The sequence below is a fragment of the Streptomyces triticagri genome, from assembly GCF_003429565.1.
Classification (GTDB): Bacteria; Actinomycetota; Actinomycetes; order Streptomycetales; family Streptomycetaceae; genus Streptomyces; species Streptomyces triticagri.
Window position 1 is genome coordinate 1 of record NZ_QUAK01000088.1, and the last position, 56003, is coordinate 56003.

A 56003-nucleotide genomic window follows, 5' to 3' on the forward strand; every position below is an offset into this window, starting at 1 on the left:
CGGCCGACTCGGCCGCTGCGGCCGCCGGGCTCTGGCCGACGGCGACGGCCGCGGCGCCGCCTGCGCCGGCGGCGAGCAGGGTGCGTCTGGAGGTGCTCACGGGGCTGTGCTGCACGGGCGCTCCCGGGGATGGAGGAGTGAAGTGAAGGAAACTTCCAAGGAGTTACGGATATCCGGAAAGTTATTGCCGGTCAAGGGGGTGGGGGTGGCGGAGCCGCCGTGTCCGGCCGTGCGGATGGCTGGACGGGCGGAACCGAAACGCCGTACCGCCCGTCCGATCGGCGGGCTGCCGGGGAGTCACCGTCGCGCGGCGTCGGCGTCGCTGCTGGCTGCGACCGCCGACCACCCTCCTTCAGCCGCGCCCCGGCCGGCAGCCCGCCGTCACCGGCGCGCCCCCTCCAGAGCGCCGGTGACGGTCCCTTCGGCCCCGGTCGGCCGGCGCTCGCCCGGCCCGCGGCCTCAGGCCGAGTCGTTGAGCAGCCGTGACAGGTGGTCGCGGCCGGCGGCGAGCAGCCCGGGCAGGGGCGCGGCCTGCGGGTACCAGCGGGCCTCGTACTCCCAGCAGAGCCAGCCGTCCCAGCCCGCGCGGCTGAGTACGTCCAGGCACTCGGCGAGCGGCAGCACACCCGCGCCGAGTGCGAGCGGAGTCGTGTCGTCGGCCGAGGCGATGTCCTTGACCTGCACATAGCCGAGATACGGGGCGAGTTCGGCGTAGCTGTCGGCGGGCTCCTCGCCGCCCAGCCAGGTGTGCATCACATCCCACAGGACGCCCACACCGCCGTGCCCCGCCGGGCCGAGCACCCGGGCCGCGTCCGCCCCGGTCCGGTGCGAGTCGTGCGTCTCGAGCAGGACACGGACGCCGAGTTCGGCCGCAGGGCCGGCCGCGGCCGCGAGCCGGCGGATCGCGTTGGCGTCCGCCTCCCCGGGGCTCGGCGCGTCGCCGCCGCCGGGGAAGACCCGGACGTATCCGGCGCCGAGGTCGCGGGCGAGCTCGGTGAGCGCACGGATCTCCGCGAGCACGGCCGCGTCGTCGCCCGGCGCGGCCACCCGCGGATAGCCGGCGACCCCCACGATCTCCAGGCCGGCGTCCTTGAACAGGGCCACGGCGTCGTCCCGTTCACCCTGGCCCGCCCCCGGGTGCAGCGGCTCCTCGGCATGCGCCCGCAGCTCCACCCCGTGGTACCCGTTCTCCGCGGCCAGCCGTACGACCTCCGGCAGCGCGAGCCCGGGCACCCCGAGCGTGGAAAAGGCCAGCTTCATGAGGGGCTCCCGACTGCCATACCGAGGGATGCAGCTACTGCGCGAACCGTATGACCGGTCGCGGCCCGCGGGAAACCGCCTGGCCGCAGGATCCTCCAGGTCTCTCCGTTCCGCTCGCTCCGTTCTGCTCTCTCCGTTCCGCTCTCCCCGTTCCGCATCGGGGAACTCCTCTGCCTGTACACGACAACCTGTTGTACGTTGCTGCCTCGTCGGGCGGGAACTTCGGGGGGCGGTACGTGAACTCGCAGGACTGGCTACGGCCTTGGGTGGCGGCGCGGCGCGTGCAGCAGCCCGGTGAACCCAGTGCGTGGGAGGAGCGGTTCCGGGAGCTGCAGAAGTGGCGCGCAGGACTCGGTCTGGTCATCAGCCTCGGCCTGTACACGCTCGTCCCCGGCATCCCCTTCGAGTTCACCGGCGACCCGCTCACCCACGGGATCATCACCGCCGCCGTGATCACCCTGCTGGTGCCGTTCGTCTTCGGCGCGGCGTTGCTGGCCGCGCACGACCGGGACGACCGGGCGCTGCGGCCCTTGCTGCGCAAGTGTGCGGCGGCCTGGGGGAGTTTCGTCGGTGCGGTCGCGGTGGTGGCCGTACTCGCCGTGCTGATCAGCAGGTCCGGCAGTCCGTGGCTGCTCCTGGCGGTGCCGGTCATCGTCTGGCTCGTGATCTTCTGGGCGGTCTCGGTCTTCCACGTCAACCGCTGGTTCTTCGGCACCGGCCGTGTGCACGCGATGCTGCCGCCGATCATCCTGATCGTGATCGTGTGGATCTCCAAGCTGCTGCACTCCACCGGTGGTTCCGCGCTCGGGGAGGAGGGCCCGGGCATCGCCGGGATCGTCGTGGAGTACGGCGGTGCCCTCGCCGTGACCGCACTGGCCGGCGCGGAGATCGTGCTGCTGCGCCGCCACGGCCTGCGCTTCCGCACCCGCCTGCCGATGCCGCCCCCGACTCTCCCGCCGGGCCGACCGCCCACCCCGGCGCCGCAGCCCGGCCCGTACCGCCCGTACTGAACGGTTCGACCGCCGACTCGCCCGGCCGCCCGCCGAACGTCAGCCCAGCTCCCCGGCCTTGGGGAACTCGTCGGTCGAGATGACGATCTTGCGGTCGTCCGACAGCGGCAGCACGAGATCGCCCCCGAACGCCACGTCCTCGGCGTCCTTGTAGCCGCCCGTGCGCTCCGGCTGCTGGTGCACCGTGCAGACGGCGTCCTCGGGGTCGACCGTGACGTACACCGGGATCCCGCACTCCGCGTACAGCCGGAACTTCTTCGCGAAGTCGTTGTCACGGCTGCTGCGGGAGACGACCTCGATGACGGCGTCCAGGCTGTGCCACTCGAATCGCCCGCGGGAGTTGCGGTCGGAGCCGGGCGAGCCTCCGTATGCCGATACGTACAACGATAGCCAAGCCTCACCCGCGCGGCGCCGCCGTCGACCCCCGCACCATCAGCTCGCCGTGCACCGTCGCGACCCCGCCCGGCGGCTCCTTCTCGCGGGACATCGCGATACGCCCCGCCCGCGCCCCGGCCTCGTACAGCGGCAGCCGTACGGTCGTCAGGGCCGGGACCGTGTCGATGCTGAACGGCAGATCGTCGAAACCGGCCACCGAGACGTCGTCCGGGATACGGCGCCCCGCATCGCGCAGCGCCGCGCACGCGCCGAGTGCGACCGAGTCGTTCGCCGCCACGATCGCGGTCAACGACGGGTCGCGGCGCAGCAGTTCGAGCGCGGCGTCGTAGCCGGAGCTGCGGTCGTAAGGGCCGTGCACGGTCTCGCCGTCGGGCAGCCCGGCGGCGGCGAGCGCGGCGCGGTGGCCCTCGAGCCGGTGGCGGGTGGTGGTGCGCTCCTCGGGGCCCGCGATGTAGCCGATGGCGCGGTGTCCGAGCCCGAGCAGATGCTCGGTGAGGCGCCGGCCGCCGCCACGGTTGTCGAAGGTCAGCGCGACCGCGCCGGTGTCCGGCGCGGGCGGGCGGCCGCACAGCACCACACGGGTGCCCGCGTCGGTGAGCCGCTCCATCTTCGCGGCAAGCGCGTTCATGTGCTCGGCGTCCTCGATCGCGCCGCCGGTGATGACGACCGCGTCGGCGCGCTGGCGCTGCAGCAGCGTGAGGTAGGTCAGCTCGCGCTCCGGTGAGCCGCCGGTGTTGCAGACGACGGCGAGGCGTTCGCCGCCGGCCCGGCCGCCGGGGCCGATCTCGGACTGCACGGCCCCGGCCATGATGCCGAAGAACGGGTCGGCGATGTCGTTGACCAGAATCCCGACCAGGTCCGACGCGGAGGCGGCGAGCGAACTGGCCGGCCCGTTCAGGACGTAGTCCAGTTCGTCGACCGCGCGCAGCACCCGCTCGCGGGTGCCGGCCGCCACCGGGTAGTTGCCGTTCAGGACACGGGAGACGGTGGCGGGGGAGACCTGCGCGCGCGCCGCCACATCCGCGAGGGTCACCGTCATCTCGTCCTCCGCGCTTCCATGCCCGTCATCGCGCCGCCCTCCGGCACCGCACCGTCGTCATCGCGCCGCCGCCTCCGGATCATGCATCGCCTCCGAGCCATTCGTCGTCTCCGAGCCATCGGGAAACCGGTCCCCACGCCCCCTTGTACAGGGCTCGGCCCGCAGGCTAGCTTTCTTGAGCGTAGAAAGCGCTTGCTATGAGGTTCGGTGAAGTATCCGGCGGCCGGACCCGGGTGAGCCGAACCGCGTTCGGAGGACTTCTGTGACACGCAAGACGGTGCGCATCGCCATGAACGGTGTGACGGGGCGGATGGGCCACCGCCAGCATCTGGTCCGCTCGATCCTCGCGCTCCGCGAGCAGGGCGGCCTCGATCTCGGGGACGGCACGGTCCTGTGGCCCGAGCCGGTCCTGGTCGGCCGCCGCGAGCACGCGCTCCGTGCCCTCGCCGACCGGCACGGTCTGGAGCACATCGCCACGGACCTCGACGCGGTGCTCGCCGACGACAGCATCGACATCTACTTCGACGCCCAGGTCACCTCGGCCCGCGAGGAGGCACTGAAGAAAGCGATCTCCGCCGGCAAGCACATCTACACCGAGAAGCCCAGCGCCACCGGCCTGGACGGCGCCCTCGAGCTCGCCCGGCTCGCACACGCCGCCGGCATCAAGCACGGCGTCGTCCAGGACAAGATCTTCCTGCCGGGCCTGCTCAAGCTGAAGCGCCTGATCGACGGCGGCTTCTTCGGCCGCATCCTGTCCGTACGCGGCGAGTTCGGCTACTGGGTCTTCGAGGGCGACTGGCAGGAGGCGCAGCGCCCGTCCTGGAACTACCGCTCGGAGGACGGCGGCGGCATCGTCGTCGACATGTTCCCGCACTGGGAGTACGTGCTGCACGAGCTGTTCGGCCGGGTCACCGCCGTCACCGCGCACGCCGCCACCCACATCCCGGAGCGCTTCGACGAGCAGGGCAAGCCGTACCAGGCGACCGCCGACGACGCCGCGTACGGCATCTTCGAGCTGGACGGCGGCGCGATCGCCCAGATCAACTCCTCCTGGACGGTCCGGGTCAACCGCGACGAACTCGTCGAGTTCCAGGTCGACGGCACCGAGGGCTCCGCCGTCGCCGGACTGCGCAACTGCCGCGCCCAGCACCGCTCTTCGACCCCGAAGCCGGTGTGGAACCCGGACCTGCCCGCCACCGAGGCGTTCCGCGAGCAGTGGCAGGAGATCCCCGACAACCAGCCCGAGGGCGGCGACTTCGCCAACGGCTTCAAGGCGCAGTGGGAGCTGTTCCTGCGCCATGTGTACGCGGACGCGCCCTACCACTGGGACCTGCTGGCCGGCGCCCGCGGCGTCCAGCTCGCCGAGCTCGGTCTCAAGTCGTCCGCCGAGGGCCGCCGCCACGAGGTCCCGGAGCTGACGCTGTGACCGTCGTACTGCCCCGCCCGGACGGCACCACCGCCCGCTACGAGCCGCGCACCGAGCCGCTGTCCCTCACCCCGGGCGCCCCGCTCGTCTCGCGCACCGTCTTCTCGGCCGCGCACGTCGTCGCCGACCCGCTCGCGGACGTCTCGCCCGACGATCCGGCCGCGGTCGACTGGGACGCCACGCTCGCCTTCCGCCGGCATCTGTGGGCGCAGGGCCTCGGCGTCGCGGAGGCCATGGACACCGCGCAGCGCGGCATGGGCCTGGACTGGGCGGGCGCGGCCGAACTGATCCGCCGCTCCTCGGCCGAGGCACGGGCCGTCGGCGGCCGCATCGCCTGCGGCGTCGGCACCGACCAGCTCCCGCCCGCCGCGCAGGACCGCACCGAGCACGCCCTGAAGGCCGTACGGGCCGCCTACGAGGAGCAGTTGGCCGTCGTCGAGGAAGCGGGCTCGCAGTCGATCCTGATGGCCTCGCGCGCCCTCGCGGCCGCCGCCCGCGGACCCGAGGACTACCTGGAGACGTACGGACATCTGCTGCGGCAGGCCGCCGAACCGGTGATCCTGCACTGGCTGGGCCCGATGTTCGACCCCGCCCTGGAGGGCTACTGGGGCTCCTCGGACCTGGACGCCGCCACCGAGACCTTCCTCGAGGTGATCGCCGCCCACCCCGACAAGGTCGACGGCATCAAGGTCTCGCTGCTCGACGCCGAGCGCGAGATCGACATCCGGCGCCGGCTCCCGGAGGGCGTGCGCTGCTACACCGGCGACGACTTCAACTACCCGGAGCTGATCGCTGGCGACGAGCCCGGCACCGGCGGCCGCTTCAGCCATGCCCTGCTCGGCATCTTCGACCCGCTCGCGCCGATCGCCGCCGAGGCCGTACGCGTACTGGACACCGGGGACCGGCAGGGCTTCCGCGCGCTGCTCGACCCCACCGTCGAGCTGTCCCGGCACCTGTTCGAGGACCCGACCCGCTACTACAAGACCGGTGTGGTGCTGCTCGCCTGGCTGGCCGGGCACCAGTCGCACTTCACCATGGTCGGCGGGCTGCAGTCGGCGCGCTCGCTGCCGCATCTGGCGCGCGCGTACGAACTCGCGGACGGGCTCGGCCTGTTCCCCGACCCCGCCCTCGCCGAGAGCCGCATCTCGTCCCTGCTGCACGTCCACGGAGTCGCCCAGTGACCTCACACGGCCTCACCCGCTTCAGCATCAACCAGATGACCGTGAAGAAGCTGTCCCTGCCCGAACTCGCCGAGGCCTGCGCGCGCGTGGGCGTCGGCCAGGTGGGCCTGTGGCGCGAGCCGGTGCAGGAGTACGGCGTGGAGTCGGCCGCCAAGCTGATGCGGGACGCCGGGCTCGCGGTGACGACCCTGTGCCGCGGTGGTTTCCTCACCGACATCGACGCCCACGCGCGCGTGGCGGCCGTCGACGACAACAAGAGGGCGGTCGACGAGGCGGCGGTGCTCGGCACCGACACCCTGGTCCTCGTCTCGGGCGGCCTGCCCGCCGGCAGCCGGGACCTGACCGGCGCGCGCGAGCGCATCGCCGACGCCCTGGCCGAACTCGGTCCCTACGCCGCCGATCGGGGCGTACGCCTGGCCATCGAACCGCTGCATCCGATGTACGCCGCGGACCGCTGCGTGGTCTCCACCCTGAAGCAGGCCAACGACCTGGCGGAACGCTTCCCGGCCGACCAGGTCGGCGTCTGCGTGGACACGTACCACGTCTGGTGGGACGACACCGCACCCGCCGAGCTGGCCAGGGCCGGCGCGCACGGCCGGCTGCACGCCTTCCAACTGGCGGACTGGGTCACCCCGTTGCCCGAGGGAGTGCTCACGGGCCGCGGACAGCTCGGGGACGGCTCGGTCGACCTGGCCGCCTGGTGCGGCCTCGCCCGGGACGCCGGGCACACCGGCCCGATCGAGGTGGAGCTCTTCAACGCAGGCCTCTGGGCACGCGACGGGGGCGAGGTCCTGGCCGAGACGGCGGAGCGGTACCTGCGGCACACGACGTGAGGCGACGGCGGGCCGCTCCTGACCGCGGCCCGCCGTCGCTCACTTCGGCCGCTTGCCGAGCACGCTGCCCAGTAGATCGCCGAGGTCCGGGGACGAGCCGCCGGACGCGGCGGGCCCCGCCTTCGCCGACTTGCTGCGTTTCGACAGGACGGCGAGGAGCACCGGGATCAGCAGCTCGATCGCCCGCATCACCGCGGGTACCGGAAGCCCGGTCTTCTTCGCCACGGCCGTGGCCACCGGCTTGCTGACCTTGGCCAGGACGCCCGCCATCATGCCGCCGCCCAGCAGCCCGCCGAGACCGCCGCCGAGGCCGCCGAGGGTGGCCACGCCCTGCAGCGGCGCCTCGCCGGCCTGCTCGGCGGATTCGGCGGCCTCGGCGGATTCGTCGAGTGCCTGCCGCACCTCGTCCGCGTCCTCGGGCGGACCCGCCGCCTTCTCCTGCAGCCCGCCGGACAGCGCCGACACGGCGGTCCGTACGACGTCCTCGGCGGCGCCGCGGTCCGTGCCGAGGGCGTCGGCGATCTCACCGAGCCGCTCGTCGCCCAGCTCCGCGAGTACGTCCGTCTCGAGCTTCGCCGGCTCGGCCGGCCCTTCGGGGGAGTCGTCGCTCATGTCCGAAACGCTACGGCCGGTGCTCCGCTTCGGCACCCGGAGAAATTCTTCGAGGAATCCTGTTCCAGCCGTACAACCCTTTGCAGGGGACGTGGGTCGTACTTGGCATCAGGGCTTCCTGGAGGGGGATCCGGGGGGATACGGAGGAGTCCTGACAGGGAGGGGAACCCCGAGGGGGCTCGGTCCACGGACCGGGCCCCCTCGAAGTGTCCACAGCAGGTTTCCAGCCGCTTCCAGTCCCGCTCTCCGACCGGGCTCCCCGGCTGTCGTACCCCGGCGGTAGCGTCGGATCATGGCGAATATGGCGGTGGTCGAGGGCGTCCTCGAGCGGATCACGTATGCCAATGAGGAGAACGGCTACACGGTCGCCCGAGTGGACACCGGCCGCGGCGCGGGGGACCTGCTCACGGTGGTCGGCTCACTGCTCGGCGCACAGGCCGGCGAATCGCTGCGCATGGAGGGCCGCTGGGGCTCCCACCCGCAGTACGGCAAGCAGTTCACGGTGGAGAACTACACGACGGTCCTCCCCGCCACCATCCAGGGCATCCGCCGCTATCTGGGCTCCGGCCTCATCAAGGGCATCGGCCCCCGTATCGCCGAGCGCATCGTGGCCCACTTCGGCACCGACACCCTGGACGTCATCGAGCAGGACCCCGGCCGCCTCATCGAGGTCGAGGGCCTCGGCCCCAAGCGCACCAAGCTGATCGGCGCCGCCTGGGAGGAGCAGAAGGCCATCAAGGAGGTCATGGTCTTCCTGCAGGGCGTCGGCGTCTCCACCTCCATCGCGGTCCGCATCTACAAGAAGTACGCGGACGCCTCGATCTCCGTGGTGAAGAACCAGCCGTATCGCCTGGCCGCCGACGTCTGGGGCATCGGCTTCCTGACCGCCGACCGCATCGCGCAGTCCGTCGGCATCCCGCACGACAGCCCGGACCGGGTCAAGGCAGGCCTGCAGTACGCCCTTTCGCAGTCCAGCGACCAGGGGCACTGCTTCCTGCCCGAGCAGCAGCTGATCGGCGACGCGGTCAAGCTCCTCCAGGTCGACACCGGCCTGGTCATCGACTGCCTCGGCGAGCTCGCGGGCGAGGAGGAGGGCGTCGTAAGGGAGCAGGTGCCGGGCCCGGACGGGGGCGATCCGGTCACCGCGGTCTATCTGGTGCCGTTCCACCGCGCCGAGTTGTCGCTGTCCGGGCAGCTGCTGCGGCTGCTGCGCAGCGAGGAGGACCGGATGCCGGCCTTCCGTGACGTCGACTGGGAGCGGGCGCTCGGCTGGCTGCGTGGCCGCACCGGCGCCGAACTCGCCCCGGAGCAGGAGGAGGCGGTCAAGCTCGCGCTGACCCGCAAGGCGGCCGTACTCACCGGCGGCCCCGGCTGCGGCAAGTCGTTCACCGTCCGCTCGATCGTCGAACTGGCCCGTGCCAAGGGCGCGAAGGTGATCCTCGCAGCCCCCACCGGCCGCGCCGCGAAGCGTCTCGCCGAGCTCACCGGAGCCGAAGCCTCCACCGTGCACCGGCTCCTGGAGCTGAAGCCGGGCGGGGACGCGGCGTACGACAGGGAGCGCCCGCTCGACGCCGATCTGATCGTCGTCGACGAGGCCTCGATGCTGGACCTGCTGCTTGCCAACAAACTGGTGAAGGCCGTCCCGCCCGGCGCCCATCTGCTCTTCGTCGGGGACGTGGACCAACTGCCGAGCGTCGGCGCGGGCGAGGTCCTCAGGGACCTGCTCGCGGAGGGCGGCCCGGTGCCGGCGGTCCGCCTCACCCGCATCTTCCGGCAGGCGCAGCAGTCCGGCGTGGTGACCAACGCCCACCGGATCAACTCGGGGACGCCGCCGCTCACTCAGGGCCTGAAGGACTTCTTCCTCTTCGTCGAGGACGACACCGAGGAGGCGGGCCGGCTCACGGTGGACGTCGCGGCCCGCCGGGTCCCCGCGAAGTTCGGCCTCGATCCGCGGCGCGACGTCCAGGTGCTCGCCCCGATGCACCGCGGCCCGGCGGGCGCCGGCACGCTCAACGGCCTGCTGCAGCAGGCGATCACCCCGGCCCGCCCGGACCTTCCCGAGAAGCGCTTCGGCGGCCGTACGTTCCGCGTGGGGGACAAGGTCACCCAGATCAGGAACAATTACGACAAGGGCGCCAATGGCGTCTTCAACGGCACGGTCGGTGTCGTCACCGCACTCGATCCCGACGACCAGCGCCTGACCGTCCGTACCGACGAGGACGAGGAGGTGGGCTACGACTTCGACGAACTCGACGAGCTGGCCCACGCCTACGCGGTCACCATCCACCGCTCCCAGGGCAGCGAGTACCCGGCCGTCGTGATCCCGGTGACCACCAGCGCCTGGATGATGCTCCAGCGCAACCTCCTCTACACCGCGGTCACTCGGGCCAAGAAGCTGGTCGTGCTTGTGGGTTCGCGCAAGGCTCTGGGGCAAGCTGTCCGTACGGTTTCCGCGGGCCGGCGGTGCACGGCTCTGGATCACCGGCTGCGTGGCCACCGACCCCCGCAATTTTGATCGATCATTTTGGTGGGATGTGTCACGCAGGTCTTCCCGCGCGGGGTCCGAGCGGGCAGGATGAGTAGGTTGGCGGCACTCAGTGCCGCCATTGGGCCCATTGGTCGACCCCGAGTGCACCTTTCAGGTCCAAATGGGGGATGGTAGAGACAGTCAGGGCACCTCGAAGAAGAGGCACAACGTCGGTGAGGGATGACGTGAGCGAGCACAACGACAACGCGGTAGTACTGCGGTACGGCGACGGCGAGTACACCTACCCGGTGGTCGACAGCACCGTCGGTGACAAGGGCTTCGATATCGGCAAGCTCCGCGCCCAGACCGGTCTGGTGACCCTGGACAGCGGCTACGGCAACACTGCCGCCTACAAATCCGGGATCACCTATCTGGACGGCGAGCAGGGCATCCTGCGCTACCGCGGCTACCCGATCGAGCAGCTCGCCGAGCGCTCGACCTTCGTCGAGGTCGCGTACCTGCTGATCAACGGCGAGCTGCCGACGGTCGACGAGCTCGCGACCTTCCGTGACGAGATCACCCAGCACACCCTGCTGCACGAGGACGTCAAGCGCTTCTACGACGGCTTCCCGCGTGACGCCCACCCGATGGCGATGCTGTCCTCGGTGGTCAGCGCCCTGTCGACGTTCTACCAGGACAGCCACAACCCGTTCGACGAGAAGCAGCGCCACCTCTCCACGATCCGGCTGCTCGCCAAGCTTCCGACGATCGCGGCCTACGCGTACAAGAAGTCGGTCGGCCACCCGGTGGTCTACCCGAGCAACAACCTGGGCTACGTCGAGAACTTCCTGCGCATGACGTTCTCCGTGCCGGCCGCCGAGTACGACCTCGACCCGACCGTGGTCTCCGCGCTCGACAAGCTGCTCATCCTGCACGCGGACCACGAGCAGAACTGCTCGACCTCCACCGTGCGTCTCGTCGGCTCCTCGCAGGCGAACATGTTCGCCTCGATCTCCGCCGGCATCTCCGCGCTCTGGGGCCCGCTGCACGGCGGCGCCAACCAGTCCGTCCTGGAGATGCTCGAGGGCATCCGCGACTCGGGCAACGACGTGGACACCTTCATCCGCAAGGTGAAGGACAAGGAGGACGGCGTCCGCCTGATGGGCTTCGGCCACCGGGTCTACAAGAACTTCGACCCGCGCGCGAAGATCATCAAGGCCGCCGCGCACGACGTCCTCTCCGCGCTCGGCAAGTCCGACGAACTCCTCGACATCGCCCTCAAGCTCGAGGAGCACGCGCTGAACGACGAGTACTTCGTCGAGCGCAAGCTCTACCCGAACGTGGACTTCTACACCGGTCTGATCTACCGGGCGATGGGCTTCCCCACCGAGATGTTCACCGTGCTCTTCGCGCTCGGCCGGCTGCCCGGCTGGATCGCCCAGTGGCACGAGATGATCAAGGAGCCCGGCTCCCGCATCGGCCGTCCGCGGCAGATCTACACGGGCATCGTCGAGCGGGACTTCGTGCCCGTCGAGGCCCGCTGACCCTGGAGCCCGGCCGCTTCGCGGTCACTCCGGTCGACTCAAGAGAAGCGCCCCGCCGCCGGTCCCCCCACGGGCCGACGGTCGGGGCGCTTCCATGTTCCCGGTGCGGATTCCCCCCACGGGATCCGGCCGGGCGTTCTGGGTGGTGCCGGGGTGCACCTGTTGAGCCGCGTATCTGCCGGGACGCGTACGTACGGGGTGGGCCGCTCAAGCTCCCCGGTGCACGTGCCCCGGCAACGCTCCCTCGCGACCGTGCGGGCCCGCAAGGTACCTCGGACTGGAACGTCCCCCAAGACGTCCCCGAATGCCCGAAACGCCCCCCAAGACGTCTCGGCCATCGCAGATTTAGACCTACGAGACCCCTCAATGGTTACGTTCGGATTGCTGTGATCTACGTCTCTTGCTTATGTCTCGAACGTGCGCAAGGGCCCCGAATCGTCGATCTGGAGCCAAGAGTAAGGGAGTTGTGGCCGCTATGTGAAGGTCTTCAGGCGAAGGCTGTTCGTCACAACGAAGACCGAGGAGAAGGCCATCGCCGCTCCGGCGATCATCGGGTTGAGCAGGCCTGCCGCGGCGAGGGGAAGTGCGGCCACGTTGTAGCCGAAGGCCCAGCACAGGTTCCCCTTGATCGTGGAGAGCGTTCTGCGGGACAGGCGGATCGCCACCGGGGCCGTCCGCAGGTCGCCGCGCACCAGGGTGAGGTCGCCGGCCTCGATCGCGGCGTCCGTCCCCGTACCCATCGCGAGGCCGAGATCGGAGGTGGCGAGCGCGGCCGCGTCATTGACCCCGTCGCCGACCATCGCCACCGTACGGCCCTCCGCCTGCAGCCGTTCGACGACTGCCACCTTGTCCTCCGGCAGCACCTCCGCGTACACCTGCTCGGGGTCGATGCCCACCTCGGCGGCGACGGCCTCGGCGACGGTGTGGTGGTCTCCGGTGAGGAGCACCGGGGTCAGGCCGAGCGCGCGCAGTTCGGCGACGGCCTCGGCGCTGGTCTCCTTGACCGCGTCCGAGACGGTCAGGATGCCGCGTGCGGTGTCGTCCACGGCGACGGCCACGGCGGTGCGGCCCTGCCGGCGGGCCGCCGCGAGCGCCTCGGTGAGCGCTTCCGGCAGGACGATCCCGGCGTCGGTCAGGAGGCGTTCGCGGCCCGCGAGGACACGATGGCCCTCGACCGTGCCGCGGACGCCGAGCCCGGGCACGTTCTCGAAGTCGGTGACGGGCGGCAGGGTGGTGCCGAGCTGCTCTGCCGCGCCGGCGGCGACGGCTTGCGCGATGGGGTGTTCGGAGGCGTGCTCCAGGGCGCCTGCGAGCCGTAGGACGTCGCCGACCGTGGTGGTGTCGGTGGTGTGGGTGGTGAGGAGGGTCATGCGGCCGGTGGTGACGGTGCCGGTCTTGTCGAGGACGACGGTGTCGGCGCGGCGGGTGGATTCGAGTACTTCGGGTCCCTTGATGAGGATGCCGAGTTGGGCGCCGCGTCCGGTGCCGACCATGAGGGCGGTGGGGGTGGCGAGTCCGAGGGCGCAGGGGCAGGCGATGATCAGTACGGCGACGGCGGCGGTGAAGGCGGCGGTCGGGCCGGATCCGGAGCCGAGCCAGAAGCCGAGCGTGCAGGCCGCGACCAGCAGCACCACCGGTACGAACACGGCGGACACTCGGTCGGCGAGGCGCTGCACCTCGGCCTTGCCGTTCTGTGCGTCCTCCACCAGGCGGGCCATCCGGGCGAGTCGGGTGTCGGCGCCGACCCGGGTCGCCTCCACGACCAGGCGGCCCGAGAGATTCACACAGCCGCCGGTCACCTGGTCGCCCGAGGCGGCGTCCCGGGGTGCGGATTCGCCGGTGAGCATGGCGGTGTCCACGGCGGACATGCCCGATACGACGGTGCCGTCGGTGGCGATCGTCTCGCCGGGTCGTACGACGAACCGGTCGCCGATCGCCAGCCGGGACACCGGGACGCGCACCTCGGTGCCGCCGCGCAGCAGGGCGGCGTCCTTGGCGCCCAGGTCGAGCAGGGCATGCAGGGCGGCCCCTGCGCGGCGCTTGGCGCGGGCCTCGAGCCAGCGGCCGAGCAGGATGAAGGTGACGACGCCGGCGGCGACCTCGAGGTAGATGGTCCCGGCGGCATCGCCCCGGGACACGGTGAGGTCGAAGCCGTGCCGCATCCCCGGCATCCCCGCGTCACCGAGGAACAGCGCCCACAGGGACCAGCCGAACGCGGCGAGCGTGCCGATCGAGACCAGGGTGTCCATGGTGGCGGCGCCGTGCCGTGCGTTGGTCCAGGCCGCGCGGTGGAACGGCAGTCCGCCCCAGACCACGACGGGCGCGGCCAGCGTCAGGGACAGCCACTGCCAGTTGTCGAACTGCAGCGACGGGATCATCGCGAGCAGTACGACGGGCAGGGCGAGTACGGCGGAGACGGTGAAGCGGCGGCGCAGCGCGTCGGCCTCGCTCTCACCGTCGTCGGCGGCCGCGGTGGCTTCCGGGGTGTCCGGGTCCGGCGGGCGCAGTTCCTCGGCGGTGTAGCCGAGCTTCTCGACGGTGGCGATCAGCTCGGCGAGCTCGCGGCCCTCGGAGTACGAGACATGGGCCCGCTCGGTGGCGAGATTGACCGAGGCCGTCACGCCCTCCAGGCGGTTCAGCTTCTTCTCGATGCGCGAGGAGCAGGAGGCGCAGGTCATCCCGCCGATGGCGAGCTCGGCCTCGGTGCCGGGCAGCGGCGGGGCGTCGGGGACGGCCGTGTGGGACATGGGCGGTTCTTTCCGGCTCTGGCCGTGGGCGGTGGACTCCAGGGCGACGGAACCCGGGCGACGGAATCCGGGCGACGGATCCCAGGGTATTTCCGCCGGGGCGCGGTGCGTGCGCCGGTCGGGCGGTGCGTGCGCCGGGGTGCGGTGCGTGCCCGCCGCCCGGTGGTGCGAGGGCGCGCACCGCCGGGGCGGTCAGGCGCGGCCGGTCAGCTCGTATCCGGCCTCGTCGACCGCGGCGCGGACGGCCTCGTCGTCGAGCGCGGACTCGGAGACGACGGTGACCTGACCGGAGGCGGCCACCGCCTTGACCGAGGTGACGCCCGCCAGCTCCGAGATCTCGCTCGACACGGCGCCCTCGCAGTGACCGCAGGTCATGCCCGTGACCTGGTAGACGGTGGTGACTGCGCCGCCCTGCTCGGCCGCGCCGCCGTCGTGGCAGGAGCCGGTGGGCGAGCAGCAGGAGCCGGTGGCGGCGGTCTCGGTGGTCGCTGCGGTCTCGGTCTTGGCGGTCATGTCGGTCTCCTCGTCGCGAAGTGCGGGTGGCCGGACGGCGGGCGGCCGTCCGCGGGGGAGCCGGGCCCGCGGTGGCGGGTCCAGAGCTTCGCCGCACCCCCGACTCTATACCCCTAGGGGGTACTTTCCAAATGGTCGCGCGATGACCCGGCCGGCGCGGCACGATCGCCGATCAGCGGATCCAGGTAGCGGAACATGGCCGTCTTCAACTCCTGTATGTACGCCTCCCGTTCGGCGCCCTCGTGCGTCTGGATCAGGTCGAGACCCGCCTTGAAGAGGGCCAGGGTCATGTTCGCCGTACGGGCGACCTCGGCTTCGGGAGCGTCGGGCAGATAGCCGGACATCAGCTCCTCGATCCGGTGGAGCACGGCCGTGTGCACGCTCTCGATCTCCCGGGTGATCCGGCCCGGTGTGTCCGGGCCGTGCATCAGGACGCCGAACGCGGGGTTCTCGAAGTTGAACGAGATCAGCGGATCGAGGACGGCGTCGAGCATCTCGGGCAGCGGCAGGGTCGCGTGCTCGTCGCGCAGGGCCTGGCCCTGCGAGTCGCGCCAGCGGTGCAGCAGGCGGTCGCCCAACTCGACGGCGATCGCCTCCTTGTTGGGGAAGAACTGGTACAGCGTGCCGGGGGAGACGCCGGCCTCGCGGGCGATCGCATTGGTGCTCGCCGCGGTGTATCCGGTGTGGCTGAAGACCACGCCGGCGGCCTCGAGCAGCTGCTCGATGCGGCGCTCGCCGCGCGCCTGGCGGCGGCGGGGCTTCGTGGGCTGCTCGCCCGGTGCGGGGTCCTCGCCGGCCGGTCGGTCCGGGGTGGCTGCCGGCTCCTCGGGTGCGTTGTCCACAGCTTTCCTGCTCCGGTCTTGATCCGCTTGACAAACACGAGCGGCCACTCGCATTCTTGACGAATGCGAGTGGTGACTCGCGTTTGCCAGTCTATGGCAATGGACGACCTCCACCGCCTGCCTGCTTCTTGCGCTGCTGCCCGCTCCTTGCGCGGGACCTCCGGTGTCTGTACAGGCGGCGGCCGGGTCACGGTGAAGGGGACACCGCATCATGTCCGAAGTCAACGGCCCGTCGGGGGACGGCCTGCCGGGCCGCGGCACGCACGGAGCGGACGGCAGGGAGTACGGCGCCTGGACCCGCTGGGTGACCGCCCGCCCGAGGCTCTCGCTCCTGGTGGCCTTGGTGATCACCGCGCTCGCGGTGGTCGTGGGCGGCTCGGTCGCGGACCGGATGGGCAGCGGCGGCTGGGCGGATCCGGCGGCCGAATCGACCTATGCGACCGAGGCCCTCGCCCGGGAGTTCCCGCAGTCGCAGCCGAATCTCCTGCTGTTGGTGGACGTGCGGGACGCTGCCGCACCAGCCGGAGGCGCGGCGGCCGTCGACGATCCGGCGGTCGCCGCCCAGGCCGCCCGCCTCACCGAGCGCCTCGCCGCCGAGGACGGCGTCACGGGCGTCGGCTCGTACTGGGCGACCGAGTCGCCCGCCCTGCGCGCCGACGACGGCAGCCAGGCGCTGATCGCCGCCCGGATCGAAGGGGACGAGACCACGGCGGCCAAGACCCTCGACCGCATCGCACCGGACCTCCGTGGCGAGCACGGCCCGGTCGAGGTCTCGATCGGCGGCCCGGTGGCCGTGGCGCACGAGATGACCTCGATCATCCAGGAGGACCTGCTGCGGGCCGAGATGATCGCCCTGCCCATCACGCTCGTCCTGCTCGTGATGGTCTTCGGCAGCGCCGTCGCCGCACTGCTGCCGCTCGGCGTCGGCATCGTGGCGATCCTGGGGACGAATGCCGTGCTGCGCGGCATCACCGAGGTGGCCGACGTCTCGGTCTTCGCACAGAATCTGACCACCGCCCTGGGCCTCGGACTCGCCATCGACTACGCCCTGTTCATCGTCCGCCGCTTCCGCGAGGAGCTGGCCGCCGGGGCCGAGGTCAGGGACGCGGTCGCCATCACGCTGCGCACGGCGGGGCGCACGGTGCTGTTCTCCGCCCTGACCGTGGCCGTGTCGCTCTCCGCGATGCTGCTCTTCCCGCAGTACTTCCTGCGCTCCTTCGCGTACGCGGGCGTGGCCGTGGTGCTGCTCGCGGCCGCGGCGGCCCTGATCCTGCTCCCCGCGGCCCTGCTGCTCCTGGGCGAGCGGGTCAATGCCCTGGATCTACGACGACTGTGGCGCCGCCGGCGCCGCGACAGCGAAGTGGCGAAGGACGGCGCCGGAAGTGTGCCGAAGCCGCGACCGGCAGGCTGGGCGCGGACCGCGACCCTCGTGATGCGCCGTGCGCCGTTCTTCGCACTCGCCACGACCGCCGCGCTGGTCCTGCTCGGACTGCCCTTCCTCGGCGTCAAGTTCGGCACCCCGGACGACCGCCAGCTGCCTTCGGGTGCCGAGTCGCACGTGGTGCAGCAGGACATCCGGGACGGCTTCCCGGGCAGCCCGGACGGCGCGCTCGAGATCTTCACGGAAGGCGGCGGCAGCCGGGCGCAGTTCGCCGACTACCGCCGGCAGATCGAGGCGCTGCCGGGCGTGCTGCGAGTCGACGGCCCGGTCACCGAGGACGGCCACGGGTACTTCACGGTGACCCCCGAGGGCGAGTCCGTTGGCGCGGGCGCCCAGCGTCTGGTGCACGATCTGCGCGCGGAGCCCGCTCCGTTCGAGACCTCGGTCACCGGCCGCGCGGCCGTGCTGGAGGACTCCAAGTCGGCCATCGCCGACCGGCTGCCGCTCGCCCTGGCGATCATCGCCGTGATCACCCTGCTCCTGGTGTTCCTGCTCACCGGCAGCGTGCTCATCCCCCTGCAGGCCGTCCTGCTCAACGGCCTGAGTCTCACCGCGATGTTCGGAGCCGTGGTCTGGGTCTTCCAGGAGGGTCACCTGTCGGGACTGCTCGGCTTCACGGTGACGGGGGACATCGAGACCACCCTGCCGGTCCTGATGTTCTGCGTGGCCTTCGGCCTCTCCATGGACTACGGCGTGTTCCTGCTCTCCAGAATCAAGGAGGAGTACGACAGGACGGGGGACAACGACCACGCGGTGCGGTTCGGCCTCCAGCGCACCGGTGGGCTGATCACCGCCGCCGCGCTGATCCTCGCCGTGGTGATGGTCGCCATCGGCACCTCCCGCGTCACCAACACCAAGATGCTGGGCCTCGGTATCGCCCTCGCCGTCCTGATGGATGCCATGGTCGTACGCAGCCTCCTGGTCCCCGCCGCCCTCAAGCTGACCGGCCGCTGGACCTGGTGGGCGCCGCGGCCGCTGCGGGCCCTGCACGACCGCTTCGGCATCAGCGAATCCGGTGCGCCGGGGCCGGCTTCTGCACCACCTGCCGCCGAAGCCGAAGCCGAAGCGGGAAGCGTCGGTGCGGGTGAGCGCGCGCCCGATTCCGGGTCTGCCGACCGGACCGACGGACGAATACCGGGGGCAGGCAAGGCCCCAGTGGGCCGTTAGCGTGCGGTGACGCCCGTATCGGTCGCCCGGTGAGCGCAGTGAGCCCGGTTGCCCGGATGCCCGGTCGGGTCTCGTCCGGTGCGATGAAGGGTGGCAGGGATGCGGGCAGTGGTGTTCGAGCAGTTCGGCCGGGAGGCGCGGGTGCGGACCGTGCCCGATCCTGCGCCGGCCCCGGCGGGCGCGGTGGTCAGGGTGGAGGCGACGGGCCTGTGCCGCAGCGACTGGCACGGCTGGATGGGCCACGACCCGGACATCACCCTGCCGCACGTCCCGGGACATGAACTGGCCGGAGTGATCGAGGCGTTGGGCCCCGAGGTGACCCGCTGGCGGGTCGGGGACCGGGTGACGGTGCCGTTCGTCTGCGCCTGCGGACACTGCGACGCGTGCGCCGCAGGACAGCAGCAGGTGTGCGACCGGCAGACCCAGCCGGGCTTCACCCACTGGGGTTCCTTCGCCGAGTACGTGGCGCTCGAGCACGCCGATGTGAATCTGGTGGCCGTCCCGCGCGAGCTGTCGTATGCGACCGCGGCAGGTCTCGGCTGCCGGTTCGCCACCGCGTTCCGTGCGGTCGTCGCACAGGGCAGGGTGGCGCCCGGCGAGTGGGTCGCCGTGCACGGCTGCGGTGGCGTGGGGCTCTCCGCGGTGATGATCGCCGCGGCCTCCGGTGCCCGGGTGGTGGCCGTCGACGTCTCGCCGGCGGCCCTGGAGATGGCGCGGCGGTTCGGGGCGGCGGAGTGCGTCGACGCGTCCGGGGTGCCCGGCGGCGCGGCCGCCGTGGTCCGTGATCTCACGGGCGGCGGTGCCCAGTTGTCCCTGGACGCGCTCGGGTCGCCGGAGACCTGTGCGAGCTCCGTGCAGTGCCTGCGCCGTCGCGGGCGCCATGTGCAGGTGGGCCTGCTGCCGTCGGCAGCCGGTGACCCGGGGGTGCCGATGTCCCGGGTGATCGCCCTTGAGTTGGAGATCCTGGGCAGCCACGGCATGGCGGCCCACGCCTACCCGCCGATGATGGAGCTCGTCCGTTCCGGGCTCCTGCGTCCCGACCTCCTGGTCACCTCCGCCATCACCTTGGACGAGGCCCCGTCCGCGCTCGCCGCACTGGGGCAGCGGGCGTCGGGCGCGGGGGTCACGGTGGTCGAGCCGTGGCGTACGGAGGACTGAAGGTACGGAGGACTGAAGGGTCGAGGTCGTCATGCCCCGGCCCCGGCGCCCGGGTGAAGGGCGGCGGGGCCGAAGAGGACGAGGGAGAAAGGGAGTTGAGACAGAAAGGGGGCGAGAGGCTGGAAGCCGTGTGGTCAGTTCGCGCGGCCGCGGTTGCGGGGGCGGCGGGCGACCCAGGCTCGTACGGTGTCCGCGTACCAGTAGGGCTTGCCCCGTTCCACATGGTCGGGAGGCGGCAGCAGCCCGTGCTTGCGGTAGGAGCGCACAGTGTCCGGCTGGACCTTGATGTGCGCGGCGATCTCCTTGTACGACCAGAGCCGTCGGTCGGTCATCTTCGGTGGCACCTCCTGCTACGCGCCACGGCCTCGGCCGGGAGGGCCGTCGGGGGAGCCGCGGCGCGGACGCATCGCAATCACTCGGCCTGTGCCCGGTGAACGAGGCCTATCGACCGCGAGCGAGCGCTTGTCGACAGGGCGTGACGGGGAACCCGCGTGATCGAGACATATGTGACAGGAGGGGGACTTCGGTGACGGAGTGGTTGCAGGGGTGACAGGACGGCCGGGGCCGGAGGGACGGGGGTGTGGCGCCGCCGCGGGCGCCGCCCCGCTCAGGCCCCGCAGCCGCGCAGGTACTGGCGGGTGCGGCGGGCGATCGGCAGCGGCCGGTCGGGCGGGCACGGATACATGTCCTGCTCGACGATGGCGAAGAGCTCCACGCCGAGCGCCTGCGCCGCCTCGAGCACCGGAGGCAGTTCGGGTACGCCCAGAGGCGGTTCGCACATCACGCCACGTGCCACGGCGGGACCGAACGGCAGATCCTCGGCGCGCACCTCGGCCAGTACGCCCGGGGCGACCTGCTTGAGGTGCAGATAGCCGATGCGCTCGCCGTAGGTCTCGATCAGGCGGACGCTGTCGCCGCCGCAGTACGCGTAGTGGCCGGTGTCCAGGCAGAGTTGGACCAGCTCGGGGTCGGTCGCGTCGAGGAAGCGGGTGACGTTCTCCTCGGTGTCGACATGGGTGTCGGCGTGCGGGTGGACCACGATGCGCAGTCCGTACCGGTCGCCGACCTCGCGGGCGAGGCGCTCGGTCCCCGTGGTCAGGTGCCGCCACTGCTCCGCGGTCAGTTCGCGGTCCTCGAGGACCTTGCCCGTCTTGTCGTCACGCCAGAAGGAGGGGATCACCACGAGGTGCCCGGCGCCGGTGGCCCGGGTCAGTTCGGCGACCCGTGCGACGTGCTCCCAGGTCGCGTCCCAGACCTCGGGCCCGTGATGCAGACCGGTGAAGACGGTGCCCGCGGAGACGCGCAGTTCGCGGCGCTCGGTCTCCGCGCGGAGCCGGTCGGGGTCGGTGGGGAGATAGCCGTACGGGCCGAGTTCGATCCACGCGTAACCGGAGTCGGAGACCTCGTCGAGGAAGCGTTGCCAGGGGATCTGCTGGGGGTCGTCGGGGAACCACACGCCCCAGGAGTCGGGCGCCGAACCGATGCGGATGCGCGACAGCGTCATGGCCGCCAGCCTCGCGGCGGCCGGAGAGGAGTGTCAAGCAGTGGTCCGAATGTAAGGACAAAATGTTGACAGTGCTCGGGAGCGGGACTAGACCTGGGGACACGCGGGACCCGGGAGGCGCGATGCCGGGCTCCGGCCGACGCGTGCGTACCGAAGGGACGTGGACGGTGACCGATCCGCAGGACGCGACCCCACCGCCTCCGGACGAGCCTGCCGCGCCACCCGCGTACGACGAACCCGACCCGTACGACGTCATCACCATGGGCCGGATCGGTGTCGATCTGTATCCGCTGCAGGGCGGGGTGCCGTTGGAGCGGGTCGAGACGTTCGGGAAGTTCCTCGGCGGGTCGCCGAGCAATGTCGCGGTGGCCGCGGCACGGCTCGGCCGGCGCACGGCCGTGGTGACCCGGACCGGGCAGGACCCGTTCGGCAGGTATCTCCACGAGGCGCTGCGGGAGTTCGGGGTGGACGACCGCTGGGTGAGCGGGGTGCCGGGCCTGCCGACACCGGTGACGTTCTGCGAGATCTTCCCGCCGGACGACTTCCCGCTCTACTTCTACCGACAGCCCAAGGCCCCCGATCTGGAGATCCGCACCGGGGAGCTGGACCTGGACGCGATCCGTGCCGCCCGCATCTTCTGGGCGACCGGCACCGGCCTGAGCGAGGAGCCCAGCCGTACGGCGACTCTGGACGCGCTCCGCCACCGCGCGAAGTCCGGGACCACGGTGCTCGATCTGGACTGGCGGCCGATGTTCTGGCCGGACCCGGACACCGCACGCCCCGTGTACGAGGAGGCGCTCGCGCACGCCACGGTCGCCGTGGGGAACCTGGAGGAGTGCCGGGTCGCCACCGGCGCGGACGAACCACACGCCGCAGCAAGGGCGTTGCTCGGCGCAGGCGTCGAACTGGCCGTGGTCAAACAGGGACCGAAGGGCGTACTCGCCGTGGCCGCCGACGGCCGGAGCGCCGAAGTGCCGCCCGTCCCGGTGGAGGTGGTGAACGGCCTGGGCGCCGGCGACGCCTTCGGCGGAGCCCTCTGCCACGGGCTGCTCGCCGGCCTGGCCCTGGACGAGACCGTACGGTTCGCGAACGCGGCCGGCGCCATCGTCGCCTCCCGCCTCGCCTGTTCCTCGGCGATGCCGTATCCGCACGAGGTGGCCGCGGTGCTGGGCCTGGAAGGGGGCCGGGCGTGAGCGCAGTCAGCCCCGGCGAACTGGCCCGGGTGCGGGCCAGACACCCCGAGGCCTTCGCCGAGGCGGCCGCCCGCCGCAAGCGCCGCCCCCTTGTCGGCCCCGGCGGCCGACTGATGATCATCGCCGCGGATCATCCGGCACGCGGCGCGCTCTCCGTCGGCGGGCGCCGCATGGCCATGGCCAACCGCCGCGACCTCCTCGAGCGTCTCTGCCTCGCGCTCGCCCGCCCCGGTGTGGACGGCGTCCTCGCCACCGCCGACATCGTCGAGGACCTGCTGCTGCTCGGCGCGCTCGACGACAAGGTGGTGATGGGGTCGATGAACCGCGGCGGCCTTGCCGGTTCGGCCTTCGAGCTGGACGACCGGTTCACCGGGTACCGCCCCGAGGACATCGCCCGTCTCGGCCTCGACGCGGGCAAGCTGCTGCTGCGCATCGACTACACCGACCCCGGCTCGCTCGCCACGCTCGACGCCGGTGCGCGGGTGATCGACGCGATGGCGGAGCGGGGCCTTCCGGTGTTCGTCGAGCCCTTCCTGTCCCGCCGGATCGACGGCCGGCTGCGCAACGACCTCAGTCCCGAGGCCGTCACCACCTCCATCGCGGTGGCCTCAGGCCTCGCCGGCACCTCCGCGTACACCTGGCTGAAGGTGCCGGTCACCGATGATGCGGACGGTACGGCGCGGGCGCTCGAGGCCACCACGTTGCCGGTGGTGCTGCTCGGCGGCGACACCGGCCGCACCCCCGCGGAGCAGGACGCGGTGTACGAAAAATGGCGGGCCGCGCTGCGTCTTCCGACGGTTCAGGGACTCGTGGTGGGACGGTCGTTGTTGTATCCGGCGGATGACGATGTGACGGCGGCCGTGGACACCGCCGTCGCCCTGGTGGGGGAGGCGTGATGCACGTACCGGCGGGCTCGGCGGCCGAGGGACCGTACGCGCTGCGGATCGACGCGGGCGAGGAAGCGCCGGGCGGCGCAGGACCGGCCGGCGAAGGGCCTGCCGGCCCCGGGAAGTACGGCCTCGCGCACAGCGCACTGCGCATCGCCGAACTGCCGCCCGGCGGCTCGCTCTCCCTGCACACCGGCGACTGCGAGTGGATCGTGCTCCCGCTGTCCGGCGGATGTACGGTGCACGCGAGCGGCGAGTTCTTCGAACTCATGGGACGCGAGAGCGTGTTCAGCGGGGCGAGCGACTTCGTCCGCGTACCGCGCGACGCCCATGTCCAGATCGCCTCCGGCGCGGGAGGCCGCTTCGCCCTGGCAGGAGCGAAGTGCGAGCGTCGACTCCCCGCCCGCTACGGCCCCGCGCCGGAGGTACCGCTCGAACAGCGCGGCAGCGGGAACTGCACGCGCGAGGTGCGCGGGTTCGCCGCCGCCGACGCGTTCGACTGCGACCGCCTGATCGCGGTCGAGGTGGTCACCCCCGGCGGCAACTGGTCCTCGTACCCGCCGCACAAGCACGACGAGCAGGTGCCGGGCGAGGAGAGCGAACTCGAGGAGATCTACTACTTCGAGATCGAGGGACCGGGCGGCCTCGGCTATCAGCGGGTGTCGCCGTCGCGCCCGGGCGGTACGGACGTACTCGCCGAAGTCCGCACCGGGGACGTGGTCCTGGTGCCGGACGGCTGGCACGGACCGTCGATCGCACAGCCCGGCCACCGGATGTACTACCTGAATGTGATGGCCGGACCCGGTGACGAACGGGAGTGGAAGATCCGCTTCCATCCGGATCACGCGGAGGGATACCGATGACCACCCGCCGACCGACCGGCGCGCGATCCGCCGCCGAACGAGCTGCCACCCGCCGGCTCACCACCGCACAGGCCCTGCTCACCTTCCTGACCCGCCAGTTCACCGAACGGGACGGCATCCGGCAGCGTCTGATCGCCGCCACCTGGGGCATCTTCGGCCATGGGAACGTCGCGGGCATCGGCCAGGCCCTCCTCGAACCGGGCGTGTACGGCGCCCCCGGCACAGGTGGCGGTGGCGGTGGCGACCACACCATGCCGTACCACCAGGGCCGCAACGAGCAGGCCATGGTGCACGCCGCCGTCGGCTACGCCCGCCAGTCCGGCAGGCTCTCCGCCCACGCCGTCACCACCTCCATCGGCCCCGGCGCGACCAACCTCGTCACCGGCGCCGCCCTCGCCACCATCAACCGCCTCCCGGTGCTGCTGCTCCCCGGCGACATCTTCGCCACCCGCCCCGCCGACCCCGTACTCCAGCAGCTCGAAGTCCCGTACGCGGGCGACGTGTCGGTCAACGACTGTCTGCGCCCCGTCTCCCGCTACTTCGACCGGATCACCCGCCCCGAGGCCCTGATCCCGGCCGCGCTCGCCGCGATGCGGGTGCTCGCGGACCCGGCCGAGACCGGCGCGGTCACCCTCGCGCTGCCGCAGGACGTGCAGGCGGAGGCGTACGACTGGCCCGAGGACTTCTTCGCCGAGCGGGTGTGGCGAGTGCCGCGCCAGGGACCCGAACAGCGTGACGTGCACGAGGCGTCGGCCCTGATCCGGTCCGCCGAACGCCCCCTGATCATCGCCGGCGGCGGCGTGCACCACAGCGCCGCCGAGCCCGCCCTGCGCGCGCTCGCCGACTCGACCGGCATCCCGGTCGCCTCCACCCAGGCCGGCAAGGGCAGCCTCGACCACGACCATCCCTCGGACGTCGGCGGCATCGGCTCCACCGGCACCGCGACCGCCAACCAACTCGCCCGCACCGCCGACCTGATCCTCGGCGTCGGCACCCGCTACACGGACTTCACGACGGCCTCCGGCACCCTCTTCCAGAACCCGGACGTCCGCTTCGTCAACCTCAACGTCACCGGCTTCGACAGCCACAAGATGGGTGCGGTGTCCCTGGTGGGTGATGCGCGGACCGGACTCCAGTGGCTGCACGGCGAGTTGCGCGAGCGCGTGCTGGACGGCGAACGCACCCCCGCCCACCACGTCTCCGAGGCCTACGAGCAGGAGTACCGGCGCGTCAAGACCGACTGGGAGCAGCAGGTCACCCGCGCCTTCACCGCACCCGACGAGCACGCACGCCCCACCCAGATCCAGGTCGTCGGCGCCCTGGACGCCCTCTTCACCGCCGACGACGTACTGATCAACGCGGCCGGCTCGCTCCCCGGCGACCTGCACAAACTGTGGCGCGCCCGCGACCCTCGGCAGTACCACGTCGAGTACGGCTACTCCTGCATGGGCTACGAGATCCCCGCGGCGATCGGTGTCCAACTCGCCGCCCCCGAGCGGAAGGTGTGGGCGGTCGTCGGGGACGGCACGTATCTGATGATGCCCACGGAGATCGTCACGGCCGTCCAGGAGGGCCTCCCGATCAAGGTCGTCGTCCTGCAGAACCACGGCTACGCCTCCATCGGCGGCCTCTCGGGGACGGTCGGCGCCGAGGGCTTCGGCACGGCGTACCGTCACCGCGCCGCGGACGGCACGTACACCGGCGCCCCGCTGCCCGTCGACCTCGCCGCGAACGCCGCCTCCCTCGGCATGCGCGTCCTCACCGCCGACACGGTGCGTGGTCTCGACAAGGTCCTGCGTGAGGCGCGAGCCTCGGACGTACCCACATGTGTCTATGTGGAGACCGAAACGGCAGACACAGTGTCGGGCGTGCCCTCGGGTCAGGCGTGGTGGGATGTGCCCGTGGCCGAGACCGCGACCCGCCCGTCCGCGATCTCGGCCCGTGAGGAGTACGAACGGCAGGTGGCCGCCCGACGCCGCCATCTCTGACCGAGCTGCCGCACACGCTCGACGAGCTGCTGCACGGGCTCGACGAGCTGCCGCCATCTGTGAAGGAGCTGTCGACATGACCGGCACGACGAAGACCGTCCACCACTGGATCGGCGGCAAGTCCGTCGAGGGCACCTCGGGCAACCAGGGCCCGGTCACCGACCCGGCGACCGGCGAGGTCACCACCCGGGTCGCCTTCGCCTCGGTCGACGAGGTCGACGCGGCCGTCGCCGCCGCCAAGGACGCGTATGCGAGCTGGGGTCTGTCCTCGCTGTCGAAGCGTACGGCGGTGCTGTTCAAGTTCCGTGCGCTGCTCGACGCGCATCGCGACGAGATCGCCGAGCTGATCACCGCCGAGCACGGCAAGGTCCACTCGGACGCGCTCGGCGAGGTCGCCCGCGGACTGGAGATCGTGGACCTGGCCTGCGGGATCACCGTCCAGCTCAAGGGCGAGCTGTCGACCGAGGTGGCCTCCCGCGTCGACGTGTCGTCGATCCGGCAGCCGCTGGGTGTGGTCGCCGGCATCACGCCGTTCAACTTCCCTGCCATGGTGCCGATGTGGATGTTCCCGATCGCCATCGCCTGCGGCAACACCTTTGTGCTCAAGCCCTCCGAGAAGGACCCGTCCGCTTCTCTGAAGCTGGCCGAACTCCTCGCCGAGGCGGGCCTCCCGGACGGCGTCTTCAATGTCGTGCACGGTGACAAGGTCGCCGTCGACCGCCTCCTGGAGCACCCGGACGTCGCGGCGGTCTCCTTCGTCGGCTCCACCCCGATCGCCCGCTACATCCACACCACCGCCTCCGCCAACGGCAAGCGCGTGCAGGCGCTCGGTGGCGCCAAGAACCACATGCTCGTGCTGCCCGACGCCGACCTGGACGCCGCCGCCGACGCCGCGGTCTCGGCGGCCTACGGCTCGGCGGGCGAGCGCTGCATGGCGATCTCCGCGGTGGTCGCGGTCGGTGCGGTCGGCGACGAACTCGTCGCGAAGATCAAGGACCGCGCCGAGAAGATCAAGATCGGTCCGGGTAACGACCCGTCCTCCGAGATGGGCCCGCTGATCACCGCCGCGCACCGCGACAAGGTCGCCTCGTACGTCCACGGCGCCGCGGCCGACGGCTGCGAGGTCGTCCTCGACGGCACCGGCCACACCGTCGAGGGCTTCGACGGCGGCCACTGGATCGGCCTCTCCCTCCTCGACCACGTCCCCACCAGCGCCCAGGCCTACCGGGACGAGATCTTCGGCCCGGTCCTCTCCGTCCTGCGCGTGGACACGTACGAGGAGGGCGTGGCCCTGATCAACGCCTCGCCGTTCGGCAACGGCACCGCGATCTTCACCCGCGACGGTGGCGCGGCCCGCCGCTTCCAGCTGGAGGTCGAGGCCGGCATGGTCGGCGTCAACGTCCCGATCCCGGTCCCCGTCGGCTACCACAGCTTCGGCGGCTGGAAGGACTCCCTCTTCGGCGACCACCACATCTACGGCAACGACGGCACGCACTTCTACACCCGCGGCAAGGTCGTCACCACCCGCTGGCCTGACCCCTCCGACACCCCCGCCGGCGTCGACCTGGGCTTCCCGCGCAACCACTGACGCCTGGCCTGTCCGTCCTGCCCCCCGTCTCGCTCACTCTCCGGGAGGCGGGGCGGCCCGTGCGTGGATACGGGCCGTGCCCAGTGTGTAGGGCTCGATGGGGAAAGTCGTCGAGAATGCCCTCGACGAAAACACGACGCCGCTCCGCGTGGGCCGGGGTGGCGAGTCGGACGCCCACGAGGAGCTCAGAGGCGGTCACCGCGGAGATTGCTGCGTCGTCATCATCGGCGAGCACGTCGTCCCACTGCAGACGTCCGCGGTCCACGGCCGCGATCACTCCGGTGTCGAGGATCAGTCGTCCCATGCGTCACGGTCCTCGGTCAGCAATTCCCGGGCTGCGCGGACGTCGGCATACCAGTCGTCCGTGTTGGCGGCGCGGGGGAGGCGCCGCAGGGACTCCTTCAGCGGTTCTGGGGTGACATCGTGCGCGGTCAACTGGACGAGTTCTGGAGTGGATTCGAGAGCCATGCGGGGCAGCGTGCCAAAGGGGTCTGACATCCCGCGCCGGGCGTGTGGAGGGACCGTCCGGGTCACCTTGTGTGTTGGACGACTTGGATGAGGTGGCCGTCGGGGTCCTCGGCCCAGGCGATCAGTAGATCGCTCAACCATGGTTCAGGGGCCTTGACCGGTGTGGCGCCCAGTTCGAGCAGACGGGCATAGGCCTGTGACGTGTCGTCGGTCCACAGGATCACCGCTGCGCGTTGGCCGGCGACGATCGGGGCCAGGCCGTGATCGTCGCGTGTCGATGTCTCGCCGGCGAATCCGATGCGGTAGCCGTCGAGAGTCAGGTCGACGTGAATGGGCACGCCCTCGGCCGGAGTTCGAAAGACCTCGATGAAGCCGATGTCCTTGTAGAAGTCCGCAGTCCGCTCCACGTCCTGGCTGAACAGCACGATCTGGGGATTCTTGAAGGTCGCCATGACGGTCAGGACTGAATGACCTGGGCGATTTCCCAGGTGTTGCCGGAGGGGTCGCTGAAGGCGGCGGTGCGGCGGCCCCAGGGGCGGTCGATCGGGCCGTTGAGGAGAGTTACACCGTGCCGTTCGAGGTCGGCGCAGGTGGCGTTTGCGTCCGGGACTTCGATGGTCAGGAGGGCGCGGGGGCCGGTGTCGGGGGCACCGACGGGGGAAGGGGTGATGAGTTCGGGGGCGTTGGCTGCGGTGAGGATGTTGATCATGAGGTTGTCGAGCTTGACGACGGCGGAGTCTTCGTTCTCGTAGACCACTTCGAGGCCGAAGATGTCGGTGTAGAAGGCCTTGGTGGCGGCCAGGTCCTCGGCGAAGAGGGTGATGACGTCGAGCTTGTTCAGGCCTTTGATCATGGCGGTCTTCCTCGTTCTGTTTCTGGCGGCGAGGTACGGGACTCGGGTCTTGGGGCGTGAGGTCCGAGGGTCGAGCGGCCTTTGTGGGGAAGGGGTGGGAGTTTTTCCCGCCCTCCCTGCCCGCGATCCTGGAGATGCTTACCACTTCAACTACCTTGCCGGGCAAGGGATATGACATTTCGTGATCAGGTCGCGATGGTGTGGCAGATGTGTGTAGCGTTTGCCAAAAGAAACGACCCCCGCCAGGTGCTACCAACACCTCCGGGGGTCTGACCAGCGAGATCCAAGGATTAGGAACGATCCCAATGGCTGCCGCCAAGCTTATCTTTGTTGCGCCCTCCTCCGCCCACCCCATGGCCGCATCCGGCTTCGGGAAGCAGAGCGTGCCTGGTCAGGGGCCGCGTCGCGCGACTGACTTCGAGGGGCTCAGCCCGGTCGCGGGGGCCGTTGCCGCGTACGTAGACCGATTGCCCGAGGGCGCCGACATCTCGATCAAGGGACTTGCTGCCCAACTGCCGCGCGGGCAGGCCGCGATCGGTACGGCGTTGCGGGACCTGGCGCGGGTCGGGCATCTGCGGCGCGTGCGGGAGTGGGTCGTCGCGGACGGGGCCAGCCGGTGGGTGACGCGTACGCACTTCTCGCGTACGGCTCACGGTGACGGCTGGTGGGCCGCGTATGTCGAGGGCCAGGACATGGACCTGTGGGTGGATGAAGGTGCCGGGCCGCCCGGGGGCGCGTCCGAGCCGCAATCCGGCGTGGCTGCCCCCGAAAGCGGTCGCCGCGAGGCCTACTCGCTGCTGGCCGAACTCGGCCTGGCCGACGCCCGGATGAGCCTCTCCGCGGCCGACTGCACCGCACTCGCACCCCTCGTCGAGGAGTGGCTGCGGCGTGGCGCGACGCGCGAACGGTTCGTGCAGGCGCTGACCTCCGGCCTGCCGCCCGAGGTCCACTCCCCCCCCGGCGCATGGCCGAGGTCCGCCTGACGGAGAAGCTGCCGCCCGTCCTTCCGCCGCGGCGACCCGTCGTACGCACGCTGGAGTGCATCACCTGCCGCGCGCCGGGGCGGCCGGAGGCGCTTCCCGGCGGTGAATGCGCCGAGTGCCGCGGCGGCGAGCGGCGTCCGGCTCAACTGCCCACGTCCTTGCGGCCCGAGGCGGTCAGGCGGTACGCCGACGAAGCCCGCCGCGCCGCGAAGTCACCGGCACTCAGTCCCTGAGCGGGCTGCCCGGCACCCGCGCCCGCACCGTCTTCCCGGCGTGCGGCCGCAGGAACCACTCGACTCCGCTGCTCAGCGTTCGCACGATGCCGAGGCCGCGGCCGCACTCCGGCGCTGCAGCGCCGGTCGGACCGAGGCCGGCGACCGGGTCGGAGACGTCGACGAGGAGGGTGCCGTCCTCCAGTACGGCGAGGCGGAGGACCAGTACGCGTCCGGGGCGCGCGGCATGCCGTACGGCGTTGGTGACCAGTTCCGACACGATGAGGACGGCGTCCTCCACGTCACCGGACCAGCGCCAGACGGTGAGCAGCAGCCGGGCCCGGGCCCGGGCCTCGCGCACGGAGGTGCCGCGCGGCGCGTAGCCGCCGGACCATTCGGTGACCACGGTTGGGGCTGGGCCCTTTGTTCGGTTCGCCATTGCCATCGCCGGTACGTCCTCGCTCTTCGCTGAGTGTTGTTGTTCGTCACCCAGCGTGGCGGCCCCCGGGCTACGCTCGCCATGGGTTGCCGCCCAACATCCCCACTGTTGGAACGGAGTTGGCCATGACCGAGCCCCGCAGTCTCGACCCGTCGGCGTCCCCGCGTGCGCTTCTCGGCGCGGAGTTGCGCCACCGCCGCGAGGCATCCGGGCACTCCCAGGGCTCCCTGGGGCAGCTGCTGTTCGTGAGCGGCTCGTTCATCGGCCAGCTCGAAGCCGGTACGCGCAGGCTTCTGCCGGACATCGCCGAGCGGCTCGACGACGCCCTCACGACTGGTGGCTTCTTCGTGCGCAACGTGCGGGCGTCCAGCAAGTCCAAGCACCCGAAGCACTTCGCCGAGGCGGCGGAGGCGGAGGCAGTGGCTACGGAGATCCGGGAGTACGACCCCCTGTTGATTCCCGGTCTGCTGCAGAGCGAGCGATACGCGCACGCGGTGTTCCGGGCTCATCGACCGACGGTCGGACGGGAGGAGATCGATGAGCTGGTCGCCGTGCGGACGGAGCGCGCGAAGTTGCTTGACGATCCAACAGGCCCGTTGTTGTGGGTGGTTCTCGATGAGGCGGCGTTACGTAGACCTGTCGGCGGGCCGACCGTGATGGCGGAGGCGCTGCGCCACGTGGCGGACTTGGCGGGGCGGCCGCGGATCGTCGTCCAGGTGGTGCCGTTCGCTGCGCAAGGGCACTCGTGCATGGCAGGTGCGGTGCGGCTCATGTCCTTCGCGGACTCCCCGACTCTCGCCTATCTCCAAGGGTTCGGGATCGGCATCCTGGAGGATGATCCGGCGACGGTCGCCGGCCAACAGCTGGCCTACCAACTGCTGGGCGCCAGTGCGTTGTCACCACGTGAATCCCTGGCTCTGATCAACGCCGTGGCAGAGGATTACTCCCATGAAGCGAACCAACAGCCCTGAGAACTGGCGGAAGTCGAGCTACAGCAGTGGCGACGGCGGCAACTGCCTGGAGGTCTCCGATCATCTCCTTGCTGCCCGCGCCGTCGTCCCGGTCCGCGATTCCAAGATCGTGGCAGAGGACGCAGCCGTCCTCACCTTCTCCGCCCCGGCATGGCGCGCCTTCATCGCATCGCTCGGGCCCGTCGCGCCCTGACCTGGTCAACTCGGTCGGCCCTGTGGAAGTCTCAGGCCTCGTGACGGTGAACCCGGGGAGGGCGTATGGCCGTTGTGGGGCAGGGTGGAGGGGCGGCGAGACGTGGGCCGCTGTGGTATCTGGTGAATGAAGTGCTGGCGTTCGTGATCGAGCTCGCGGCAGTCGCGTCGCTGGCGTGGTGGGATTCGCCACGGGGGACGGGCCCCTGGTGAGCGCGGTGTCGGGGATCGGGACGCCGGCCGTCGCCGTGCTGCTGTGGGGGATGTTCGCGGCGCCGCGGGCGAAGTACAAGGTCGGGGTGCCGGTCGTGCTGGTCGTGAAGGCGCTGGTGTTGGGCGGGGGTGCGCTGGCGCTGTACGGGGTCGGGCACGCCGGCCTCGCGATCGGGATGGGCGTCGTGGTGGTCGTGAACACCACGGTGGTGGAGGTCTGCCGGCGGCTCAGGCCCGAGTGGGCGATTCCGGCAGGCCCCGGAGCAGGGAATCCCGTAGCTGGCAGGTGACTCAGCCCTCCGTGTCCTCCTCGCCCTCCGGGGCGAAGACGCAGAACTCGTTGCCCTCCGGGTCCGCCAGCACGTGCCAGAAGACGTCGTCGTCCGGCTCCCGGAGCAGCGTCGCGCCCAGTGACACGAGCCGGGCAGGGTCGCCCCATACGTCGAGGTGCATGCGGTTCTTCGCGGTATTGGTCTCGGGGACCGGGTTGATCCAGATCAGCGGGCCGGCCCCGGACGGGTCCTCGATGGGGACCGGCCAGGCGCGCGGGCGTCCGGTGCCGTCGCCCGGGTCCCTCCGTACGTAGCCGAGCGTCTCGCACCACCAGTCGGCGAGCGCGTGGTGGTCCCGGGCGTCGAGGGCGAGATCCTTGAAACGGGCGGGAGCCCGGTGCGTGTCAGGCATGACCCTGATCTGCCCCCGCCGTGCGCGTCAACACCCGGGCTCAGTGCTGGATCAGGCCACCGACCGGGACCGGAGTCACATGGCCGGTCGGCGGGAGGGTCCGGGCCAGGGCAAGGCCCGTGTCGACCAGCGACGAGCGGTGCAGGCGGGCGACATCGGGGACGGGAGTCCACGCCACCTCGGCGATGTCGTCGTCCGGGTCCGGCCGCAGCGGACGGCTGCCGGTGATGCGTACCCGGTAGAAGATGCCGACGTTCTGATGGTCGGGGCCGCCCGGGACGGCGCGTTCGGCCGCGGGGATCAGCCGGGAGTCCACGCCGAGGAGACGCTCGACCACCGCCTCGCGGCCCGTCTCCTCCGCGACCTCCCGGACGACCGCGTCGAACGGATCCTCTGCGTGCTCGACCCGACCGCCCGGCAGGGTCCAGGTGCTTGTGCCCGTCGCGGGCGCGTGACGGGCGAGCAGCACCTGTCCGTCCGCGATGCACACGGCGTACGCAGCCAGCCGGAAACTCATCCCGCCAATTCCCACACAAGCACCGCGCACACCCCGTCCTCCTCCGCGCCCGTGCCGCGGTAGGCCCTCAGCGCAGGGTCGTTGTCGCGTTCGACGCCGACCCACATGTCGTAGCAGTCGAGGTCGCGGGAGAGGGCGAGGAGGGTGTGGATGAGGGCGGTGGCGAGGCCGCGGCGGCGGTACGGCTCGGCGACGCCCAGTTCGTAGAGGCACATCTCGACGCCCTTGTCGGGATGCAGCATCTCGATGCCCGTGATGAAACCGACCGGGATGCCGGGCGGTGCGTCCGGCGCGTACGCGAGGAACATGTGGTGGCCCGGCGCCGCCAGGAAGCGCCGGGTGGCCTCCGGGTACGGAGTGGAGTCGAAGAGCTCCGGCGCCGCGAGCACCTCCTCGACGGTCGTGGCCCGGCGGATGTCGTGCTCCTGGCGACCGGTCCCGTGCTCGGGGCGACCGCTGTCGTGACCCGTTTCACTCTCAGGATTCACAGGGTTCATGGCCGTGTTCGTACCACGGGTGCGGTACGCGAGGCAGGTCATATACGCCTCCGGGAGGTGGACGGGTTCCGCCCGGCGGGGGCAGTGGATGTCCGAGGTCGCCCGTACGGTTGAGCGCATGGATCTCCGATTGCCCCGGCCGCCGGCCGCCTGGCTGCACGGACGGCGGCTCGTCGCGACGCTCGCCGTCCTGCTCGTGCTGATCGGCGCCGGCACCTGGACGGCCGTCGCCACCGGCGGTGAGCCCGAGGTGCGGCGCACCGACCAGCTGCTGCGACACGACGGGGTGCGCATCGACACCTCGTACTTCACCTCGGGCCCCGCGGGCGAGAAGCGGCCGGCGGTCCTGCTCGGGCACGGCTTCGGCGGCAGCAAGGACGACGTGCGGGAGCAGGCCGAGCAGCTCGCCCGCGAGGGGTACGCGGTGCTGACCTGGTCGGCCCGCGGCTTCGGCCGCACCACGGGGAAGATCGGGCTGAACGACCCGAAGGCCGAGGTCGCCGACGCCTCCCGGCTCATCGACTGGCTGGCGAAGCGCCCCGAGGTGCAGCTCGACAAGGGCGGTGACCCGCGGGTCGGCATGAGCGGCGCCTCGTACGGCGGCGCGGTCGCCCTGCTGGCCGCGGGGTACGACAAGCGGGTGGACGCGATCGCCCCGCAGATCACCTACTGGAATCTGGCGGACGCACTGTTCCCCGACGGGGTGTTCAAGAAACTGTGGGCCGGGACGTTCTTCTCGGCCGGCGGCGGCTGCAAGAACTTCGAGAAACAGCTCTGCGAGATGTACGAGCGGGTCGCGGTCTCCGGGAAGCCCGACGACAAGGCGCGCGACCTGCTCGAAGCGCGCAGCCCGTCCGCGGTCGGCAGCAAGATCAATGTGCCCAGCCTGATCGTGCAGGGCCAGACCGACTCGCTGTTCCCGCTCGGCCAGGCGGACACCATGGCCAAGACCATCGGGGACAACGGCGCACCGGTCGCCGTCGACTGGATCTCCGGCGGCCACGACGGCGGGGACGGCGAGCAGGACCGGATCACCGGTCGCGTCGGCGCCTGGTTCGACCGCTATCTGAAGGAGGACACCTCCGCCGACACCGGGCCGGCCTTCCGCGTCAGCCGGGCCGGAGGCGTCGACTCCACGGACGGCAGGACACAGCTGCGGGGCGCCACGGACTCCGCGTACCCGGGTCTGGACAGCGGCGATCGGGCGATCGCACTCGGCGGCGGCACGCGGACCTTCGAGAATCCGGCCGGCGCGGGGCCGCCGGCGATCTCGGGAGTCCCCGGAATCACCGGCGGTATGACGCAGCTCAGCGCGCTCGGCATCGGCGGTCTGTCGATGGACTTCCCCGGCCAGCACGCCCGTTTCGACTCCCAGCCGCTCGACCGCGACCTGCGGATCACCGGCTCGCCGACGGTCACCGTGCGGGTCGAGTCGAGCCGCGAGGACGCCGTGCTGTTCGGCAAGGTGTACGACGTGGGGCCGAAGGGCACCGAGCAGGTGCTGCCCTCCCAACTCGTCACGCCCGTGCGGGTGGCGGACGCCGGGAAGGGCAAGGACGTCGAGCTGACGCTGCCCGCGATCGACCACGAGGTGCAGGCCGGTCACCGGCTGCGGTTCGTCGTCTCGGCCACCGACCTCGGGTACGCCTCGCCGGCGGAGCCCGCCACGTACAAGGTGACGCCGCAGAGCGACCTGCATGTGCCGACCGCGCCGAGCGTGACCAATGAGGCGACGCCCGTGCCCGCCTGGGTGTGGATCGCCCCGCTCGGCGCCGCGGCGGTGGCGGCCGGTCTGCTCGTCACCGCACGGCGTCGCACGGCGAGCCCGCCACCGGATCCCGCGCTCGCCGAAGTGCCCCTGCAGATCACCGACTTGAGCAAGAAGTACGCGAAGAAGTCGGAGCGGTACGCGGTCAGCGACCTCTCCTTCCGGGTGGAGAAGGGCCAGGTCCTCGGCCTCCTCGGGCCGAACGGCGCGGGCAAGACCACCACCCTGCGCATGCTGATGGGCCTGATCCGGCCGGACGGCGGCGAGATCCGCGTCTTCGGGCACGCGATCCGGCCGGGCGCGCCGGTGCTGTCCCGGGTCGGGGCGTTCGTGGAGGGCGCCGGCTTCCTGCCGCATCTGTCCGGCCGGGAGAATCTGGAGCTGTACTGGCAGGCCACCGGCCGCCCCGCCGAGGACGCGCACATCGAGGAGGCGCTGGAGATCGCCGGGCTCGGTGACGCCCTCTCGCGCGCGGTCCGCACGTACTCGCAGGGCATGCGGCAGCGGCTCGCCATCGCCCAGGCCATGCTCGGCCTTCCGGACCTGCTGATCCTGGACGAGCCGACCAACGGCCTCGACCCGCCGCAGATCCGCGAGATGCGCGAGGTGATGATCCGGTACGCGGCGGGCGGCCGCACCGTGATCGTCTCCAGCCATCTGCTCGCCGAGGTCGAGCAGTCCTGCACCCACCTCGTGGTGATGGACCGCGGCCGTCTGGTGCAGGCCGGGCCGGTCGCCGAGATCACCGGGTCCGGCGAGACGCTCCTGGTCAGCACCGAGGTGCCGCCGCAGGAGGCGCTGGTCGGCAAGGTGGACGCGCTGCCCGGGGTGGGCTCCGCGGTCGCCGTGGACGGCGGGATGCTCGTCCGGCTCGACGGCGCCTCGGTGCCGGTGCTGCTCGCCGAGCTGATACGCCTCGACGTGCCGGTCACCGCTGTCGGGCCGCACCGGCGGCTCGAGGACGCGTTCCTGACTCTGATCGGAGGCTCCGCGTGAGCACGCTCACCGAGTCCGCACCCGGATTCCGGCCGGGCCGCACCCTGCCGCTGCGGGTGGAGGCGGTGCGCCAGTTGAAGCGGCGGCGTACCCAGGTGATGGGCCTGGTCCTTGCGCTCCTGCCGTTCGTGCTCGTGGCCGCCTTCGCCATCGGCGGTACGCCGGAGGGCAATCCGCAGCGCGGTCCCTCGCTGATGCAGACGGCCACCGAGTCCGGTGCGAACTTCGCCGCGACCTGTCTCTTCGTCTCGGCGGGCTTCCTGCTCGTGGTGCCGGTGGCGCTGTTCTGCGGGGACACCGTGGCGTCGGAGGCGAGCTGGTCGTCGCTGCGGTATCTGCTGGCGGCGCCGGTGCCGCGAGCCCGGCTGCTGTGGAGCAAGCTGGCCGTGGCGCTCGCCTTCAGTGCGGCCGCGATGGTGCTGCTTCCGCTGGTCGCGCTCGTGGTGGGGACGGCCGCGTACGGCTGGGGGCCGCTGGAGCTGCCCACCGGCGGAGGTCTCGCGGCGGGCGATGCGGCCTGGCGGCTCACCGTGGTGGTCGGCTACGTCTTCGCGTCCCAACTGGTCACCGCCGGGCTCGCGTTCTGGCTCTCGACCAAGACGGACGCCCCGCTGGGCGCGGTCGGCGGTGCGGTCGGACTGACCATCGTGGGCAACGTCCTGGACGCGGTCACCGCCCTGGGCGACTGGCGCAACGCGCTGCCGGCGCACTGGCAGTTCGCCTGGGTGGACGCGCTGCAGCCACGGCCGGAGTGGGGCGGGATGCTGCAGGGCACGGCGGTCTCGGTGACGTATGCGCTGGTGCTTTTCGCGCTTGCGTTCCGGGCGTTCACCCGGAAGGACATCGTGTCCTGAGAAACGCGGCAGGGTCCTGACCCGCGCGCCTCGTGGCGGCCGGATGGCGCGACGCGTGGCCGTGTCGCGCGAGTCGTGGCCGATGTGCGTAACCGGCCGTGTCGCCGAATCGAGATCGTTCCGATACCGCGGAGGCGGCTCCGGCTCGGCCTCCCGTTCGTCACAGTGCCATGCACAGGCGAACCGAGGGGGACGGGATGCGGGACGTACGAGAAAGGGTCCGGCGCGGGCGGCGCGCACGCAGGGGGCTGCTCGCGGCGGTGCTCGCGGGCGGGGTCCTGCTGACGGGCTGCACGAGCGGCGGGGGCAACAGTGCGGCGAAGGACTCGGGCGCGCGGGAGGGCGCCGGCGCGCCCGCGCCCGACGTGCCCCGGCCCGCCCAGTCGGCGGGCCCGGACGGGGCGCAGCAGGACGGCAATCAGGACACGGCACGGGGTGCGGCGCCGCCACCGGACTATCTGTCCACCTTTGCGCTGGACGTGGACACCGCCTCGTACGGCTACGCCCGGCGCACCTTGGAGCGTGGCCGGATGCCTCAGCCGTCGACGGTACGGCCCGAGGAGTTCGTCAACAGCTTCCGGCAGGACTACGAACGCCCGGACGGCAACGGCTTCTCGGTGTCCGTGGACGGGGCCCGCGCGCCGGGCGGCGACGACTGGTCGTTGCTGCGGGTCGGGCTCGCGACCGCGGCGCCGAAGCCGAGCAGCAAGCGGCCGCCGGCGGCGCTGACCTTCGTCATCGACGTGTCCGGGTCGATGGCCGAGCCGGGCCGGCTCGATCTGGTCAAGAAGTCGCTCGGCATCATGACCGACCAACTGCGGCCGGACGACTCGGTGTCGCTCGTGACGTTCAGCACCGAGGCGGAGACGGTGCTGCCGATGACCCGGCTCGGCGACCACCGTGGCCGGGTGCGGGACGCGGTCGACTCGCTGTCGCCGCAGGACTCCACGAATCTGGACGCGGGCATCCAGGAGGGGTACGAGGTCGCGGTCGAGGGGCGGAAGAAGGGGGCGACGAACCGGGTCGTGCTGCTGTCGGACGCGCTCGCCAACACGGGGGACACCGGCGCGGACGCCATTCTGGAGAAGATCTCCACGGCTCGGCGGGAGCACGGGATCACGCTGTTCGGGGTCGGCGTGGGGAGCGACTACGGGGACGCGCTGATGGAGCGGCTCACCAACAAGGGTGACGGGCACACGAGTTATGTGTCCGACATCGACGAGGCGCGGAAGGTGTTCTGCGACGAGCTGCCGGCGCACATCGATCTCAAGGCGCGCGATGCGAAGGCGCAGGTCGCGTTCGACCGCAGGACGGTCGAGAAGTTCCGGCTCATCGGGTACGACAACCGGCAGGTCGCGGACGAGGACTTCCGCGACGACCGGGTGGACGGCGGGGAGGTCGGGCCCGGGCACACGGTGACCGCGTTGTATGCGGTGCGGTTGAAGGCGGGGGCGGTGGCCTCCGGCGGGAAGGTGGCGACGGCTACGGTGCGATGGCTCGACCCGAAGACCCGGGAGGCGTCGGAGGAGTCCTCGGGGATCGAGGCGGGGGCCCTTCGGGAGAGTGTCTGGGAGGGGGCGGATCGCAACTTCCAGGTGGCTGTGGTGGCGGCGTACTTCGCTGACGCGTTGCGGGCGCGGGGGCCCGTGGAGGATGGGGGTGAGTCGCCCCGGGGCGGAGGGTCGTCGCGGGATGACGGTGCTGCCGGGGAGATGCGGGGGCCGTTGCCCGGGGCGCTCGGGTTCGGTGAGTTGGCCGAGCGGGCTCGGGGGTTGGCGGAGTCGTCCTCGGACGACGCTGTGCGGGGGCTCGCTGAGGCGGTGTCGCGGGCGCGGGATCTTGGGGTGTGAGGTTGCGTTCGGCGTCCGGGCCGGGGTCTGTGTGTGCCAGGCCCCGGCCCTGGGGGCCTTGTCCTCAAACGCCGGACGGGCTCAAGTCGGCCCTGGCGGGCCTCGTCCTCAAACGCCGGACCGGCTGAAAGATGTCCTCAATCGCCGGACGGGCTGAGGGTGGGCCCCGGACGGGCTGAGGGTCGCCCCGGACGGGCTGAGGGTGGCCCCGGACCCGCTGAAGGATGTCCTCAAGCGCCGGACGGGCTGGAAGTGCGGGGCTGGTTGAAGCGGAGCATGTTGCCCGAGGGGTCTCGGAAGGCGCAGTCGCGGACGCCGTAGGGCTGGTCGACCGGCTCCTGGAGGACCTCGCCGCCGGCCGCGCTGATCCGCTCGAAGGTGGCGTCGCAGTCGTCGGTCTCGAAAAGGACGCCGCGCAGCAGACCCTTGGCGAGCAGTTCGGCCATGGCCTGCCGGTCCTCGGCCGAGGCGTTCGGGTCGGCGAGCGGCGGCTCGAGGACGATGCTGACGTCCGGCTGCGCGGGGGACCCGACCGTCACCCAGCGCATCCCCTCGAAGCCGACGTCGTCGCGGACCTCGAGCCCGAGGATGTCCCGGTAGAAGGCGAGGGCCTTGTCGTGGTCGTGGACGGCGATGAAGCAGGTGGAGAGTTTGATGTCCATGCGCTTCACGCTACGGCCGACGCCCCCGCTTCGCTTCTCCGTTCCTGACCGGTACGTCGCCGCCGGGTCCCTTTGCCGCCGGCCCGTTCCTGACCGGCCGCGTGGCGTACTTCGCGACGCACGGCGGCACCGCCTCGCCGTACTGGTGGTCACGGGCCCGGTACGTGCTCGGGCTCTCGCCGACCAGTTCGGTGAAGCGGGAGCTGAAGGACCCGAGCGACGTACAGCCCACCTCGAAGCACACCTCGGTGACCGACAGATCGCCCCGCCGGAGGAGTGCCTTGGCCCGCTCGATACGCCGCGTCATCAGATAGCTGTACGGAGTCTCCCCGTACGCCGCGCGGAAACTGCGCGAGAAGTGGCCGGGCGACATCAGTGCGCCCTTGGCGAGCGCGGGCACGTCGAGCGGCTGTGCGTACTCGCGGTCCATGCGGTCGCGGGCCCGCCGCAGCAGGACCAGATCGTCCAGATTCACCCGTCCACGATCGCACAGCCCACCGACCGCGGCGGGGTCCGCGGGCGTCCCGGCCGGGATCTTCGCGAACTGTCGTCCGCCCCATTGATTTCTCCTTACGCATGAGTAAGTTGACTTCTGCGTAAAGAACTTGGGAACACCGCCGTACAGCACTCGGGAACACCGCGCAGCACGGAAGCCACCGGCGTCGCGGGCGACGGACACAGGCCGACAACGGAGCCGACCATGGGCGTACGCAAGGATCTGAAACGGGCGAAGCAGCGCGGCGACCTGGCGTCGCGGGTGCGGACCGAGCTCGTACGGGAGGACGGCCGGGTGCGCGAGGTGCGCACCGCGAGCCTGGTGGAGCGGCCCACGGCGGGCACCGTCGCGGACATCCCGTACGCCAACGCGGCCGAGGCCCCGGCCGCGGTCGTCCTGCACCGCAAGGACCCGACCGGCGACCAGGCCGAGCACGGCGGCTGGCGCCCCGTCACCGCCGAGACCTTCGCGCGCGAGGTGACCGCCGCCGCCAAGGGCCTGATCGCGGCCGGCCTGGAGCCGGGCGGCCGGGTCGCCCTGATGTCCCGCACCCGCTACGAATGGGCCGTACTCGACTTCGCGATCTGGGCCGCCGGAGGTCAGAGCGTCCCCGTGTACGCCACCTCGTCGGCCGACCAGATCAGCTGGATCGCCGAGGACTCCGGTGCACAGTTGATGATCACGGAGACCGCCGAGAACACCGCGACCGCGACCGCCGCCACGGCCGGCCTCGCCGCACCCCCGCGGATCCTCGAGCTGGACTCCGGCGCGATACCCGAGCTGGTCTCGCTCGGCCGTGAGGTGTCCGACGAGGAGGTCACCAAGCGCCGCACCGCCCTCACCCCGGACACCGTCGCGACCCTCTGCTACACCTCCGGGACCACCGGCCGGCCCAAGGGCTGCGTGCTCACCCACGCCAATCTGCACGCCGAGGCCGCCAACACCGTCGAGCTGCTCCACCCCATCTTCAAGGAGGTCACCGAGCAGATCGCGTCCACGCTGCTGTTCCTGCCGCTGGCCCACATCCTCGGCCGCACCCTGCAGATCGCCTGCATGCTGGCGCGGATCGAGCTCGGCCACTGCCCGAGCATCAAACCGGACGAGCTGCGGCCCGAACTCCGGTCGTTCCGGCCGACGTTCGTGGTCGGGGTGCCGTACCTCTTCGAGCGGATCCACGACACCGGGCGCGCCACCGCCGAGAAGCTCGGCCGCGGCGCCTCCTTCGAGCGGGCCGACCGGATCGCGGTGCGCTTCGGGCAGGCACACCTGGACAAGTTCCTCGGCCGCGGCCCCGGTCCGTCGATCGGCCTCAGCCTCGCCTGGGCGCTGTACGACCTGCTCGTCTACCGCCGCGTCCGCAAGGAGCTCGGCGGCCGCCTCAGTTATGCCATCAGCGGCGGCTCCCCGCTCGACGCCCGCCTCAGCCTGTTCTTCTACGCCGCCGGCATCGTCGTCTACGAGGGCTACGGGCTCACCGAGACCACCGCCGCGGCCACCATCACCCCACCGCTCAGGCCGCGCCCCGGCACCGTGGGCCTGCCGGTGCCGGGCACGGCCGTGCGGATCGCCGACGACGGGGAGGTGCTGATCAAGGGCGGCATCGTCTTCGGCTCGTACTGGGGCAATCCGGAGGCCACCGGGCAGGTCCTGCGGGACGGCTGGTTCGCCACCGGCGACCTCGGGGCGTTCGACGACGAGGGCTATCTGACGATCACCGGGCGCAAGAAGGACATCCTGGTCACCAGCGGCGGCAAGAACGTCTCGCCCGCCGTCCTCGAGGACCGGCTGCGCAGCCGCCCGCCGGTCGGCCAGTGCATGGTCGTCGGGGACAACCGCCCCTACATCGCGGCCGTCGTCACGCTCGAACCCGACGCGGTCGCGCACTGGCTGGCCGTACGCAAACGCCCCGCGGACACCCCGATGTCCGAGGTGATCCGCGACCCGGAGATGACCGCGGACGTGCAGAAGGCCGTCGACTACGCGAACCAGGCGGTCTCGCGCGCCGAATCCATCCGCTCCTTCACCCTCGTCGAGGGCGAGTTCACCGAGGACAACGGCCTGCTCACCCCGTCTCTGAAGATCAAGCGGCGAGCGGTCGCCGACGCCTACGCCGCCGAGATCGAGGGCATCTACCGTGGCTGACGCCCCGAGGACCGCCGGTACGGAGGGCGACGGGAACACGGACCTCGACTACGACGTGCTCGTCGTCGGCTCCGGATTCGGCGGCTCGGTCACCGCCCTCAGACTCACCGAGAAGGGCTACCGGGTCGGTGTCCTGGAGGCCGGCCGCCGCTTCACCCGCGACACCCTGCCGCGCACCTCCTGGTCCCTGCGCGACTACCTGTGGGCGCCACGCCTCGGACTGCACGGCATCCAGCGCATCCACCTGCTGCGCAACGTCATGGTCCTGGCCGGCGCCGGAGTCGGCGGCGGCTCCCTGAACTACGCCAACACGCTCTACGTACCGCCGCCCGCCTTCTTCCAGGACCGCCAGTGGTCCGCCGTCACCGACTGGCAGGACGAACTCGCCCCGCACTACGACCAGGCGCTGCGCATGCTCGGCGTACGGCAGAACCCGACGGTCACCGAGGCCGACGAGCATCTGCGGGCCACCGCGGGGGAGATGGGGGTGCCGGACACCTTCCGGCTCACCCCGGTCGGGGTCTTCTTCGGTGACGGTGCGGACGCCGGGGGAGAGAGCCGGGCCGAGCCCGGTGCCGAGGCCGCCGACCCGTACTTCGGCGGCGTCGGCCCGGCCCGCAGGGCCTGCACGCAGTGCGGATCGTGCATGACGGGCTGCCGGGTGGGCGCCAAGAACACCCTCACCGAGAACTACCTCTACCTGGCCGAACGGGCCGGCGCGGTCGTCCACCCGCGCACCACGGTCACCGAGGTGCGCGAGGCGGCCGGCGGCGGACACGAGGTGACCGTCACCCGCACCGGCCGCGGGCGCCGCGGCCGGCGGGTGCTGCGTGCCCGGCACGTCGTCCTCGCGGCCGGCACCTACGGCACCCAGACCCTGCTGCACACCCTGCGCAAGCGCGGAGTACTGCCCCGGCTCAGCGACCGGCTCGGCGAGCTGACCCGCACCAACTCCGAGGCCCTGGTGGGCGCTCTGACCACCCCGCGCGCCTACCGCCGCAGCGGCGGCAGCGGCAGCCCCGACTTCACCCGCGGTGTCGCCATCACCTCGTCCATCCACCCGGACGCCACCACCCACATCGAGAACGTCCGCTACGGCAAGGGCTCCAACCTGATGGCGCTGCTGTGCGTACCGCAGTACTCGCAGCGGATACCGAAACCGGTGGCCGCCGTGCTCGCCTTCGCCCGGCACCCGCTGGTGGTCGCCCGTACCGTCACCACCCACCGGTGGTCCGAGCGGACCATCATCGGCCTGGTGATGCAGACTCACGACAACTCGCTGACCACCCGGCTCGGCCGGCGCGGCCGGCTCACCGCCGACCAGGGGCACGGCAGCCCCAACCCGGTGCACATACCGGAGGGTTGGCGGGCCGCGGGCCTGATCGCCGACCGGATCGGCGGGCTCGCGGGCACCAACCTCGGCGAGCTGCTCGGGCGACCCCTCACCGCCCACTTCCTCGGCGGCTGCCCGATCGGTGCCACCCCCGAGGACGGTGTGGTCGACCCGTACCACCGGCTCTGGGGGCACCCCGGGATCTCGGTCGTCGACGGCTCCGCGGTGTCCGCGAACCTCGGGGTCAACCCCTCCCTGACGATCACCGCACAGGCCGAGCGCGCGATGTCCCTGTGGCCCAACAAGGGCGACCGGGACCCGCGGCCCGAGCAGGGCGCCCCGTACGCACGCCTGCCGCCGGTCGCGCCGGTCGCGCCCGTGGTGCCGGCGGGGGCGTACGGCGAGCTGCGGGGCGCCCCGCCCGGCCGCGACGGCAGTTGAAGACAGGCCCTAAGTGCTCGCCGTGAGCCCCGCGTACACCACCGTGTTCCCCGAGTACGTGCCCTCGGCGCGCGAGTACGTGCCGCCGCAGGTGATGACGCGGAGCTCGGGGCGGCGGGCCTGGCCGTAGACCTTCTCGTCGGGGAAGGTGTCGCCGTCGTGCAGTTCGACCGCCTCGACGGTGAAGACTGCGGTGCTGCCGTCGTCGCGGTCCACCTCGATGGTGTCGCCGCGCTGCAGGGCGCCGAGCCGGAAGAACACCGCGGGCCCGGTGGCCGAGTCCAGGTGTCCGACGGTGACCGCGGTGCCGCGGGCGCCGGGCGTCGTGCCGCCCGCGAACCAGCCCGCGGACTCCGGACGGTCGGGCGGCGGCACATCGAGCCGGCCGTCCGGCGCAAGGCCGAGCCCGGTCATCGGCGCGTCCACCTGGATGCTGGGGATCCGGATGCGCAGCGGCCGGGCGGGCGCCATCGGCTTCGCCGTGCCGGCCCGCTGCTCGCCGGCCTGCGCCGCGGCCGGCCGCGGCGGGCCGTCCTGTGCCCGTACGCCCTCGGTCATCAGCCAGGAGCCGACGAGAATGCCGAGCGCCGTGATGCCGGCCAACGGGGCCTTGATGCGGNCGTACGCCCTCGGTCATCAGCCAGGAGCCGACGAGAATGCCGAGCGCCGTGATGCCGGCCAACGGGGCCTTGATGCGGGGAGCCTGATCTGAGGAGCGCACGCGCTCACCTCCGCTGGGATGCCGGTCGGGATGCCGGTCGGTCGGGATGGGCGGGGCGCGCACCGCGCGGTGGCCGCCCCGGGCTCCGCGTGCGGACCGGGGCGGCGCGCGGAGTGGTCAGGAGGAGGAGTCCCGGCGGCGCCGGCGGAGGATCAGCCAGGTGCCGGCCGCCCCGGTGGTCAGGGCGAGTGCGGCACCGCCGGCGATCTGCGCGGTGGCGTCCCGGTCCGCGCCGCCGAGACCACCCATGACCTGGCCGGTCGGTGCGGTGGGTGCGGTCGGTACGGGCGTCGGGCTGCTGGTCGGTGAGCTGGTGGCCGTCGGGGTGGGCGTGGGGGACGGGGAGGTGGCGGAGCCGCTGACCGTCACCCGCTGCGAGCCGGCGGCGCCGCCGTCGGAGCAGATCACCGCGACCGTGTAGGTGCCGGCGGCGACCGACGTCCAGGTGGCGGTCCGGGGCGAGCCGTCGCCGAGTGCCTCCTGCTTGCCGCCCGCGAACGTGGCGTTGCCGCCGCCCATCAGGGCCGCGGTGCCGCCGGTCGGGCAGTCGGTGGTGGAGACCCGCACGGTGCCGGCATCGGACGAGACCTCGATGCCGGGATCGGCCCGGGCGGGGCTTGCCGCGAGCAGCAGGGCGAGCGGGGTGGCCAGGACGGTGGGGACTGCGGCGAGGACCAGGCCACGCCTCGGGGCGGTACGCCCGGATATTCGTATGGTGCGCATGAACACCCTCCACGGAGCCCGGGTGGCGGCACCACAGTGGCGCCGCCCGAACGGGAAGGACCCGTGCTCCGTGCTGTCGAGCCAAAGCGCTGCACGCGCGCCGCGCACCCCGTGAGGGCTCCGGGGTGCCTGTCGGGGTGACACGATCCGCCGGATGGCGGTGTCGGGCACCCCTGCCGAAAGGGGCCGGCGGTCAGGCCCGTGTGTACGCGAGCACCTTCCCGTCCGGGAACTCCCGCAGCAGCTTGCCGCCCTCCGCCCGCAGCGTCGAGGAGTCGCCGGTGGCGCAGTCGCCCGAGGACGCGGTGCGGTCCACGGCCGGCGGCGCGACCCGGATCGGACCGTCCTCGCCACCAGCCGAGACCAGGTCCATGCCCGCCTCGCAGTGCATCGCCCCGCCGTCCGACACCAGCTGCGCCGCCGGGCTGCCGACCGCCTTCTGCCGCACCGTCATCCGCTGGGTGCCGCCACCGGGCAGCGGCCGCTGCCACTTGCCGAGTACCCCGTCGGGGAGCCGTTCGGGCTTGTCGACGCGGTGCAGCTGGGCGGTCCGGCCGGCCGCGCTCCACCGGAGGGTGCCGCCGTCGCCGGGCGCGAGGGTGTGCTCGCCGAGCGCCGAGCACTTGTCGTCCGGGACACTGCGGACGACCTTGGTGTCGAGCCGTACCGAGCGGGTGCCCGCCTCGCCGCCCTTCCCGGCCAGCGTGCCGTCGCTGGTGCAGGCGTACGTCCGGCCGAGGCTGATGCTGGTGGCGACGACCTCGCCCAACTGCCCCTTGGAGATGACGAATCGGCGGTACTGGCCGGTGGGCTGCCCGTCGCGCTCTACCTCGCCCGCCCAGGTGCCGACCAGTTCGGCGGGCACGTCGGAGGCGGGACCGGTCTCCTTCGTGTCGTCGGCGAACGGGCCGAGCCCGGCGGCCGCCGTGCCGAGCACCGCGGCGGCGACCACGGCGGCCGCCACCGCGGTGACCTTGAGCAGCCGGCCGCGGCGCCGCGGGGGCTCCGGGTACGCGGAGCCGCTGTCGTACCCGGGGTCCGGCCGGCCGAGCTGCGGCAGCACCGTCGTACCGGCCTCGGAGCCGAGCGGCGGGGTGGCGGCGCCCGGTGCTGCCGCGGGCGGGGCGGCCGGCTCCGTGGAGGCCGGGGTCGCATGCGGCGGCGTGTCCGTGTCGAGCAACTTCACCGCGCTGCGCCCCAGTTCGGCGATCAGACGGGCCGGAAGCCAGGGCGGAGACGAGGTGGCCGTGGCCACCGGCTGCACCTCCTGGACGATCTCCTCGGGCCGCGGCCGGTCCGCCGGATCCTTGGCGAGACAGCGGGCGATCAGGCCCCGCACCGGCTCCCCGATCCCGCCCAGATCGGGCTCCTCCTCGGCGATCCGGTACATCACCGCATGCAGCCCGCCGGCCCCGCCCCCGCCGAACGGCGTCCGCCCGGTCGCCGCGAAGGCCAGCACCGCGCCCATGCAGAACACATCGCCGGCCGGGCCGAGTTGCTCACCCTTGACCTGCTCGGGCGACATGAAGCTCGGCGAACCGACCACCATCCCGGTGCGGGTCAGGGTGGACTCGGGCACCGCGTCCAGGGCCCGCGCGATACCGAAGTCGATCACTCGGGGGCCGTCGATGGTGACCAGGACGTTGGACGGCTTCAGATCGCGGTGGACGAGCCCCGCGCCATGGATGTCGAGCAGCGCGCCGGCCAGACCGTACGCGAGCGTGCGCACCGAGATCTCCGGCAGCGGCCCGTGCCCCGAGGGCGAGACCACCGCGTCGAGCGACGGACCGGCCACATAACCCGTGGCCACCCAGGGTGTCTCGGCCTCGGTGTCCGCGTCGAGCACGGGTGCCGTCCAGCGTTCGCCGACCCGACTGGCCGCGGCGACCTCCTGCCGGAACCGCTCCCGGAACTCGGGCTGCGCGGCCAGTTCGGCCTTGATGACCTTGACGGCCACGGTGCGGCCGCCCGGCGAACGGGCCAGATGCACGTCCCCCATCCCGCCCGAACCCAGCTTCCGCAACAACCGGTAGCCGCCGATCGCCCCGCCGGCGGCGGTCCCGGTGCCGTCCCCGTCGCCCTCAGCCGCCGCGGTCATCCCGTTCCCCCTCGTTCTGTCACTGCTCGCCCCGTGCACACGCTCCGGCCCACTCTCCGTCACGAAGGTCACGAGGCGGCTGAGGGCGGGCGTCTGTTTGATGCGGAAAGCGTGGGGGCGAGGTGGAGGAGGTGCAGGGAGCGGGAGTTGAGGGGGCGGGACGGTTCAGTCGCGCGGTGCGGCCTGCGCCGGCAGTGCCGCGTTCCCGGTCAGGAACAGCCGGATGCGGCCCTCGTCCTCCGCTTCCACCGCCACCTGCTGTCCCCAGTGGTCGGTGAGCCGCCGGGCGACGTCCACCAGACGCCGGCGCTCCTCGGTCGTGTACGCGGGGAATCGGGCCCAGCCCCGCTCGGCGACCTCACGGCCGAGTTCGTGGAACAGCGTGCTGCGCACCCGCTGCTCCTCCTCGTCGGTGAGCGGCGTCACGACCGGCTCGGCGGGCTGCACACGGACGTTGTAGAGGTCCCGGACGATCATCTCTGGCTCGCAATCAGGCTTACGGGAAAGGGCGTCGGTGGTGGCGGCGCGACCAGGTTCAGCCGCTCTGCGAGGTCCGCAGGGTCGAGCCGCGGACCACCAGCTCGGGCTGCAGGACGACGGAACGGTGCCGGTGGTCGTCCGCGTCCTCGGCGGTCTCCTCGATCAGCAGCTCGGCCGCCGCCCGGCCCATCCGCTGGGCCGGCCGCCGCACCGAGGTCAGCGGCACCACCGCGGCCGCCGCGAACTCGATGTCGTCGTAGCCGACGATCGCAAGGTCCCGTGGCACCCGCACGCCCGCCGCGTACATCGCCTGCAGCACGCCGAGCGCGAGCAGGTCGTTGGCGCAGAACACTGCCGTCGGACGCTCCGGAAGGCCGAGAAGCCGGGCGCCCGCGTCGATACCGGAGGCCACGTCGAGCCGTGCCGACTCCACCAGATGCAGTGCGTCATCGGGCAGTCCGGCCTCGCGCAGCGCGGCCAGCGCACCGGCGTGCCGGTCGCGGCACTGCGGCAGCCGCATCGGACCGCTGATGTACGTCACCCTGCGGTGGCCCGCGTCCAGCAGGTGCCGCACCGCGAGGGTGCCACCCATCACGTCGTCCACGGACACCGAGCAGCCCTCCGCCGCCGGCACCTCCCGGTCCACATGCACATACGGGATGCTGCGCCGCTCGATGTCGCCGAGGCCGCGGCCCGTGGTGTCGGCCGGGGTGACCAGGACGCCGCGGACCCGCTGCTCGGCGAAGAGCGACAGGTAGTAGTCCTCCTCGGCGGTGCTGCCCGCGCTGTTGCCGAGCATCACGCCGAGCCCGGCCTCCCGGGCGGCGGCCTCCGCGCCCTTGGCGACAGCGGCGAAGAAGGGGTTGGCCATGTCGAGCACCAGCATGGCGAGCATCCGGCTGCTGCCGGCCCGCAGCTGCCGCGCGGACTCGCTGCGGACGAAACCGATCCGCTCGATCACCGCCCTGACCCGGTCCCGGGTCTCCTCGGCGACCTTCTCCGGCCGGTTGAGCACATTGGAGACCGTGCCCACGGACACTCCTGCGAGCCGAGCCACTTCCTTGATGCTCACCGCTTGCGCCACGCGACCCGTCCCGCCTTCCTGCCCGGCCCCCGGTGCGGTCCGGGGCCCGGCGGGCCATCCTAGGCCGTGCGCCGTGCGGGACGGGGGCGGGTGCCGCGGGTCAGGCGGGCGGACGCAGTCGTGCCGCCGCCCGGGCCCAGGGGCCGAGGTCGCCGGACGGGTCGTACCGTACGAGTGGCTGGGTGCTGCGCAACAGGCCCCGCAGCTGCGGGAGTTCGCCCTGTACCGCGCCGGCCGCCCGGGCCTGGACCAGGACGTTCCCGAGCGCCGCGGCCTCCGCAGGGCCCGCCACCACGGGCAGTCCGCAGGCCTCGGCGGTCATCCGGCACAGCAAGGCGTTCTGCGCCCCGCCGCCGACGATGTGCACCACGTCCACGTCACGACCGGAGAGCCGCCGCGCGTCGTCGACGGCCCGCCGGTGTGCCAGCGCGAGCGAGTCGACCACACAGCGGGTGTACTCGGCGGGTGTCTCCGGCGCGGGCTGTCCCGTGCGGCGGCAGGCCGCGGCGATCCGCTCCGGCATCCTGCCGGGCGCCAGGAACTCCGGATCGCCCGCGTCCACCACCTGCCGCAGCAGCGGCAACTTCGCTGCCTCGTCCAGGAGTTGACCGAGATCCTGCGGATGCCCCGCGGCCTCCCAGTCGCGCAGGCACTCCTGCAGCAGCCACAGGCCCATCACATTGCGCAGGAAGCGGACCGTCCCGTCGACCCCCAGCTCGTTGGTGAAATTGGCGCGCCTGCTGTCCTCGGTCAGCACCGGCGCGTCCAGTTCCATACCGGCCAGGGACCAGGTGCCGGTGGCGATGTACGCGAAACGGGGGCCGGACGCAGGGACCGCCACCACGGCCGACGCGGTGTCGTGCGACCCGACCGCGGTGACCGGCACCGGACCCTCGAGCCCCGTCTCCGCCAGCACCTCGGGCAGCAGCTCACCGGCCGGATCGCCCGGCCCGCGCAGCGGAGCGAACAGACCGAGGTCGATCCCAAGCCGCTCCGCGACCGGCCGCGACCAGTCGCGGGTGCGAGGGTCGATCAGCTGGGTGGTGGAGGCGTTGGTGAGCTCCGTGCCCGCCACGCCGGTCAGCCAGTACGCGAACAGGTCGGGGACCAGGAGCAGCCGCCGCGCCGCCTCGAGCGCGGGACCGCCCTGGGCGGCGGTCAGTTGGTACACCGTGTTGAACGGCAGCTCCTGCAGACCCGTCGCCGCATACAGCTCCGCCCGAGGAAGTACCCCGGCGACCCGCTCGGCGACCCCGTCCGTACGGGAGTCCCGGTAGTGCACCGGATTGCCGAGCAGCGCCCCGGTGGCATCGAGCAGCCCGTAGTCGACGGCCCACGAGTCGATGCCGACGCTCGCGGGCGGCCGGCCGGCCAGCTCACCCGCCCGGCGCAGGCCGTCCAGAACACCCCGGTACAGGGCGAGCACGTCCCAGTGCAGGGTGCCGTTCGTACGGACCGGCCGGTTCGCGAAACGGTGCGCCTCGGTCAGCTCCAGTACGCCGTCGCCCCGGCCGCCCCCGCCCCGTCCGCCCCGTACGCGTCCGACCATCACCCGGCCGCTGGAGGCGCCGAGGTCCACGGCGGCGAACGGAAGGGGAGCGGCGGAAGGGGAGTGCACGGTCACGGACACCTCGCGAAAAGGCCTGCAGGGGACGGGAGTCGATCAACTTGGCCGGGGCGGGGACGGGCCCCCGCGGCTCACCGCAGGAACGCCGCCGCCACCCCCGCGTCCACCGGGATCAGCAGCCCCGTCGTATGACTGAGATCGCCGGCCGTCAGGGCGAACACCGCATTCGCCACATGCTCCGGCAGCACCTCCCGCTTGAGCAGGGTGCGCTGGGCGTAGAACTCGCCGAGCTTCGACTCCTCCACCCCGTACACGGCGGCTCGCTGCGCACCCCAGCCGCCCGCGAAGATCCCCGAACCGCGCACCACACCATCCGGATTGACGCCGTTCACCCGGATCCCCTGCTCGCCCAACTCGGCCGCGAGGAGCCGCACTTGATGCGCCTGGTCGGCCTTGGTCGCCGAGTAGGCGATGTTGTTGGGCCCCGCGAACACCGCGTTCTTGGACGCGATGTACACGATGTCGCCGCCGAGGCCCTGCTCGCCCATGATCCGCGCCGCCTCCCGGGACACCAGGAAGGAGCCGCGGGCCATGATCGAGTGCTGCAGGTCCCAGTCCCGTGCCGAGGTCTCGAGCAGCGGCTTGGACACCGAGATGCCCGCGTTGTTCACCACCAGGTCCACGCCGCCGAAGGCGAGCGCCGCGGCCCGGAACGCCTCCGCGATCTGCTCCTCGGAGGTGACGTCCACGGTGACCGCCAACGCCCGGTCGGGGCCGCCCAGTTCCTCGGCCACCCGCCCCGCCGAGTCCGCGTCCAGATCGGCGACGACCACACAGGCACCCTCGGCCGCGAGCCGCCCCGCGATCGCCCGCCCGATGCCCGAACCGGCCCCGGTCACCAGCGCCACCCGCGCCGCGAGCGGCTTCGGAGCCGGCATCCGGCGCAGCTTGGCCTCCTCCAACTCCCAGTACTCGATGCGGAACTTCTCCGACTCCTCGATGGGGGAGTACGAGGACACGGCCTCCGCGCCGCGCATCACATTGATCGCGTTGACGTAGAACTCGCCCGCCACCCGGGCCGTCTGCTTGTCCTTGCCGAAGCTGAACATGCCGACGCCCGGTACGAGCACGATCGCCGGGTCCGCGCCGCGCAGGGCCGGCGAATCGGGGCCCGCATGCCGCTCGTAGTACGCCCGGTAGTCCTCGCGGTAGTCCGCGTGCAGCTCCTTGAGGCGCGCCACCACCTGCTCGACCGGGGCGGTCGGCGGCAGGTCGAGGACCAGCGGGCGGACCTTGGTGCGCAGGAAGTGGTCCGGGCAGGAGGTGCCGAGCGCCGCGAGCCTCGGGTGCTCGGCGCGCGAGACGAAGTCGAGGACGACGTCGGAGTCGGTGAAGTGCCCGACCTGCGGCCGGTCGGTGGCCGCCAGACCACGTACCACCGGCGCCAACTCGGCGGCACGGGCACGGCGTTCGGCCTCGGGCAGCGGCTCGTACCCCTCGATGACCGGACCGAACGGCTCGGCCGCACCCCGCACCGCGAGGAAGGCCTCCGCGGTCCGGATGATGTGCAGCGAATTGCGTTCGCAGGCCTCGCTGGTCTCGCCCCAGGCGGTGATGCCGTGCCCGCCGAGCACACAGCCGATCGCCTCCGGATGCGCCTCCTTGACCGCCGCGATGTCCAGACCGAGCTGGAATCCGGGCCGCCGCCACGGCACCCACACCACCTTCTCGCCGAAGCACTCGGCGGTCAGCTTCTCGCCGTCGGCGGCGCAGGCCAGCGCGATCCCCGAGTCCGGGTGCAGATGGTCGACATGGGGCGCATCGACCAGACCGTGCATCGCGGTGTCGATGGACGGTGCGGCGCCGCCCTTGCCGTGCAGACAGAAGTCGAACGCGGCGACCATCTCGTCCTCGCGCTCCTCGCCCGGATACACCCCGGTCAGGGCGCGCAGCCGGTCGAGGCGCAGCGCGGCGAGGCCGCCCGCCGTCAGGGTGCCGAGGTCGCCGCCCGACCCCTTGACCCACATCAGGTCCACCGGGTCGCCGGTGACCGGGTCGTCGGCGGTGCCCTTCGCGGAGGTGTTGCCGCCCGCGTAGTTGGTGTTGCGCGGATCGGAGCCGAGCCGGTGCGAACGGTCGAGCAGCTGCGCGGCCTCGGGGTGGAGGCCGTCCGGGGAGTCGGTCATGGTGTCCCTCAGGTCGGTGGGGATCAGGTCGGTGGGGATCTGGCCGGTGGGGATCGGGTCCGCTGTACGGGTACGACGACAGGCCGGGGCAGGGGCAGGGGGCGTGGCTCAGGCCCCCCAGCCGGCCTGCTCACCGCCCACCCGGTCCTTGACGATGCGCTCGGCCCAGCCGGAGGCGCGGTACGCGGCCAGGGGGTCCGCGTCGGCGCCGATCGAGCTGCGCGCCTCGGCGACCAGCGGGCGCACATCGGTGTTGAAGGCGTCCATCAGGACCGCGTTGGCGCCGAGCACGTCACCCTCGCGCTGCGCCGCGGCCAGCGCGTCCGCGTCGACGAGGAGCGCCTTGGCGGTGGCCTCCTGGACATTCATCACCGAGCGGATGATCGCCGGGATCTTGGGCTCGATGTTGTGGCACTGGTCGAGCATGAACGCCGTGTCGGCGGTGAGCCCGCCGCCGCGGATCACCTCGTACATGATCCGGAACAGCTGGAACGGGTCGGCGGCGCCGGCCATCAGGTCGTCGTCGGCGTAGAAGCGGGAGTTGAAGTCGAAGCCGCCGAGCCTGCGCTCGCGAAGCAGCAGCGCCACGATGAACTCGATGTTGGTGCCCGGTGCGTGGTGCCCGGTGTCCACCACGACCTGCGCCTTCGGTCCGAGCTTGAGGCAGTGCGCGTACGCGGTGCCCCAGTCGGGCACATCGGTGGCGTAGAAGGCGGGCTCGAAGAGCTTGTACTCGAGCAGCATCCGCTGGTCGTCGCCGAGCCGTGCATAGACCTCGGCGAGCGCCTCGGCGAGCCTGCCCTGGCGGGCCGAAAGGTCGTCCTGGCCCGGGTAGTTGGTGCCGTCCGAGAACCACAGCTTGAGGTCGCGCGACCCGGTGGCGTCCATGATGTCGACGCAGTCGAGCAGATGCCGCACCGCCTTGCGGCGCACGGCCGGATCGGGATTGGTGACCGAGCCGAGCTTGTAGTCGTCGTCCTGGAAGACGTTCGAGTTGATGGTGCCGATCCCGACGCCGAGCCCGCGCGCATGCTCGGCGAGCGCCGCGTAGTCGTCCACGCGGTCCCACGGGATGTGCAGCGCGACGGTCGGCGCGACTCCGGTGTGCAGGTGCACGCGCGCGGCGTCCTGCAGCTTCTCCTCGGGCGTACGGGGCACGCCGGCCTGTGCGAACACCTTGAAGCGGGTGCCGGAGTTGCCGTACGCCCACGACGGGGTCTCGATGGTCTGGGACGTGAGGGCGGACTGCACGGCGGATACGGCGGTCATGAATCAGCACTCCCAACTGAATCGTTTCATCCATGGAAGCTAGGGGACCCCAACTGACCTGTCAAGAGTGCGGGTTCGCCCGGTCGACGAGCTCTGCTCGCCGGTACGCACGGTGATCCCCTGGAATCGTGTGCGCCGCCCCGTTGACGGCGCCGGGTGTGCGCGTCTAGCTTCCGTTGCTCCCCACTTGAAACCTTTCATGGCGGTGAGCGCTGCATGCAACGTGTCTGTTTCCTCCTGAAGGTCCGGGCTGACCGCGTCGACGAGTACCGGGCCCGGCACGAGGCCGTCTGGCCCGAGATGCTGGCTGCGCTGACCGCTGCGGGGTGGCGCAACTACTCGCTGTTCCTGCGCGAGGACGGACTGCTCGTCGGCTATCTGGAGCCGCCGGACGGCACGTCCTTCGAGGAGGCCCGTGCGGCCATGGCGGCGACCGAGGTCAATGCGCGCTGGCAGCGGGAGATGGCGGAGTACTTCGAGGCGCTCGACGGTGCGGGACCGGATGCGGCCATGCGGCCGCTGACGGAGGTGTTCCATCTGGCTTGAGACCGCCCGTGCCTCCCCGGTGCGGGGCGGAATCCGGGGCGGCGGCCTGGCGGCGGCCTGCTCCGCGTCGCGGACCAGGAGTGCGATCCGGAGCCGGTCGCCGCCCTCCAGTTCGGCGAAGAGCCTTCCGGTGTGCGCCTTCACGCGTTCTGGTCGCGCAAGGGGAGGGAGGAGCCGGTGCGGATCCCGGTGCGGATCAAGGGCAGCGGCCCGCCGAACGTGCTCATGATCCAGAACGAGCGCGACCCGGGCACCCCGCTGTGTCGAAGACGCCACGGTGGACTTTCTGGTGACCGGGAAGCGTCCGGCTGCGGATCGCTCCTGCCCGGCCGAACCGGGCGAGTGACCCCGGAGTCAGGCCCGGCCCGAGGCCAGTGCCTTGTGGAGGAGCTCCGCGTACTCGGCGGGGTGGGTGGTCAGGCCCGTGTGGCCGCCGGGGAAGTGGAGGAGCTCCGTGCCGAGGCGGTCGGCGAGGAAGGCCGCCGGGCGGTGGGGGAGTTCGCCGCGTGATTCCCGGCCCGCGGCGAGCACCAGTCGGTCCGACAGCTCGTCGAGGCGCCGTATGTCGGGGGCGTACGACATGAAGGCGGGCACGATGCGTCCGACGAAGTACGGCAGATTGGCCATCGTCCGCTCGGCGCGCGCGGCCGCCTCGGGCGGGAGTTCGAGATCGGGTTCCTGGGCCGGATCGCCGGAGTCGTCGGCGGGCTGCTCGGTCAGGCCCGCGGCGAAGACGGCCATCGCCGGCATCAGGCCCTCGGCGCGGAGCGTCTCCTGGACACGGGCGATCAGGGCGCGGTGGTCCGCCGCATCGGGCAGGACCTCCACCACGGGCGGTTCGTGCGCGACGAGCCGCTCGATGCACTCGGGGCGGGAGCTGAGCAGTTCGAGGGCGGTGATCGCGCCCGAGCTGGCCCCGAAGACCCGGGCCCTCTCGCCGGGGGCGAGGGACTGCAGGAGCGCGTATGCGTCCTCCGCGTGCCGGGCGACCGTCTGCTCGGCCGCCGGGTCGTCCAGCGGGCTGCGGGACAGGCCGCGCGGGTCGTACGTCGCGACCGTGTACTCGGTGGCGAGGTCGTCCGCGATCCCGTCGTAGGAG

The 56003-nt window shown here is 71.9% G+C and carries 50 protein-coding genes (1 of these 50 running past the window's edge); 23 read left to right on the forward strand and 27 right to left on the reverse strand.

From position 1 onward, the window contains the following. Nucleotides 1-459: 459 nt before the first annotated feature. Complete coding sequence (locus tag DY218_RS16470) at nucleotides 460-1260, reverse strand: sugar phosphate isomerase/epimerase family protein (protein WP_128556802.1); 801 nt, start codon at nucleotides 1258-1260, stop codon at nucleotides 460-462. Between the two features lie 236 nt (nucleotides 1261-1496). On the opposite strand from DY218_RS16470, the gene DY218_RS16475 reads away from it, so the two are divergent. Next, nucleotides 1497-2270 (forward strand): hypothetical protein, encoded by a 774-nt coding sequence (locus tag DY218_RS16475; protein WP_128556803.1) that lies wholly within the window; start codon nucleotides 1497-1499, stop codon nucleotides 2268-2270. Between the two features lie 39 nt (nucleotides 2271-2309). On the opposite strand, the gene DY218_RS16480 is transcribed toward DY218_RS16475, so the two are convergent. Further along, nucleotides 2310-2654 (reverse strand): Uma2 family endonuclease, encoded by a 345-nt coding sequence (locus tag DY218_RS16480; protein WP_128556804.1) that lies wholly within the window; start codon nucleotides 2652-2654, stop codon nucleotides 2310-2312. A gap of 13 nt (nucleotides 2655-2667) precedes the next feature. Continuing rightward, nucleotides 2668-3705, reverse strand: a complete 1038-nt coding sequence (locus DY218_RS16485; RefSeq protein ID WP_128556805.1) for a LacI family DNA-binding transcriptional regulator — start codon at nucleotides 3703-3705, stop codon at nucleotides 2668-2670. A 262-nt stretch (nucleotides 3706-3967) separates the two neighbouring features. Here DY218_RS16485 and DY218_RS16490 point away from each other — a divergent pair, with 262 nt between their 5' ends. From DY218_RS16490 to DY218_RS16500, 3 genes are read left to right on the forward strand one after another with little or no spacing between them, the layout of a single operon-like run. Then, the gene (locus tag DY218_RS16490) at nucleotides 3968-5131 is read left to right on the forward strand and encodes a Gfo/Idh/MocA family protein (RefSeq protein WP_199566754.1); all 1164 of its coding nucleotides are present in this window, start codon (nucleotides 3968-3970) and stop codon (nucleotides 5129-5131) included. Then, complete coding sequence (locus DY218_RS16495; RefSeq protein ID WP_128556806.1) at nucleotides 5128-6312, forward strand: dihydrodipicolinate synthase family protein; 1185 nt, start codon at nucleotides 5128-5130, stop codon at nucleotides 6310-6312. The genes DY218_RS16490 and DY218_RS16495 overlap by 4 nt, the downstream gene beginning before the upstream one ends. Before the next feature lie 35 nt (nucleotides 6313-6347). After that, a complete protein-coding gene (locus DY218_RS16500) occupies nucleotides 6348-7145 on the forward strand; it encodes a sugar phosphate isomerase/epimerase family protein (protein WP_199566756.1) in 798 nt (265 codons plus the stop codon). 39 nt (nucleotides 7146-7184) lie between these two features. On the opposite strand, the gene DY218_RS16505 is transcribed toward DY218_RS16500, so the two are convergent. Next, nucleotides 7185-7757, reverse strand: a complete 573-nt coding sequence (locus DY218_RS16505) for a DUF937 domain-containing protein (RefSeq protein ID WP_128556808.1) — start codon at nucleotides 7755-7757, stop codon at nucleotides 7185-7187. A gap of 292 nt (nucleotides 7758-8049) precedes the next feature. On the opposite strand from DY218_RS16505, the gene recD2 reads away from it, so the two are divergent. After that, nucleotides 8050-10272 carry an SF1B family DNA helicase RecD2 gene (gene recD2, locus DY218_RS16510; protein WP_128556809.1) on the forward strand — a complete coding sequence of 741 codons (2223 nt, stop codon included), beginning with the start codon at nucleotides 8050-8052 and terminating at the stop codon, nucleotides 10270-10272. Nucleotides 10273-10457: 185 nt separating this feature from the next. Beyond that, nucleotides 10458-11768 carry a citrate synthase gene (locus tag DY218_RS16515; RefSeq protein ID WP_199566755.1) on the forward strand — a complete coding sequence of 437 codons (1311 nt, stop codon included), beginning with the start codon at nucleotides 10458-10460 and terminating at the stop codon, nucleotides 11766-11768. 473 nt (nucleotides 11769-12241) lie between these two features. On the opposite strand, the gene DY218_RS16520 is transcribed toward DY218_RS16515, so the two are convergent. From DY218_RS16520 to DY218_RS16530, 3 genes are all read right to left on the reverse strand, one after another. Further along, nucleotides 12242-14515, reverse strand: coding sequence for a heavy metal translocating P-type ATPase (locus tag DY218_RS16520; protein ID WP_128556811.1), 2274 nt, complete (start codon nucleotides 14513-14515; stop codon nucleotides 12242-12244). 192 nt (nucleotides 14516-14707) lie between these two features. Further along, nucleotides 14708-15028 carry a heavy-metal-associated domain-containing protein gene (locus tag DY218_RS16525; protein WP_128556812.1) on the reverse strand — a complete coding sequence of 107 codons (321 nt, stop codon included), beginning with the start codon at nucleotides 15026-15028 and terminating at the stop codon, nucleotides 14708-14710. Between the two features lie 113 nt (nucleotides 15029-15141). Then, entirely contained in the window at nucleotides 15142-15924 is a 783-nt protein-coding gene (locus DY218_RS16530; protein ID WP_128556844.1) for a TetR/AcrR family transcriptional regulator, read from the reverse strand. 157 nt (nucleotides 15925-16081) lie between these two features. Between DY218_RS16530 and DY218_RS16535 the strand changes: the two genes are divergently transcribed. Then, a complete protein-coding gene (locus DY218_RS16535; protein ID WP_128556813.1) occupies nucleotides 16082-18478 on the forward strand; it encodes an MMPL family transporter in 2397 nt (798 codons plus the stop codon). 99 nt (nucleotides 18479-18577) lie between these two features. After that, nucleotides 18578-19636 (forward strand): zinc-dependent alcohol dehydrogenase family protein, encoded by a 1059-nt coding sequence (locus DY218_RS16540; RefSeq protein ID WP_128556814.1) that lies wholly within the window; start codon nucleotides 18578-18580, stop codon nucleotides 19634-19636. Between the two features lie 134 nt (nucleotides 19637-19770). Here the strand turns inward: DY218_RS16540 and DY218_RS16545 are convergent, their stop codons facing one another. Next, nucleotides 19771-19968, reverse strand: coding sequence for a helix-turn-helix transcriptional regulator (locus DY218_RS16545; RefSeq protein ID WP_128556815.1), 198 nt, complete (start codon nucleotides 19966-19968; stop codon nucleotides 19771-19773). 275 nt (nucleotides 19969-20243) lie between these two features. Next, nucleotides 20244-21140 carry a sugar phosphate isomerase/epimerase family protein gene (locus DY218_RS16550; RefSeq protein ID WP_128556816.1) on the reverse strand — a complete coding sequence of 299 codons (897 nt, stop codon included), beginning with the start codon at nucleotides 21138-21140 and terminating at the stop codon, nucleotides 20244-20246. A 260-nt stretch (nucleotides 21141-21400) separates the two neighbouring features. Here DY218_RS16550 and iolC point away from each other — a divergent pair, with 260 nt between their 5' ends. The 5 genes from iolC (at nucleotide 21401) to mmsA (ending at nucleotide 27659) form a co-directional block, all read left to right on the forward strand. Further along, on the forward strand, nucleotides 21401-22333 hold the full coding sequence (iolC, locus tag DY218_RS16555; protein WP_128556845.1) for a 5-dehydro-2-deoxygluconokinase: 933 nt from the start codon (nucleotides 21401-21403) through the stop codon (nucleotides 22331-22333). Then, complete coding sequence (locus tag DY218_RS16560) at nucleotides 22330-23229, forward strand: Cgl0159 family (beta/alpha)8-fold protein (protein ID WP_128556817.1); 900 nt, start codon at nucleotides 22330-22332, stop codon at nucleotides 23227-23229. Before iolC ends, DY218_RS16560 begins: the two co-directional genes overlap by 4 nt. Next, complete coding sequence (gene iolB / locus DY218_RS16565; RefSeq protein ID WP_128556818.1) at nucleotides 23229-24083, forward strand: 5-deoxy-glucuronate isomerase; 855 nt, start codon at nucleotides 23229-23231, stop codon at nucleotides 24081-24083. Before DY218_RS16560 ends, iolB begins: the two co-directional genes overlap by 1 nt. After that, nucleotides 24080-26071, forward strand: coding sequence for a 3D-(3,5/4)-trihydroxycyclohexane-1,2-dione acylhydrolase (decyclizing) (gene iolD, locus DY218_RS16570; RefSeq protein ID WP_128556819.1), 1992 nt, complete (start codon nucleotides 24080-24082; stop codon nucleotides 26069-26071). Before iolB ends, iolD begins: the two co-directional genes overlap by 4 nt. A gap of 76 nt (nucleotides 26072-26147) precedes the next feature. Next, nucleotides 26148-27659, forward strand: a complete 1512-nt coding sequence (gene mmsA, locus DY218_RS16575; protein WP_128556820.1) for a CoA-acylating methylmalonate-semialdehyde dehydrogenase — start codon at nucleotides 26148-26150, stop codon at nucleotides 27657-27659. Nucleotides 27660-27950: 291 nt separating this feature from the next. On the opposite strand, the gene DY218_RS34245 is transcribed toward mmsA, so the two are convergent. The 3 genes from DY218_RS34245 to DY218_RS16585 form a co-directional block, all read right to left on the reverse strand. Beyond that, on the reverse strand, nucleotides 27951-28127 hold the full coding sequence (locus DY218_RS34245) for a hypothetical protein (RefSeq protein ID WP_158574043.1): 177 nt from the start codon (nucleotides 28125-28127) through the stop codon (nucleotides 27951-27953). A 62-nt stretch (nucleotides 28128-28189) separates the two neighbouring features. Further along, nucleotides 28190-28579 carry a VOC family protein gene (locus tag DY218_RS16580; RefSeq protein WP_128556821.1) on the reverse strand — a complete coding sequence of 130 codons (390 nt, stop codon included), beginning with the start codon at nucleotides 28577-28579 and terminating at the stop codon, nucleotides 28190-28192. A 5-nt stretch (nucleotides 28580-28584) separates the two neighbouring features. Next, on the reverse strand, nucleotides 28585-28980 hold the full coding sequence (locus DY218_RS16585) for a VOC family protein (protein ID WP_128556822.1): 396 nt from the start codon (nucleotides 28978-28980) through the stop codon (nucleotides 28585-28587). Between the two features lie 305 nt (nucleotides 28981-29285). On the opposite strand from DY218_RS16585, the gene DY218_RS16590 reads away from it, so the two are divergent. Continuing rightward, complete coding sequence (locus tag DY218_RS16590) at nucleotides 29286-29963, forward strand: hypothetical protein (protein WP_233521639.1); 678 nt, start codon at nucleotides 29286-29288, stop codon at nucleotides 29961-29963. A gap of 222 nt (nucleotides 29964-30185) precedes the next feature. Here the strand turns inward: DY218_RS16590 and DY218_RS16595 are convergent, their stop codons facing one another. Further along, nucleotides 30186-30581 carry an ATP-binding protein gene (locus tag DY218_RS16595; RefSeq protein WP_233521640.1) on the reverse strand — a complete coding sequence of 132 codons (396 nt, stop codon included), beginning with the start codon at nucleotides 30579-30581 and terminating at the stop codon, nucleotides 30186-30188. A 158-nt stretch (nucleotides 30582-30739) separates the two neighbouring features. Here DY218_RS16595 and DY218_RS16600 point away from each other — a divergent pair, with 158 nt between their 5' ends. The 3 genes from DY218_RS16600 (at nucleotide 30740) to DY218_RS16610 (ending at nucleotide 32280) form a co-directional block, all read left to right on the forward strand. Beyond that, entirely contained in the window at nucleotides 30740-31585 is an 846-nt protein-coding gene (locus DY218_RS16600; protein WP_128556824.1) for a helix-turn-helix domain-containing protein, read from the forward strand. After that, nucleotides 31563-31778 (forward strand): DUF397 domain-containing protein, encoded by a 216-nt coding sequence (locus DY218_RS16605; RefSeq protein WP_128556825.1) that lies wholly within the window; start codon nucleotides 31563-31565, stop codon nucleotides 31776-31778. Before DY218_RS16600 ends, DY218_RS16605 begins: the two co-directional genes overlap by 23 nt. Nucleotides 31779-31953: 175 nt before the next feature. Next, nucleotides 31954-32280 (forward strand): YrdB family protein, encoded by a 327-nt coding sequence (locus DY218_RS16610; protein WP_233521641.1) that lies wholly within the window; start codon nucleotides 31954-31956, stop codon nucleotides 32278-32280. Between the two features lies 1 nt (nucleotide 32281). On the opposite strand, the gene DY218_RS16615 is transcribed toward DY218_RS16610, so the two are convergent. The 3 genes from DY218_RS16615 to DY218_RS16625 are packed head-to-tail and all read right to left on the reverse strand — an operon-like array spanning nucleotide 32282 to nucleotide 33688. Further along, a complete protein-coding gene (locus DY218_RS16615) occupies nucleotides 32282-32674 on the reverse strand; it encodes a VOC family protein (RefSeq protein WP_128556826.1) in 393 nt (130 codons plus the stop codon). A 40-nt stretch (nucleotides 32675-32714) separates the two neighbouring features. Further along, entirely contained in the window at nucleotides 32715-33191 is a 477-nt protein-coding gene (locus DY218_RS16620; protein ID WP_128556827.1) for an NUDIX hydrolase, read from the reverse strand. Next, the gene (locus tag DY218_RS16625; protein WP_128556828.1) at nucleotides 33188-33688 is read right to left on the reverse strand and encodes a GNAT family N-acetyltransferase; all 501 of its coding nucleotides are present in this window, start codon (nucleotides 33686-33688) and stop codon (nucleotides 33188-33190) included. The genes DY218_RS16620 and DY218_RS16625 overlap by 4 nt, the downstream gene beginning before the upstream one ends. 118 nt (nucleotides 33689-33806) lie before the next feature. Here DY218_RS16625 and DY218_RS16630 point away from each other — a divergent pair, with 118 nt between their 5' ends. The 3 genes from DY218_RS16630 (at nucleotide 33807) to DY218_RS16640 (ending at nucleotide 39156) form a co-directional block, all read left to right on the forward strand. Continuing rightward, nucleotides 33807-36452, forward strand: coding sequence for an alpha/beta fold hydrolase (locus tag DY218_RS16630; protein ID WP_128556829.1), 2646 nt, complete (start codon nucleotides 33807-33809; stop codon nucleotides 36450-36452). After that, the gene (locus DY218_RS16635) at nucleotides 36449-37306 is read left to right on the forward strand and encodes an ABC transporter permease (protein WP_128556830.1); all 858 of its coding nucleotides are present in this window, start codon (nucleotides 36449-36451) and stop codon (nucleotides 37304-37306) included. The genes DY218_RS16630 and DY218_RS16635 overlap by 4 nt, the downstream gene beginning before the upstream one ends. A gap of 170 nt (nucleotides 37307-37476) precedes the next feature. Continuing rightward, nucleotides 37477-39156, forward strand: coding sequence for a vWA domain-containing protein (locus DY218_RS16640; RefSeq protein ID WP_407703636.1), 1680 nt, complete (start codon nucleotides 37477-37479; stop codon nucleotides 39154-39156). 230 nt (nucleotides 39157-39386) lie between these two features. Here DY218_RS16640 and DY218_RS16645 read toward each other — a convergent pair whose 3' ends face one another. Next, nucleotides 39387-39818 (reverse strand): VOC family protein, encoded by a 432-nt coding sequence (locus tag DY218_RS16645; RefSeq protein WP_128556831.1) that lies wholly within the window; start codon nucleotides 39816-39818, stop codon nucleotides 39387-39389. Nucleotides 39819-39828: 10 nt separating this feature from the next. Further along, the gene (locus DY218_RS16650; protein ID WP_233521642.1) at nucleotides 39829-40293 is read right to left on the reverse strand and encodes a helix-turn-helix transcriptional regulator; all 465 of its coding nucleotides are present in this window, start codon (nucleotides 40291-40293) and stop codon (nucleotides 39829-39831) included. A 225-nt stretch (nucleotides 40294-40518) separates the two neighbouring features. On the opposite strand from DY218_RS16650, the gene DY218_RS16655 reads away from it, so the two are divergent. Further along, nucleotides 40519-42456, forward strand: a complete 1938-nt coding sequence (locus tag DY218_RS16655) for an AMP-dependent synthetase/ligase (RefSeq protein WP_128556832.1) — start codon at nucleotides 40519-40521, stop codon at nucleotides 42454-42456. Continuing rightward, on the forward strand, nucleotides 42449-44230 hold the full coding sequence (locus DY218_RS16660; protein ID WP_128556833.1) for an FAD-dependent oxidoreductase: 1782 nt from the start codon (nucleotides 42449-42451) through the stop codon (nucleotides 44228-44230). The genes DY218_RS16655 and DY218_RS16660 overlap by 8 nt, the downstream gene beginning before the upstream one ends. 9 nt (nucleotides 44231-44239) lie before the next feature. Here the strand turns inward: DY218_RS16660 and DY218_RS16665 are convergent, their stop codons facing one another. The 8 genes from DY218_RS16665 to rhaI form a co-directional block, all read right to left on the reverse strand. After that, the gene (locus tag DY218_RS16665) at nucleotides 44240-44788 is read right to left on the reverse strand and encodes a class F sortase (protein ID WP_199566757.1); all 549 of its coding nucleotides are present in this window, start codon (nucleotides 44786-44788) and stop codon (nucleotides 44240-44242) included. 280 nt (nucleotides 44789-45068) lie between these two features. Continuing rightward, nucleotides 45069-45674, reverse strand: a complete 606-nt coding sequence (locus DY218_RS16670; protein ID WP_128556835.1) for a hypothetical protein — start codon at nucleotides 45672-45674, stop codon at nucleotides 45069-45071. A 193-nt stretch (nucleotides 45675-45867) separates the two neighbouring features. Next, a complete protein-coding gene (locus tag DY218_RS16675; RefSeq protein ID WP_128556836.1) occupies nucleotides 45868-47772 on the reverse strand; it encodes a serine/threonine-protein kinase in 1905 nt (634 codons plus the stop codon). Nucleotides 47773-47937: 165 nt separating this feature from the next. Beyond that, complete coding sequence (locus DY218_RS16680; RefSeq protein WP_233521644.1) at nucleotides 47938-48249, reverse strand: hypothetical protein; 312 nt, start codon at nucleotides 48247-48249, stop codon at nucleotides 47938-47940. Nucleotides 48250-48307: 58 nt separating this feature from the next. Beyond that, nucleotides 48308-49336 carry a LacI family DNA-binding transcriptional regulator gene (locus tag DY218_RS16685; RefSeq protein ID WP_128556837.1) on the reverse strand — a complete coding sequence of 343 codons (1029 nt, stop codon included), beginning with the start codon at nucleotides 49334-49336 and terminating at the stop codon, nucleotides 48308-48310. A gap of 100 nt (nucleotides 49337-49436) precedes the next feature. Then, nucleotides 49437-50885 (reverse strand): rhamnulokinase, encoded by a 1449-nt coding sequence (locus tag DY218_RS16690; RefSeq protein WP_128556849.1) that lies wholly within the window; start codon nucleotides 50883-50885, stop codon nucleotides 49437-49439. Nucleotides 50886-51034: 149 nt separating this feature from the next. Continuing rightward, the gene (locus DY218_RS16695; protein ID WP_128556838.1) at nucleotides 51035-53089 is read right to left on the reverse strand and encodes a bifunctional aldolase/short-chain dehydrogenase; all 2055 of its coding nucleotides are present in this window, start codon (nucleotides 53087-53089) and stop codon (nucleotides 51035-51037) included. A gap of 108 nt (nucleotides 53090-53197) precedes the next feature. Next, nucleotides 53198-54358 (reverse strand): L-rhamnose isomerase, encoded by a 1161-nt coding sequence (rhaI, locus tag DY218_RS16700; protein ID WP_128556839.1) that lies wholly within the window; start codon nucleotides 54356-54358, stop codon nucleotides 53198-53200. A gap of 216 nt (nucleotides 54359-54574) precedes the next feature. Between rhaI and DY218_RS16705 the strand changes: the two genes are divergently transcribed. Continuing rightward, the gene (locus DY218_RS16705) at nucleotides 54575-54904 is read left to right on the forward strand and encodes an L-rhamnose mutarotase (RefSeq protein ID WP_128556840.1); all 330 of its coding nucleotides are present in this window, start codon (nucleotides 54575-54577) and stop codon (nucleotides 54902-54904) included. Between the two features lie 354 nt (nucleotides 54905-55258). Here the strand turns inward: DY218_RS16705 and DY218_RS16710 are convergent, their stop codons facing one another. Further along, a protein-coding gene (locus DY218_RS16710; protein WP_128556841.1) for an alpha/beta fold hydrolase crosses the window boundary here: on the reverse strand, nucleotides 55259-56003 show its 3' portion. It continues 113 nt past the right edge of the window; only the last 745 of its 858 coding nucleotides appear in the window; its start codon lies off the right edge, out of view; it ends in the stop codon at nucleotides 55259-55261.

What these genes read in the sequence shown, in the direction of transcription:
- DY218_RS16470 (WP_128556802.1), bottom strand. Translation starts at nt 1,260, where the DNA reads ATGAAGCTGGCCTTTTCCACGCTCGGGGTGCCCGGGCTCGCGCTGCCG.
- DY218_RS16485 (WP_128556805.1), bottom strand. Translation starts at nt 3,705, where the DNA reads ATGACGGTGACCCTCGCGGATGTGGCGGCGCGCGCGCAGGTCTCCCCC.
- DY218_RS16500 (WP_199566756.1), top strand. Translation starts at nt 6,348, where the DNA reads ATGACCGTGAAGAAGCTGTCCCTGCCCGAACTCGCCGAGGCCTGCGCG.
- DY218_RS16505 (WP_128556808.1), bottom strand. Translation starts at nt 7,757, where the DNA reads ATGAGCGACGACTCCCCCGAAGGGCCGGCCGAGCCGGCGAAGCTCGAG.
- recD2 (WP_128556809.1), top strand. Translation starts at nt 8,050, where the DNA reads ATGGCGAATATGGCGGTGGTCGAGGGCGTCCTCGAGCGGATCACGTAT.
- DY218_RS16520 (WP_128556811.1), bottom strand. Translation starts at nt 14,515, where the DNA reads ATGTCCCACACGGCCGTCCCCGACGCCCCGCCGCTGCCCGGCACCGAG.
- DY218_RS16525 (WP_128556812.1), bottom strand. Translation starts at nt 15,028, where the DNA reads ATGACCGCCAAGACCGAGACCGCAGCGACCACCGAGACCGCCGCCACC.
- DY218_RS16530 (WP_128556844.1), bottom strand. Translation starts at nt 15,924, where the DNA reads ATGCGAGTGGCCGCTCGTGTTTGTCAAGCGGATCAAGACCGGAGCAGG.
- DY218_RS16535 (WP_128556813.1), top strand. Translation starts at nt 16,082, where the DNA reads ATGTCCGAAGTCAACGGCCCGTCGGGGGACGGCCTGCCGGGCCGCGGC.
- DY218_RS16540 (WP_128556814.1), top strand. Translation starts at nt 18,578, where the DNA reads ATGCGGGCAGTGGTGTTCGAGCAGTTCGGCCGGGAGGCGCGGGTGCGG.
- DY218_RS16545 (WP_128556815.1), bottom strand. Translation starts at nt 19,968, where the DNA reads ATGACCGACCGACGGCTCTGGTCGTACAAGGAGATCGCCGCGCACATC.
- DY218_RS16550 (WP_128556816.1), bottom strand. Translation starts at nt 21,140, where the DNA reads ATGACGCTGTCGCGCATCCGCATCGGTTCGGCGCCCGACTCCTGGGGC.
- iolC (WP_128556845.1), top strand. Translation starts at nt 21,401, where the DNA reads ATGGGCCGGATCGGTGTCGATCTGTATCCGCTGCAGGGCGGGGTGCCG.
- iolB (WP_128556818.1), top strand. Translation starts at nt 23,229, where the DNA reads ATGCACGTACCGGCGGGCTCGGCGGCCGAGGGACCGTACGCGCTGCGG.
- iolD (WP_128556819.1), top strand. Translation starts at nt 24,080, where the DNA reads ATGACCACCCGCCGACCGACCGGCGCGCGATCCGCCGCCGAACGAGCT.
- mmsA (WP_128556820.1), top strand. Translation starts at nt 26,148, where the DNA reads ATGACCGGCACGACGAAGACCGTCCACCACTGGATCGGCGGCAAGTCC.
- DY218_RS34245 (WP_158574043.1), bottom strand. Translation starts at nt 28,127, where the DNA reads ATGGCTCTCGAATCCACTCCAGAACTCGTCCAGTTGACCGCGCACGAT.
- DY218_RS16580 (WP_128556821.1), bottom strand. Translation starts at nt 28,579, where the DNA reads ATGGCGACCTTCAAGAATCCCCAGATCGTGCTGTTCAGCCAGGACGTG.
- DY218_RS16585 (WP_128556822.1), bottom strand. Translation starts at nt 28,980, where the DNA reads ATGATCAAAGGCCTGAACAAGCTCGACGTCATCACCCTCTTCGCCGAG.
- DY218_RS16590 (WP_233521639.1), top strand. Translation starts at nt 29,286, where the DNA reads ATGGCTGCCGCCAAGCTTATCTTTGTTGCGCCCTCCTCCGCCCACCCC.
- DY218_RS16600 (WP_128556824.1), top strand. Translation starts at nt 30,740, where the DNA reads ATGACCGAGCCCCGCAGTCTCGACCCGTCGGCGTCCCCGCGTGCGCTT.
- DY218_RS16605 (WP_128556825.1), top strand. Translation starts at nt 31,563, where the DNA reads ATGAAGCGAACCAACAGCCCTGAGAACTGGCGGAAGTCGAGCTACAGC.
- DY218_RS16615 (WP_128556826.1), bottom strand. Translation starts at nt 32,674, where the DNA reads ATGCCTGACACGCACCGGGCTCCCGCCCGTTTCAAGGATCTCGCCCTC.
- DY218_RS16620 (WP_128556827.1), bottom strand. Translation starts at nt 33,191, where the DNA reads ATGAGTTTCCGGCTGGCTGCGTACGCCGTGTGCATCGCGGACGGACAG.
- DY218_RS16625 (WP_128556828.1), bottom strand. Translation starts at nt 33,688, where the DNA reads ATGAACCCTGTGAATCCTGAGAGTGAAACGGGTCACGACAGCGGTCGC.
- DY218_RS16630 (WP_128556829.1), top strand. Translation starts at nt 33,807, where the DNA reads ATGGATCTCCGATTGCCCCGGCCGCCGGCCGCCTGGCTGCACGGACGG.
- DY218_RS16640 (WP_407703636.1), top strand. Translation starts at nt 37,477, where the DNA reads ATGCACAGGCGAACCGAGGGGGACGGGATGCGGGACGTACGAGAAAGG.
- DY218_RS16645 (WP_128556831.1), bottom strand. Translation starts at nt 39,818, where the DNA reads ATGGACATCAAACTCTCCACCTGCTTCATCGCCGTCCACGACCACGAC.
- DY218_RS16655 (WP_128556832.1), top strand. Translation starts at nt 40,519, where the DNA reads ATGGGCGTACGCAAGGATCTGAAACGGGCGAAGCAGCGCGGCGACCTG.
- DY218_RS16665 (WP_199566757.1), bottom strand. Translation starts at nt 44,788, where the DNA reads ATGACCGAGGGCGTACGGGCACAGGACGGCCCGCCGCGGCCGGCCGCG.
- DY218_RS16670 (WP_128556835.1), bottom strand. Translation starts at nt 45,674, where the DNA reads ATGCGCACCATACGAATATCCGGGCGTACCGCCCCGAGGCGTGGCCTG.
- DY218_RS16675 (WP_128556836.1), bottom strand. Translation starts at nt 47,772, where the DNA reads ATGACCGCGGCGGCTGAGGGCGACGGGGACGGCACCGGGACCGCCGCC.
- DY218_RS16680 (WP_233521644.1), bottom strand. Translation starts at nt 48,249, where the DNA reads ATGATCGTCCGGGACCTCTACAACGTCCGTGTGCAGCCCGCCGAGCCG.
- DY218_RS16690 (WP_128556849.1), bottom strand. Translation starts at nt 50,885, where the DNA reads ATGGTCGGACGCGTACGGGGCGGACGGGGCGGGGGCGGCCGGGGCGAC.
- DY218_RS16695 (WP_128556838.1), bottom strand. Translation starts at nt 53,089, where the DNA reads ATGACCGACTCCCCGGACGGCCTCCACCCCGAGGCCGCGCAGCTGCTC.
- rhaI (WP_128556839.1), bottom strand. Translation starts at nt 54,358, where the DNA reads ATGACCGCCGTATCCGCCGTGCAGTCCGCCCTCACGTCCCAGACCATC.
- DY218_RS16705 (WP_128556840.1), top strand. Translation starts at nt 54,575, where the DNA reads ATGCAACGTGTCTGTTTCCTCCTGAAGGTCCGGGCTGACCGCGTCGAC.